We start from the raw sequence: 54,942 nt of genomic DNA, 5'->3' as shown, positions 1-54,942 counted from the left end.
GGGTGATAGCCGAAGAGCTGGAGTTCGGTGATGACTTGGTCGGTCGGAGAAGAGTTGTGCAGCGGTTCGACGTCGTCATGGTCGGTCATGGGAAGAGGTCCTTTGCTGGATCGGCCGCGACTATCGCCGCCTTCGTGGCGATCCTCTGACGGCGGCCGAAGCGTGCCAGAACCCGAAAGGGCCGAAGCGGCAGCGGAGGATGGCGGAGGCCGGCTATTTTGCTTCGCGATGCAAAGCGCGCGGCGAACCCAATGATGTGTCTTCACATCACTGGCGCGCGGCGGAAAATAGCCGGCCGTAGCCATTGCCGGCGCGCTCCGCCTGCCGTCCGATCGCTCTCTAGAAGGCCGAGGTCGCGTCCTCTTCCGGTATTGGCCTCGCCTATGACTGGCCGATCGACGTCGATCAAGGACCGGAAGCTATTCCGCGGGTACAGTCGAGGGATGCAGGAAGCGAACGACGTCCTCTGGCACGAGCTGGAGCTGCAACGCTGCTTGGAGAGCATGGACACCGAAGACATGCAGATCTTCGTTGAAGTCGCCCAGCCGGGGCGACAGCGTGACCGCTTCAATGCCGGCGTCCGCTGCGCGCTGGCTGAGGGTCGCCTGCACCGCATCGCCAGCGGCATCGACATCGCGGGCGATGTAGAGCCGGCGCAGCCCGGTCGGAAGAACCATGGCGGAGAGATGATTGGCCGAGAGCGCAGCCAGCATTGGCATGATCGGCAACACGTAACGTAGCGACAGCATGGTTTCGATTCCCTCGCCGGCAGCGAGCACGTCGTCCACCACGCCGAAGCGAACCGCGTTCCCCAGGAGATCGCCCATCGCGCGTCGCGGCGTATCGATCGGAGCTTTGCCCAGCCGAATGCGATCAAAGCCGTCAGGGTCGAGCCAGGTGCGATGCACGCCAGTGATCCTGCCTTCGAGATCCGTGACGCAGGCGATCATCGCCGGCCAGGTCTCGGCTGGCAGGTGTTCGTCGGGCCGATAATAGCAGCGCGGATGGAAACGCAGGCTGCCACCATGGTGCAGGTGGGCGATCCCGCGACGCTGCAAATATGTCTCGGCCAGCGTCCCCTCGATCGGTTGCGATCTCATAAAGAGTCGTCTTGCCGCGTCTTGCGATCCGGCCGGTCCTAAGGGACGAACGGGTTTCGGGACGAGTTCCGGTTCAGTACGAGCCAGCCTCAGAAAGCGCCTCGCCTCCTCTGCGACCTCCCGGAAATCGCGCAAGCCGCAGGTTTCACGGATGACGTCGAGGAGATCGCCATGTTCCCCGGTTGCGGCGTCAGTCCATTTTCCGGCGGAGCCTTTCCGTGAGTCCTGGAGCCGCACGAACAGTGAGCGCCCTGGGGCGTTGTGGACATCGCCGACCAGCCAGTACCGCCCCTCCCTCTTTCCATTGGAGAGATAGTGTCGGCACACCGCCTCGGCCTCGCGCGCGAGGCGGCGTGCTAACTCGCAAGGCTTGCTGAACATCAGGCGGCCTCCCGCTCACTGATGCGCGTGATCGGATAGGGGTCGAGCACTTTCGACAGGACCTCCACACCGCTCGCAACCGTACGCACGAACAACCGCCCGCACGTTGAGACTTTGCAGGAGCGTACGCTGCGCGATACTTTCGGCGAGTTGCTCGATGGAAATGCCCGCCGTCACATGCCGGACGTTGGACTGGCTCAGCACCAGCTTGTTGAACGGAATATCACGCGAGGGCGACAAGGTGATCTTTTCGACAGCCTTCGTCATGTCGATTCTCCACGACGGGCGGCCGAGAGCCTCTCTCTCGACCTCCAACCCGTCGCGGAAAACGACCCGCCCTCTCACTCTCGTGCCCGCGGTGACCCGGTGGAGTCTCACGCCGCTTCCTGGTCCGCTTTTTCCGCCTTCATGTCGGCAGCGGGTGCTGGCAAGAATCCAAGGAGATAGTCCGCGACCTTGCTGGCCTGTGAAGCGGCCCGGACAATTGCACGATTGTCCTCGCGCAGTACGTCAAGCCACGAACCGATATAATCGGCGTGCCGCACCGTTGGCACGATACCGAGCGACGCGCAACCGAACGCGGAGGCAATTTCCGCGACCAACTCCTCGAAGGCATACTTCTTGGTACCAAAGCTGCCCGACATGTCGCGGTTGAGACGTGACGGATGGCCGCTGGCATGCGCCAGCTCATGCAAGGCCGTTCGATGCCAGTTGATCGGCTCGAAATAAGCTTGCGGTGGCGGCACCTGCACATAATCTTCTGTCGGCGCATAAAAGGCGCGGTTGCCGCCGGTGCGGAAGTCGATGCGAGTCGCCTTGATGAGCTTTTCGACCTGCGGCTCGATCAGGTCTGGCGGCGGAGGCGGCGCTGTTGTTGCGATCTCCGGAGGCAAGCCCTCGCATTGATCGATGTTGAAAAGTGTGAAGCGCTTGAGGAACGGAATGGTCTGCGCTTCCTCACCGTTCTCGCTCGCGCGGCGCTGTTCGTCGACCGGCACAAAGCGGTCGGCATAGACGACGGTCGTGCCGCGCTCGCCCTTGCGAACGTGACCACCGAGCGATAGCGCCTGGCGGAATGTGAGCCAGCTCTGACCTGTGAATGCGCGTTCGGTGGCAGCCCCCCAGAGAATTAGTATGTTAACGCCGCTGTATTGGCGGCCGGTCGCAGCACTCTTCGGCATGGCCAAAGGCGCCCTCGCCGCCGCGGTGCCCCAAGGCTGCACCCACGGCACACGGCCGGCCTCCAGTTCGGCGATGATCTTGTTGGTGATGTCGTCATAAAGGCTCGTCCGGTCCTCACCGGTGCGCGCCCGAGGATGATGTCTGGACATCGCGGATCTCCGCGACGGGTGCCGCGAGCCTCTCTCGCAGCCTGTAACCCGTCACGGCAAAACCGCGCGACACTCTTACTCTCAGCCTCTCATTCAGAATGCGACATTTGCGACCCGGTCCGCCTTCCGTCCCAAGTTTTCAGGACTAGATACTGAGATGCCTGGGGCCCCAGGCCCGACCGGGCGTGCGCCAAGAGCGCATCGCCTCGACGGGAAATGGCACCCGGAGAGCGTGAGCATAGCGACCCGAAGGGGCACGCGGGTCCGAGTGCAGCGACGAGACCGGTTCAATAGTGGCACCCGGGAACGGGGCAGTGATAGCGATCGCCGCAGGCGGGCCCCTTTCCCGAGTGCCCCCGGCGAGGAGCTCCGCAGCTCTTGCGCGAGGGATCGAAGCCGGACGGCCGAGACGCAAAGCGGCTCGGTTCAACGAGAGCCCGATGCGGCGGAAGCCGCACGCGCACAAGCGGAAGAACTCCACCAGGGCTTAAGTCGGAGGACCTAGATTTCCTCGCGCGCATTGGTGTGCGCGTCATAGATCCTGATCTGAAGCATGGGAAAACGCTTCTTTAGTTCTTCCACCTGCCCTGGCGCCGCCTCTGGCTGCAAATTCGGCTTTGAGCCGGCCGTCCACTTCAAGCGCGCAACCAGAGGCCGGCAATTCACCGGTGGCTGCAACCATTTCATTCCCGTTGTGCAGTGAGGGGATTGGAAATGATGGGTAGAGTGAGCAGCCCAAACGGCGCCAGAGCCACCTGCCCAAGTGTCGTGATTGGCTAACGCCCGTTCTGGATTGGTGCCCCGCAGGGATCGCATCAAGGATGGGCATTTGCATCGTCCGAACAGGCAGACGGCCTTCCACTTGCGCGGATGCATGCACGATAGAGCCACGGCTCGACGTAGCTGCCCTTCCAAAGTCCTCGGCCCGCGCGCTCAGCCTCGCGCTGAGCTTCGTGATACCTGCCCTTCGAGTATTGGGGCCAATCCAGCGCAAGACCGTTGCGTACAAGCCAACCACCGAGATCCTTGCCTGCGACCGAGCAGGTCGCGACCGTGCGGCCATACGGGTCGAGGCTGACTGGAACACAATTGACGGCACTGCGGCCAATGAAGGCATCAAGGTCGTTCGCGGCCTGAGCACCACACCGATATTGCAGACTGTCGTCGCCACGGCACAGCTGGCTGCTCTCCGGTGCATCGATGCCCCAGAGCCGGATGCGCACTCCATGTATTTCCAATGTGTCGCCGTCGATAACACTGGCCTGGCCGACAAAATCGTCGGCCAATGCTACGCTCGACAAAACGGCGATAATCAATGCGACAGAGGTTCGACGCATTCCAATGACCTTCTAGCTACCGCAAATCTCGTGGATCGGATTTCGGCCAGTTCGCGAGTGGCTTCAGCGCCGGCAGGTTCTCGGGCGGCTCAGGATAGTGAAACTCCGTGCGGCGCCGCCAGTGTCCCTCGGAGCGAGCCCAGAGCAGAATTGCGTCCATCAGCCAAGTGAATTCGTAAACCTTTCAGACGCCGTCATTCTTTATAACTTCGCCGGTCGCGTTGGATGCCCGCTGTTCAGCCGGCGAAGCGCGTAAATTTCGTCCCAGCGCGCCCCTTTCGGAGGACGCAAGGCGCTGCAGCGCCCTTTACCAGACGAGGGGCTGAACGTCGTCATGCGCGATGCGGACAAGGAAGGACAAGATTGCGGCGTGGCTGGTTTTGCACAGGGCGGCGGAACACGTGGAAAAGCACCTGCCCCAACGATTTGGAATCCCTGCTCTGTGTTAGCAGCCCGGAACGAACCGAGGGCTGCAAGGATCCGTCCCTCGCGGAGGAGCGATCTTGATGCTGATGACCAAGGAGAGGCGGACGGCGATCCGCACGGTACGGGGGTGGGCGATAGCCGTGCTGCAGGAGGCAGGCGCGATCCGCGAGTGTGCGTACCATGGCTGGATGCAGGACCGCGCAGATCCGCACGCCCGTGAGCAGGCGTTCCAAATCGCCCGCCAGGATCCGCCACCGGGCCTTTCGCCCGAGGCGGCCGCCGGGGCTGTGACCGAGGTCCTGGACTCGATCGGCGATACCTGCCCCGAATGCCCGACCGAGGTCTAGGCACGCGCTGAACGATCGACGCCAGCAAAGGTGACTAACGCCCGAGACGCTTCTCGACGCGCTTGCGGCTGTTGCCGACCTTTTTGACAGCCTTTTTGACCGCTGATGCCGACCGCCCGGTCTTCTTGGACTCGTACCCCACCTCATACTTTTGCCCGCGGGCCACACGGGCTCGGTCCTGCTTGCGCCCGCGTGCTGTTTTCTTCTTCGCTGTCGCCATCGGCTCCTCCTGATGGATTGATGATGAAGCAACGCAGTAAAGGATTCACGGGTTCCGGAACGATTCGAACTATGTCAGTTTGAATCAGCTGTTGCGTGGAGTGCTTCAGTGGCGTTTCAGCGTAAAAAAGCGGCCGGCATCGGCGTCAAGGCGCCGTTGCCCGGCTTCATCGAACCGGCCTTGGCAACCTCGATCGAGAGGGTGCCGTCCGGCAGGCGATGGATTCACGAAATCAAGTTTGACGGCTACCGGGTCCAGGTCCACCTGGCCAGCGAGGTGGCCAAGATCTTTACCCGGCGCGGCCACGACTGGACTCACCGCTTCAAGAAGGTCGCCCACGACGCCTGGCGCATCAGGGCGAGCTCGGCCCTCATCGACGGCGAGATCGTCGTCCCCGCCGCCGACGGCACGACCGATTTCTCGGTGCTGCAGACCGAGAAGGGTAGGTCGGCCAAGATCGTGCTGGTGGCGTTCGATCTGCTCTATCTGAATGGCCGCGATCTTCGGAAGCTGCCGCTGATCCAGAGGAAAGCCGAGCTACGGAAGATCGTCGATGGCACGGACGTCCAGTTCAGCGAAAGCTTCGAGATCGAGGGACGCGAGATGTTCGCACACGCCTGCAAGCTCGGCCTGGAAGGTGTCGTCTCGAACCCATGCGCGTCCGCGGCATCTTGCGCGTCACGCGTGTAACCGTTCGCGCTGACGAGAATGCCTTGCTGTATGGGAATGCCGACGTCGTTCAAAATCCCGACGAAGTTGTCAACCGCCGATGTCTTGAGGGCTGTGGCTTCGTTCTTACATCCGAGCGCGATTTGAACTTTGTAGCCCGCGACCCTGGACGTGATCAGAACGTCAATTTCTCTCTTCCGCTTCGTTTTGCTTCGCAGAACGGGCAGCTTCCTTCGTTTCTCCACGCGAACGCCTGGCACCTGGTGCATCATCGCAACCAGGTCTTCGAGGATGTTTCCCTTCATCTTGTCGGACATCGCTTGGCCGCCCCACCCGATAATCTTTCTTTTCGCCTCCGCCAGTGTACGCCGAGTCGCTGGCTTCGCTCTGCTCAGCCGATGCCGCAGGCGCTGGACGGGATCGAGCGGGTAAATGACTGATCTAAGTCATTGATATTCATTATATTATTGAATCTATTGCACTATTTGTTGAATGACGTCGGGTTTTTGCCTATATTCAATGTCGGGTTTTTGCAAGGAGGACCAATATGCCTCGCAAGCACACATTGCGCGAAAAGATAGAACAGCGGATCGCCCGCAAGAAGGGCGAGGACGTGTTCCTAACGCGTGAATTCAAGACGCTCGGCGGCGAGGATCAGGTCCTGCGCGTCTTGCGCAAGCTCGTGGACGATGGCCGCTTGGTGCGGCTCGGCTATGGCGTCTACGGGCGTGCGACCGTTTCGAGCCTCAGCGGCAAGCCGATGCTCTATAGCCGTGACGGCTTCGCCGGCGTGGCACGTCAGGCGCTCGACAAGCTAGGCGTCAAATGGGAGCCGACCGAAGCCCAACGTGCGTATAATGAGGGCCGCTCGACGCAGGTCCCCGTGAACCCGGTGGTGCGGGTCAAAGGTCGCTTCTCACGTCATCTACGTTACCGCAACGCGGAGCTGGTTCTTGAGCGATAACCCAACCCTCGAACAGCTGCTCGAAGTCCAGGAGTATTTTGGGCTCCCGGGCCCCACGCTTGTCGAGAAGGATTGGTATGTCGTCAAGGCGTTGGCCGCCATCGCTGCAGTCGATACCGGCGATTTCCGCCTCGTGTTCGGCGGCGGCACGGCGCTAAGCCGCGCCTACAAGCTGACCAAGCGTATGTCGGAAGATGTCGACCTTAAGATCGTCCGCGATAAGGCTCCGACGCGCGGCGAGCTTCGCAAGTTGCGCAAAACAATTACCGATGCGCTGCTGGGCGCGGGCTTTGTCTTCGATCCTGAGAACAAAGACCACCGCGTCACGATGTACGAAGGGCGTTACACCAAATACCAGTTGCCTTACAAAGCCCTCGCCGAGGGCAAGGGCATCTTGCGGCCCAATGTCCAGATTGAAACCTCGGTATGGCCGCTGCGGCGCGAGACCGTGGACAAGTCCGTGATCTCCTTCATCGCAGAAGCCTACGGCCGCGATCCGGAATTACCGAAGATCGCCTGTTCATCCGTTCTGGAAACCGCCGCGGAGAAATTCGTGGCCTTGACATGGCGTGCAGGCTCGGAGCTGGAGGGCCTGCGTGAGGAGCGCGACCCAACGCTGGTCCGGCATATCTATGATATTCACATGATCCGCGACGAATACGATGTGAAGGAGGCCGCCACGCTGGCCCATGAAGTGATGCTCGCAGATGCCGCCACACGCGGCGACAGTTTCCCGGCATGGAAGAACGATCCGCTGGGCGAGACGCTGCGTGCGATCGAGGGCATTCCCAACGACAAGGTCTTCGTGGACGACTTTGCTAATTTCCAGCGTGACATGGTCTATGGCGACAAGCCGGATTTCAGCGTGGCGATGGGCACCTTGAACACGCTGGCGGATCATCTCAAGAAGGTTCCGGCCTGACATGACTGCCGTTCCCTTCACGCGGCCGACGGTCATTTCCGCCGTCGCATTCCTGACCAAGATGTACCAAGCGCCGTTCAACCACATGGTTCTGCGCCTCGGCCTTGAAAACGAGATCACCTCCGACACAGCGATCAGCGTCGCGAAGAAAGCGGGCCTTCTGGGCCGCATTGTCGTGCAACGCCCAGCCGATCCCGTCGAAACGCTGGAAGGCACGCTCGCGCTGGCGGAAGCGGTTATTCGCGAGGCCGTCCAGCTCATGCACCCTGAGCCGGTGAATGATTTGGAGACCGACTTGGCGCGCGGCCTGGCGCGGGACGGGTACGTCGTTGCATTCGATGAGCGAGAACGCCCGGCGCTACGTGCGGCGTTGCCGGAAGAACTCGGCCTATCGGTGGTGGACAATGAAGTGCATGAACTCCTCAAGCAGTTCGGCTTCACGGAACCGCTTGGCCATCTGAGTCAGGGCATCGAGGCGCATGCGCGGGGCGATTGGGCAGCGGCAAACGCTCAGTTTCGTACGTTCCTTGAAGGGCTGTTTGACGCGATTGCCTTTCACGAAGGTGCGGATCGATCGGCACAACCAACATCGGAGAACCGACGCGCGTGGCTGGCGAATATTGGCTATCTCTCCGAAACCCGCAACGAATGGACGCAAGACGGCAAGAACTACATCAACGGCCTGTTCAAGATGCTTCATACGGACGGCTCGCATCCCGGCCTGTCGGATGAAGATCACAGCACCTTCCGGCTTCACATCGTGCTGGTGACCGCGCGGACCTTTCTGCGCCGTTTGCGCTACAATCAGTAAGTTGGCCGGAACGCGTAAGGCGATGCCGGCAACCTAGGATTCTTTCATGGTGCCGAACCTGGATACGACCACTTGGACGCCTGTATGCTCGTTTGAGGGGTCGGATATCGCTTGCCGAGTTCGAGCAGGCGCTGGCAGACTACTTTAGCGAACCACGGCCAGCGTGCCGAGCTGGCGGATTACCGCGCCAAACCCGGCGCGGTAAAAAAGCTGCGCGATGAGGTGGTGCCTGTTTTGCATCACGTCAAGTTCGTCAAAGCAAAAGGCGACATCCGGTTCGAGCTAAGCAGTGACGTGCCGGATTGCTGGTTGCGCGACAAGCCGAACGCCGCGCCACAGGGTCTTGAGGTCACGGTGGCGCAATCCCGCGAGCAACAGCGGCTCGGCCAGGAGATGAACGAAAAAAGGGAGTGGTTCCGGGATATCTCGGCTTACCGGACGACGCCCCGGAAAAGGTTTTCAAGAAACGCTTGGCGCGGTCTCGCATCATGCACAGTTCGGAAGGCGCGTTGAAGGTCATCGGCAACGGCATCAAGTCTTGCCTTCGCAAGAAGGATCACCCGAAATACGCAGGGCATGATCTGCTGATCGAAGCGCCCTTGCACAGTTTGCCCAACGAACGCTGGAGCCGGATTGAGGAAGATCTGCGTTCGGTGGCCAGCACCTTGCCGTTCCGCGAAATCCACGTCATCAGCGATCACGACAGGTTCCCGTTTGGATTCCGCATCAAATGAGCGCCGGACTTTGTGGCAACGATCCGCACAGCCGGCCGATTAAACGCTGGTCCACAGCGCGTCCAAGCCTGCCTCGTCAGGGCCCGATGTCAGGCTCGATATGTTGCGTCGCATCCGGGAACGGTGTTTCAGGTGTAAAAGGCTAGCTGATCTAACGTGAGGAGGGCCTGGAGCGCGCGCGCCAGCGTGTACGTTTCGGCTGCTGCTGCACCCATGGCCCACGGCATGGCGGGAACTGGCATTGCCCGTGCGTGCTGCAGGATCGAAGTCGGCGAAGGTGTGAGATTTCAGATAATGGGCAAAGGCTGCGGGAAACAACAACGTGTCTGACTGCCCAGCCTTAGCCTCGGCGGAAGCAACCGCAAACTCCAGAAGCTTTTTGATTTTTGCGCCCTTGCCATAAACCTTGCGATAGGCGTCACCCAAAATCCCCTCGATCTCGGTCAAGGCAATTTTGAGCACGGGTATGGCGTCCCCTTCGGCAAAGGACTTCAGCGCCGAGCGCAGAAGCCGTTCCTTGCCCGCAAAGTGCGCCTTCGCCACCCACCGGGTAAACATGCGCTCGATGCGTTCGGCGTCAAACTTCGCAAGGATCGTTGCTTCCGCATCGTCGAGATCGAATCGCGCTTCGCTTGAATTCGCCAGCCCCTGAAACTCAGGCCCGAGAATCTCCACGAACGGAAACCAGCCTGCCGCGATGAGCTGGGAAAAGACGGCTTGATCGGCGATCGCATCGTAGAGATCCCGGTACTTCAGCCTACGGTACAGCGTGCCGAGGTCACGCTGGATATCGGAAACGGAGAAGTCGCCACCCGGATTGAAATCGAAGAAAAGGGCAAAGCGCCAGCCTTCCCGGAAGACGCAAACGACACGATCTCTCTTGCCGATGGCGACAAGGGGAAAGCCCATTCCGGTGACGTCGCCGATGTCATTTTCAAACACCACCGTTCCAGCAGCCATGTTTCGCTTAGCCATGATTTGAAGTGCGACGGCCGCCGCGTCTACCCAAAGGTCGCCCGTGTCGTCGGGACGCACGACCAGCAAGGCGACGTCCGCCCGCTTTAGGTTGACGGTCTGTCCGGATTGCCGCGCCATGTGCTCAATATGATTGCTCAGACCTTCCACCACACGGTGAAAAAAGTGGTCGTCCGAAGTCAGGCTTAGCCGTGTCCAGACCTTGACGGTGTCGCCGCCGCGGGCCGCGTCCGCAGAGACACCATGCAGTTGCAAACCCGATAGCTTGACGGGTGCGGCCAAGTTTCCGGCAAGAATACCGGGGTTGGGGGCACTGTCTTGTTTGGGCTGAGACTCGGTCATGACGACATTGTATCACGGCCCAGGAAGCAGGGTCGACGCGGCCCTCCCCCTGCCAGCTGTGCCGAAGAGCTCACCGACAAACGATCAGCGCATGAGCGGGCCGGCGTCGGCCGTCTGTGAGCTTACCCGCCTTATGGACCGCATATCGAACCTGCTGGGCGATGAGTTTAAAAGCTTGTGCGGGGCTGGCGGAATGCGGTTCGAAGGTGACCCGGTCTGGCGCGTCCGAACGCAAATGGTGGTGTAAAGGGCAGAAATCGACTCACGCCGGACGGGTCGACTCGCCTAAAGTGCCCTCCCGGCAGCCGGGTTTTTCAATCCCAATTTGAGCCAAACGTGGATTTTTCGAATCAACCTTTGCCGCGGGCAAATCTGACATTCGAGGTTGTCGACGATCTTGTCGGGGCCCATGCGCGTGGCCGGCTCAACGGGGCGCCGCAGGTTCGTTATGCCGCGACGGACATGTGCCCGCTGATCGAATTGATGATGGAAGCCAGCAACGGCCGGACCGGGCCGCTTCTGCAAACGCCCTGGCTCGATTCCATCACGCAACTCGATCTCCGAGCGGCCCTCGCCAGCAACCAGAACATCTGGCTCGACGAGACGCGCCGCTGCGGGTTCATGCGCACGACGTTCGATCCACGTGTCGAGGCCGATGACCTTCAGAGGAACCGGTTTCTGATCACGGCGCGGACAGCGGCCGAAGCGGCCGGGCTTCTCAAGCCGGTCGCGCAAAGCCTCGCCGCCGCATTGCGCGAAATGGAATCCAACATTCACGAGCATTCCGGTGCTGCCGCAACGGGCATCCTTGCCTTCCAGGCGCGGCCGTCCTTGTTCGAGTTCGTTGCGGCCGATTGCGGCGCGGGCGTGCTGGCGACACTGCGCGAGGACGAGGAGTTTGCCGAGCTTGACGATCATGGTCTAGCAATGCACGCGGCGCTTCAGGAAAATGTGTCGCGGTATGACCGCTTCACAATGGAATAAAGCTCGCTCAAAGAGAGCGTCATACTTTTCCGGCCTAAGTCCAACAATATGGAACAGCCCTGCGCCACCTGCGAAACGCCGTGAGCCACGGGCTTGTTGTCTTTCACGGCCATGGGCCGCATAGAAGCAATTCGCGCAAGCTGCAAGAAAATTTCATCGAGTTTGGCGACCGCGAGGATGCCGAGAGCCCGCTCAATTGGCAGATACTGATCGAAGGCGTGCATCGACTTCGCATTTTTGAAGATCGCAAATGTCGATCCGGGTCCTGAACTGGACCAGGTGCTGGAGTCAAAACACGGGGACATCAGTCTTGCGAGACGTTTTATGGCGGAAGCAGGAAGCAAATGGAGGCAATTGAGGCAGGGATCGCTTTCGCTCGAGGCCATCGAAGAGTTTTCTGAAAGGCTGATGGTGGTAGGAGAACCCTATTGTTGTGGGCCAGCTCTGCAGCTGAGGTCATCCGGGTCAACATCACTTAGTGTGATAGATCAACCAAAGCAGGAGTGTGAAATGCTTGGGTAGTAATCTCTATAGAATGGATTAGCCGACCCAGATTCATCACTTCAAGCCGACACCCGTCGCCAGGCGTTAGGCTTGCTGCAATATGGCGCGCTATATCAAGAGCAGCTTGCCAAGCCGCATTGTCGTCGAGCAACTCTTCCCCGAGGGTGTCCTGAAACGGGTGGCTGCCGCCGACATTGAAGAAATAGCGTGTCATAGGCTCCCTCACGTTTCTCTTGCTCGAATAGCTACTTACAGCTTGGGGCAGGCCCCTGGAGACAAGGCCGCTCCAGGAAGCCATGTTGGCCGAGAACAGCGCGCCACTGTGCAACGTTCGTTTCCGCCGACGATGGCGAAGTTGGGGGCTTTTGCTACGACAAACAGGGTACGTAACGAACGACCAAATCTCGCTTTCACCTGAGTGTGTCGTCTGGGCTTCAGATTGGAGCGGTTCCTACAAAAAATCCCGCCATTTGACTTTCAACGTGAGCTCCGCTGCTAGAGCCGAACCGACAAGGAGAAGCGACATTCCGAGATTCGCCGAGGTGTTGCTGGACGTGGAGATATGCGCTCTGCGATCGCATGTGTGTTTCCTCTGTGCTGACCGGAACCATATTTCAATGTTGATGAATGCAAAGTGCCGCGCCACGATGCTGAAATCCTGCGTTTGACCGTATGTTCTTCGACGGAATTCAACGGCATCTATTATAGGCGGGAGAGCAGCCTGAGGTGGTCGTCTCTCCACTTGATCGTCGATTCGGCGGCTTTGTCGCGGCAAAAACCGCGCGGTGCGGTTTTGTCATCAAACAGCGCACCAACGTTCGACTAGCTTTCGCGAGAAGCACGAACTCGCCTTCTGCCCTACTCGGACATGGTATCCTCCGCCTACCAGATCTGTACAGTGCGAATCGCTCGCTATAGTTCGCAGGCGTCAACCTCCTCGTCCGAGAACTTCTCGGACTCCAGCTCCAGCCTGTTCTTCGCCCCTTCCAGCTCCCCGATTATGAGGACGTAGTCTTCGAACGTGCTCGACGGGCCGATGTGCGTCTCGATCAACTGCCGCAGCTCGCCCGCGAACTGATACTTGCTGAGGGTCATTCGCTCGACCATGCTGCAATCCCCGTCGCGCTTAAGCCCATCAGAGACGCAACAATAAGCAATAGACTAAGGTAAAGCAGAAGCTGAAAGATCAAGTCACCGTCACGGTCTAACATCATATCTCCCAGCGGCGTTGCCCCATGTTTTGGCTGGGGCACGCTGACTTTGCCAGATCTTGCGCCTTTGCTCCCCAGACATGGTACTCAACTAGTCTCAGTCACATGAGAGCGTTGTCTCGGCTTCACATTTGCGTCGTCTCAGCTTCATATTGGAGCACTTCGGACAATCCATCAATGCAACACGTCCCGTTATCGCGCTCAAATCCTGTTGGATCTCCGGATTCTTCGGTGGATTTCAACGCCTCTACTATTGGCGACCTGCGGTCAGCACTGGTCCTGCTTCGTGATCGTGCCGGGGAGCTCCGCGGCAGCAAGATCAAAAATCTGATGCGGACTGACATCAGGAACTGCAAGCCACCAAGCCGGCTTGCGCTACCGACATGGTCCGTCACTCCCAGGCTTCATTGGTCAATTCCCGGGAAGTCACGGACTTCATTAACGCAAGCGTGCTTTGTACCGGAGAACGTCTTTTGGCCTTCTTTCTGGAATGTTGAGAATCGCTACGAAGGAGGAGCGCGAGTCCGAACTCGAAAAGCGCGCCTTCAAACCAGCGCATCGGCTGCATCGCTGATGCCAGCGTAGATTTCGTCGAGATCTGCCGCGGTGACGCAATAGGGCGGCATCACGTAGATGGTATTGCCGAGCGGGCGCAGCAGCAGATTGCGGTCGTTAAAGAAAGCCTGAAGCTTCGGACCGATGTCCGCCAAATAGCCGCCATCGTTCGTTTTCAAATCAAGCGCTGTGATGGTCCCGGAACGACGAACGTTTTCAAAGCGCGCGTCGGCGCGGAATGGCTCAATTGCCCGTTCTTGCATGGCGGCGAGCGAAGCGGCGCGTTCGCGGGAGTCCCGATGCCACCAAAGATCCAGGTTCGCTTTTGCAGCGGCACAGGCTACCGGATTCGCCGTATATGAACTCGAATGATAAAACGTACGCATACGATCTTTCGAATAATGCGCGTCGAAAATGTGCGCACGGCAGAGCGTAACCGCGAGTGGGAGCGCCCCTCCCGTGAGACCTTTCGAATAGCAAGCGATATCGGGCGTGACATTGGCCTGCTCGCAAGCAAATAGCGATCCGGTGCGGCCCCAGCCGGTCATGACCTCGTCGGCAATGAACAGCACGTCCGACGCCTCACAGATCCGCTTCATCACTGTTAGCACCCAGGCTGGGTACATCAGCATCCCGCCCGCCCCCAATATCAGAGGTTCCACAATAAAGGCGGCTGGCATTTCGTTTCGGCATGCCGACTCGAGCGCAGCGAGTGTCGCCTGCTCACGACCTCTCGCGGGGAACGGGATCGAGGTAACATCGAACAGCAGCGGACGGTACGCCGCGTTGAACACGCCTCTGGCACCAACGGACATCGCCCCAACCGTATCGCCGTGGTAGGAATGTTGCATTACGACAATGCGTCTTCGCTGCTGACCGATATTATGCCAATACCCGAGTGCCATCTTCAAGGCTACTTCGACACTGGTAGAGCCGCTGTCGGAGAAGAAGACATAGTCGAGACCACGGGGTGCGAGCTTCAAAAGTTGCGCAGCAAGCTCCTCAGCCGGATCGTGGGTATAGCCGGCAAAGATGATCTGATTGAGCTTACCGGCTTGTTCCTGAATGGCGCTTACAATATGTGGATGGCAATGACCGTGCGTTACGACCCACCAGGATGAAATGGCATCGATAATACGGCGCCCATCTGCTGTGTGAAGATAAGCACCATCAGCACGTACAACCTTTGTCATTTCGCCTTGAAGCGCGTGTTGCGTGAACGGATGCCAGATCGGCGACTTTGTCTTCGGCATCACGGCTTGAAATCATCAGCACGGAATGAGGCTTGGAATGCGGCCTGCAGCGTGTCTGCCGTGAGGGGAGAAAGCCATGGCAATCGCCCTAGCCAGCGCACCCGCCCCATCTCGCGAATCGCAACCTGAGTCTCAGCATTTCTTTCGCCAATGAAGGCGATCCCAAGAATGCGGATTTCGCGTTTTCGGAGAGCCTCTATCGACAGGAGCGAGTGATTGATGGTGCCCAGCGCAGTGCTTGCGCAAAGCACCACTGGAAGCCGCCATCGCTCGAAGACGTCAATGTAGAGTGTGTCGCCGCTAAGCGGCACCATCAGCCCGCCCGCGCCCTCGATCACCAATGGTCGCTCCCCGGTATCGGGCACATCGAGCAAATCCGCCTCGATGCGAACTCCGTCAAGTTCGGCAGAATGATGGGGAGAAGCGGGGGTCTGAAGGCGGTAGCGTTCCGGCAGGACGCGATCGGCCGAGAGGCCGCCAAGACAAGCGACGACCTCGGTATCGGTCTCTCCCTCGAGACCAGCCTGAATCGGCTTCCAATAGTCCGCTCCGAGGAGATTGGCGAGCCCCGCGGAAAACACCGTCTTTCCAATTCCGGTACCTGTGCCCGTCACGACGATTTTGGCACTCATTGAAGCTCGCCTTTCGTCTCCTCGATCAAGGCATCGAGCATTGCACGCACGTCGTCCTCCCCCACGTTAAGCGTCAGTGAAATTCGCAAGCGGGCCGTGCCCGCCGGCACGGTTGGCGGCCGGATTCCGCGGATATCGAACCCGCGCGCCTGCAATGCAGAGGCGAGCCGCATCGTGCGCGCATTGTCGCCTATGATGCATGGGACAATCTGCGAATCCGAAGGACTTTTCCAACCGCGCTGTCTCATCTCCCGATGCGCGAGCGCGACCAGCTTGGTGAGACGCTGCTGTCGCTCAGGTTCCTGCTGCAGGATCAGTATCGCCTCCCTCACGGCGACAGCCATCAGCGGCGACGGCGCGGTCGCGAAGATGAATGGACGGCAACGATTGACCATAAAGTCTCGCAGCACGCCGGATGCAGTGACGAGCGCGCCGGCCGCGCCCAGCGCCTTGCCGCAGGTATGAACGACCAGCAGATTTTCGCGTCCCTCATAGGGCGCGGTGAGTCCTCGTCCCTGCTCGCCGTAAACGCCTGTTGCGTGGGCCTCATCTACCATCAGGAACGCATCATGCCGGTCGGCGAGCGCGACCATATCCTTGAGAGGCGCAAAGTCGCCGTCCATGCTGTAGAGACTTTCGACCACGATCCAGATCCGGCCCATTCCGCCACCGGCCCGCCAGTCACGAATCGCGCTTTCGACCGACTCGGGATCGTTATGCGCGCTTGTCCGAAAGTCGGCCCGGCCAGCTCGCGCGCCTTCATGAATACTCGCGTGCACCAGGGAATCGAGAACGAGCAAATCGCCCCGCTGCGGCAGCGTTGTCAGGACAGCGAAATTTGCAACATAACCGCCGCCAAAGAAAAGCGCTGTCTCCGCCGCAAAGAAACTTGCAGCTTCTGCTTCGAGACGTTCGTGCTCCTCGCAATTGCCGCGCAAAAGCCGCGACCCGCCGGCACCGATCGGTGTACCGGCCTCGATCGCGTCCAAGACAGCCTTTTTCATGCGCGGTGCGCTCGCCAGCGCGAGATAGTCGTTCGACGCGAAATCGATCCCCGCACGCGGCTTGAGGCCGCGCAGCCGGTCGTCTTCTTTCAGGGCATGCAAGGCTACGACATAATCGGCAACTTTGGTCGCATGGATTGGATTCATTCTTCACTCGGACAGTAGCGATCGATCTTACAAAGGGTCTGATGGCAGCGAAGAACAAGGCTTCAGTTTCGGGCCCTTGGCTTCAGCCTGGCAAGATGCGATTTGCTCGGTCGACCAGCACAACGTGCGGCTTGAAATTGTTTGCTTCGGCTCCATCAAAGGAGGCATATGCAACGATAATAACTTTGTCTCCTGGCATCGCGAGTCGCGCTGCCGCACCATTCAGACCTATGATGCCTGATCCTGGAGGCGCTTCGATCACATAGGTGGCAAACCGCGCTCCGGTATCGATGTTGTAGATTTCAACGCGTTCGTTGATCAAGAATCCAGCAGCATTCAGCAGCGCACCGTCAATCGAAATCGAACCTTCATAGTGCAGGTCGGCTTCGGTGACCGAGGCGCGATGGATTTTGCCTTTCATCAAAGTAATCTGCATTTCTCGCCCAAGCTGGATTTCCGCGCGGCCGCGCGCTGCTCTGATTGATTCAGGCCAGGCTGGACGCGATGCCGAGCCGGTCCAGCAAGTTCGCGTCGCGATCGCGCTGCGGGTTCTTGGTGGTCAAGAGTGTGTCGCCGATGAAGATCGAATTCGCGCCGGCAAAAAAGCACAGCGCCTGCAGTTCATCGGTCATATACTGCCGTCCAGCGGACAACCGGACGACGCTCTTCGGCATCATGATCCGAGCGGTCGCCACCAGGCGGACCAGCGCAAAGGGTTCGGGACGCTCCGCGGTGTCGTTCACGGGCACGCCCTCGACCTCGTTCCACATGTTGATTGGAACGCTCTCTGGATGGCTGGGGAGATTGGCGAGCAGCACGAGCATGCCAAGGCGGTCCTCGACGCGCTCGCCCATGCCGACAATGCCGCCGCTGCACACCTTGATACCGGCCTCTCGAACATGTGCGAGTGTGTCGATGCGATCCTGCAAAGTACGGGTGCTGATGATCTTGCCGTAGAACTCCGGCGAGGTGTCGACGTTGTGATTGTAGAAGTCGAGTCCAGCCTCAAAGAGCTGTATGGCCTGGTTCGGGGTCAGCATGCCGAGCGTGACGCAGGTTTCCATTCCAAGACCTTTGACCGCGCTAACCATATCGCAGACCTGATCGAGATCGCGGTCTTTTGGACTGCGCCAGGCCGCGGCCATGCAGAAGCGGCTCGCGCCGGCATCTTTGGCGCGCTGTGCGCTGGCGACCACATCGGCGCAATCCATCAGGCGGGTCGCTTTCAGACCGGTCTGGTAATGCACGCTCTGGGAGCAGTAGCCGCAATCTTCCGGACAGCCGCCCGTCTTGATGCTGAGCAGGCTTGCGGTTTGGACGTGGTTTGGATCGAAGTTGTCGCGGTGAACGCTTTGCGCCTGAAACATCAGGTCGGCAAACGGCAGGCTGTAGAGCGCTTGGGCCTCGGCGCGCTCCCAGTTACTGCGGAGCTGTGCGCCGATTCTACTGTCGTTCCGTTCTACTCTCCCAGAGGCAATCATTAAGACTTGCGTTCCCATCAATGATTGATCATAGATAATACTGGCGATTATCTATGATCGTTGACCTTCGCCTGATGCTAATCCACACCGCCTGCGAACGCACGCGATTTTTCGGTAGATAATCTATGATGACCGACAGCGAGAGTACGACCGTTGCCTGGCGCATTGCCGAGTCAATCGGAGAGCGCATCATCAGCGGCGCCATCCAGCCAGATGCCCCGCTGCGGCAGGATCATGTCGCGCGGGAGTTCAACTCGAGCCACGTCCCGGTACGCGAGGCTTTTCGGCAATTGGAGGCGCAACATCTTGTCGTCGCTGTGCCCCGTCGCGGCGTTCGGGTTGCCCCGCTTGATACCAATTCAGTGAAAGAGATCGCCGAGATGCGTGCCGCGCTCGAAGTGGTCGCATTGCGCAATGCGGCGCCAAAGTTCACATCCACCCATTTGGCACGAATTGAGCTTGCCCTGATTGAAGGAGACAATGCCCAGACGATTCAGGATTTTGAGATGGCCAACCGCGCCTTTCACCAGGCGCTGGTGGCGCCGTGCGCGATGCCGCGCCTGCTCGCCAGTCTCGACGGACTACAGCTTGCAAATTCGCGATTGGTGTTCGCGATGGCGCGCAATGCTGGGGGGCGACCGCGATCCAATCAGGATCACCGCCTGATTCTGCAGGCACTGCGAGCGCGCAACGTCGATCAAGCCTGCAACCTGCTCTCACGCCACATTCAAACGATTGAGCGCCTTGCCCTTCCCGCGTCCTGACCAGAATGAGATTGGCGGGCTCCGCTTCAGACCGCAGGCCATCGCAAGAGTGTCAAACCCTGTCTGTTTGCCGCGCGAGGCGGCATGTGGCGCTAGCGTTGCAGCGGGCTCGATTCCAAGATAGCTATGCGATCTGCTCGCGATTTTAACCTATGGCCATCCATGATCCGTCACATCGTCTTGTTTACCGCCAAAGATAAGGCCCATATCGACCAAATGATCGAAGGCCTATCGCTTCTCACCACGATCTCGCATGCCCGGCGGCTCGAGATTGCTCGCAATCGCAAGGCCGACCAGTTCGGCAACGATATCGACGTCGTCGTCTATGGTGAGTTCGACAACGAGACGGAACTCGCAGCCTACAAAGCGCATGACCTCTACCAGGAATCGATCAGGCGAGCACGACCGCTGCGCGAGCTGCGCCTCGCGGCCGACTATGACTTATCAACAGATGCGCGTTTCGTCTCAGCGGCAGGCGTAGTCCAACTTAGTCCGCGCATCGCATCCACCGACGGGGCTTAGCCTGACACTCAATCTCGAGAGCTTGCGGCGCTCCGACCAGCGTCGCTCTCGTTGTGGTCGGGATCATATTCGAAGCGTGTCTCACAGCACGCCAGTCGCCGGTGACTCATAGCCGATGCACGTCCGTGAACTACAGTGGATTGAGCCTATCACAGCGGTGCAATGTCTCGCGCATCGACCGCACCTCTCGTTTCTCGATAGCGCAGCAACGCATGAGTTGCTCGGGCGTTACTCATATGTGACCTGCGATCCATTCAGCACCTACATAGTCGCGGGGGGACGGGCGAGTTGCAACGGCGAAGATATCGATGGCGATCCATGGGAAGTTCTTCGCACTCTTCTCGCCAACTATCCGCAAGAGCATCGTCCCGATCTCCCGCCATTTCAGGCAGGCGCGGCTGGCTTCTTCGCTTACGATTTGAACAGGACGCTGGAGCGATTGCCGGCGCCGGCAATCCCCGGTCAGCGTTTGCCCCAATCCATTCTGAATCTTTATGACGTGGTCGTCAGCTACGACCACCGGGACAACAGATGCTGGATCGTCTCGACCGGATGGCCGGAGCAGGATCCCGCACGTCGCGGCGAGCGCGCACGTCGTCGAGCCGATGAGTTCGCAGCCCTGCTTGCCAACCCAAAGTCGCCGCGGATTGTGCTCCCTGCCACAGCGGGTGCATGGAATTCCAACTTCAGCCGTGAAGCATACATTGCGGCGGTACAGCGCGTCATCGACTTGATTCTGGCCGGAGACCTCTTCCAAGCCAACATTGCGCAGCGCTTCACGGCCAGGCTGTCGACTATGTTCGATCCGCTCACCTTCTACCGCCAACTGCGGTCATTGAACCCGGCACCTTTTGGGGCCCTCCTGCGGTATGGCAAGCTGACCATCGCATCGAGCTCGCCTGAACGATTCCTGAAGCTCGACGGAACAAAGGTCGAAACACGACCGATCAAAGGCACGATCGCGCGTTCCGCTGATTCCAACGAAGACAAGCGCCGCGCCAACATGCTCGTTGCGTCCGAAAAGGATCGTGCCGAGAACATTATGATCGTCGACCTCATGCGTAATGATCTATCACGTGTTTGCACTCCACATTCAATCGACGTTCCAGCCCTGTGCGATCTCGAGTCCTATGCCTCAGTGCATCACCTCGTCTCCATCGTTACGGGTACACTTGCGGGAGACGAAGATGCGGTTACGCTACTGCGAGCTTGCTTTCCTGGTGGCTCCATTACGGGGGCGCCCAAGGTGCGATCGATGCAGATAATTACGGAAATCGAGCGTGTGGCGCGAGAGGTCTATTGCGGGGCGATCGGTTTCATCGGCTTCAACGGACAGATGGACACGAACATCGCGATCCGCACTGTAACGATCGACGATGATATGGCTGTGTTTCATGCAGGTAGCGGTATAACGGCGATGTCGGACCCGGCGGCAGAATACGAGGAGACGCTTGCCAAGGCGCAGCGAATCTTTGACGCATTTCGTGCTGAAACATCCGGTGCGCTTTGATTGTCATCATCGACAACTACGACTCCTTCGTCTTCAACATTGCCCGCTATTTCCATAAGCTTGGTGAAGCAACGGAAGTATTCCGGAACGACGCGATGAGCGTGAGCGACCTTGTTGACCTCAAGCCGCGCGCAGTGGTCATCTCCCCCGGTCCGTGCACTCCAATTGAGGCCGGAGTATCTACGGCCGTCGTCCGCGAACTTTCGGGTCGCGTTCCAATTCTCGGCATCTGCCTCGGACACCAGTGTATTGGGAGCGTATTCGGCGGACGGGTGGCGCGTGCACGTCGCCCTATGCACGGTCGGTCCTCGTATGTAACGCATGACGGCCGAGGGCTATTCAGGGAGCTACCGTCGCCACTTTGCGTTGGTCGCTACCATTCTCTTGTTGTTGAGCTCGATGAGTCATGCGCACCGAATCTTACGGTGAGAGCGCGTTCCGACGAGGGCGAGATCATGGCCCTCGCACATCGCTATCAACCAACTTTTGGTGTGCAGTTCCACCCGGAATCGATACTTACCCAAGACGGGCACGTGGTGCTTAAAAACTTCTTGCGACTCGCAGAGACTTATCGCTCGCAGCAGGATAAGACAGCAACGTGAGGTACGTGGGTTGGAGTGGGGCTGCTATCTCGCGAAGCCAACTATTACCCGGCGGCCAGTGCGAGGGCGCTCCGCAGCCCGGAAGGTGGGTGCCGCGCTGCGGAGAACAGCGCGCTATACGTTCGTTTCCGCCGGCCGGCGGGGGGCGCTCAGCGACTCATGGGGCTGGGCTTCGTGCCTCTGCGCTATTTACAACGTTGCGTAGAACAATTTCAGACAGCTGCACAACCAACTGTTTAAGACGCGTAATCTCTTGCTTGCAGCGTTCAAGCTCGCACTGTTCGTCGGTCATGAGCGACATTTCGCGGCGATCTCTATTTGCGGTAACATGATTCATCTAGATGCACCGGAGTTGACGCTGGTCGTCGAGCATGCCCCAAGAGATCGTATGCATTTTCGCAATGAGTGGCGAGCTCACGCCTAAATCCTGCGTTTGACTGCTATCTTCAGGGATTTCATCGCCTCCATCAGAAGCGGCGGGAGACCGATCGATCTGCAACCAACTTGTTCGGTAGTCGCGGTCTGACCGTGCCCCGCGGATTTAATCCAGTTTGAAGTTCGTGCTGGCCCACGACACGGACTGGAGCATGAAGCGCAGCCGCTTTTCGGAACAGCGGATCATAGGGATCTGAAGGAGCATGAGACGGGCGTATCGGGGCAGAGCTCATAGGCAGCTTGGCGCCGCTACGGGGCAGATACGGTCGAGCAATACGTTGTCGATGAGGTGCGTCGAGCCGATGTAGGCTGCCGCGCACAAGGTGGCAGGCCGATGTAGCGGGCTCTCAACTGGCTCGAGCGTATCGGCGTCGAAAAGCTCGAGATATTGCAGGCGGTCGACGGTCTCCAGATATTGTTCGGCGATAACCAGCAGCTCTTTCCCGTCGCGCTCTCCTGCCTGAAACTCAGCGCGCGCCGCGAAGAGGCCACCTCTGATGGCGCCGGCGCGCCGACGTTCTTCCTGGATGAGATACCGGTTGCGACTGCTCATCGCGAGTCCCGTCGGTTTTGCGGATTGTGGGGACCGTGACGATCTCAATTGTGTTTCATTAGTTATTCGTCACCCGCCCTGATGCCGTAGTTGCTTTCCCGTCATGTTCCGAAACATTTCGACGTTGCGCAGCGTGTAGATCAGAATGGCATAGGATTCGTTTTTGGCCTTCTTCTGTTTGCTGCGTGTCGGCAGATTCATGCTCGTCTCCAGCGTCGAAGGCGGCGTTCAACATAGACGACAGGGTCGGCGGTGGACAACCGACGACCCGATCTGCCTTGTTCTGACCCATAATTCCTCCGGGATCCTCTTTCACAACGGGATCCTCTTTCACACAACCCTGAAGAGATCGTGCGCGACCCGCTCCGAGGCCGTACCTCGGATGCGTGTCTTGGCCTCCGCACTGCCGGCGCGCAGCTTGCCACCGACGGCGAGATCGGCAAGTCCGCGAACCGAGAAGGATGTCGCGCCACAGCGGCGGCCGAGCGACTTGATCGACGTCGTCGGCCACCGGATCCACCAATACTCGAGGCAGGCGGGCCTCCCGTCGATATCAGCTGCCACGTACACTTTGCCCGAGAGGTTCACCTCCCAATAGACGTCGACGCTCTGCGACGGTTCGACCCAGACCGTGACCACATCGCTTGCCCGCGATCCAGTCAGCGGCAACATCAAGAGCACGACCAGGCCAAGGATGCTTCGCTTCATAGATTCCACTCCTGTCTCAAGGCGATGCGAGGGGCTGATGGCCCCTCGAACGCGCGGTCGTTAGAGGTCCCGCGGAGGGCGCGGTCTGAAAATCAGCGACCGTCCTTCGGATTTGACATCGAAGAACCGGTCGGATCCCGCGCCGGTGAACACCCGGGATCGCCGGTCGAACGTTGTGACGTCGATGTGGACCGACCGCAGGTTGGGCGGCAGTTCGAAAGTTTCGTCGCGATTCCAGCTCAACTCGCCGGTCCGGGTCGGCCCGTCTTCCTCTCGGGTCTCTGTAGACAGGCAGGCTGATCGAGCAATCGACCCAGGCGTCGTGGGTGCCTAGCCAATTGTCGCGGTTATCGACCCGAGCGAACATTGTGAGCCCATTCTCGGTAATCGACGCGTCTTCAATACCTTCGCAGCGGCCGTGATCGCCACCGCCAGGCAGCAGATGGATGTCCTCGCGCCGCGTAAGGTCGAGACGCCAACCGAGGGCGGCATCGGGTGCTGCAACGGCCCGCGGGACCCGCGAATTCCGTCTGCGGAACTGGCCCAGATCGATGGTACGCGTGTCGGTCATCTCGTTCTTGAGGACGAGTTCGACCTCCGCATAAAAGTCGAATGCCTTCTCTGCGACGTCGCGACGGTCATGATTTCCTCGATGCCCAGAAATTCGAAGCCCAGCTGGCCCTCGGCGCCTACATTGAGCTTGTTCATCAGGCTCGCGGCTTCGTTCCAGATATCGACGAGAGTCTGCAGAGCGGCCGCGGCGCAATACAGATTGCAGTTTTCTTCGGCGGTCAGGGTCTCCTTCTCATGGGCCGTGAGCGCTTCCCGAATGTAGACGAGGTACAAATCGCCAATCAGAGAAGCATTCGTCGTGAAGCGGAACTGGAGCTCTTCGGCCGCGTCGTTCTTGTCGAATGTGGAAGGATCGAACTCCGAAATGTTCGCGCGTGCTCGCTCCTCCTGCTCCCGAAGCTGCCGCATCAAGGGCATGATGCGACGCGGGTACGAATGAAGGGGCACTTCGTCGTGAAGGGTATAGGCCGTCACGAATGCATCCCATTCGAGCTTTGGTGAGAGCCGGATTCCCTCGCGGCGAAGACGCTCGATCTTGTCCTGAAAGTTCGTGATATCTCGACCCGAAGCTCGTGGAGCCGACTGTAGGGGATCCCGCTTGCCTGCCCGAAATAGCCTTCCGTGTCGGCGTACATCGTTCTACCTCCGTGTTCTGCCCGCGGCAGTTTGGCTGGGCTCGCGGAGCCCAATCGGGGTTTTCGCGCGAAAATCCCAAAGTGAGTGTTCCGGTGGGATCGACGGCCGGGAACCGACATGTGGGGCTTCAGAGCCGGCTCACCATGGCGTTCGAGAAATGGAGCTACGTTGTCGCGTCCTTGGTTGTCCTACTTGTTTGATATATTATTATTAACATGACGCCCGTGACGATAAGAATAGTTATCGAGCTTGAAACTGGAGGCATGGCAGTGATATATCATTCTTATCGAAACAATCCTTTGATTAGGATTATATATCATGTCGTATCCGAGCGAAGAGCTTGTCCGGACTGTCCAGGCGAAACGCACGCAAGAGCGCATAAGCCAGCGTGCGTTGGCGGTCCGATCGGGTCTGACCCAGGCGCACATCTCCCAGATAGAGACCGGCCGGGTCGAACCGGGCCTGTCCAGCTTCATCCAGATGGTCCGGGCACTCGACCTCGAGGTCGTACTCGTGCCCAAGAAGCTGCTTCCCGCGGTGGAGGGCATCCTGCGCTCAAACCTCAACGAATTCTCCCTTGAGGAAGGACCCTCAAACCTCTTCGTGAAGGCCGAACGCATCGTTTCCGGACAAAGGAAGCGCCACGGTAGCTCCGCTGCGCTCGACCACATCGCCGAATACTTGCGCTTTCTGAAGCAGGTCCATCTTTCGAAAACTGACCTGAACCTTGTCCAAGACGTCGTCGATACACTGCGAGGCTATCGCGCCGAACCTATCCCCAACCCAGTGCTGGAAAATTCGGCAGGCGTGTTGCAAGGTCTACGCAACCGGATCGCGCATCCCGTAGAAGCCCCCCGCCCGGCCTACGCTCTCGACGAAGAGGATGACGATGCCTGACGTATCGGTCCTGGACGTACGCCTGCACGACAACCCGATCGCGACCCTCACGCTCATACAGGGCGACCGGTCGCTGCTCGCCTTCAACCAGAGCTACATCGACGACGCCGCACGCCCAACATTGAGCCTGTCCTTCAAGGACACGTTCGGAAATCTGCTCACCTCATTCAAACCGTATCAGCAGGTCGTTCCGCCCTTCTTCTCCAATCTTCTGCCGGAGGGACCGCTGCGTCGCTACCTCGCGGAACGCGCGGGCGTGAAGGAAAAGCGCGAATTCTTTCTTCTCTGGATGCTGGGCCGGGACCTCCCGGGCGCCCTGTCAGTCCATCCGGCGGAAGGAGAAGCGTTGCCTTCCCAAGTCGAGGAGGATCTCACACCGGACGAGCGGCAGAACTTGCTGCGCTTCTCGCTCGCGGGCGTGCAGCTGAAGTTCTCCGCGCTCAAGAACGATCCCAAAAACGCCGAGCTGACCATTCCCGTCCAGGGCGTCGGCGGTTCGTGGATAGTCAAGCTTCCGTCCCATCAGTACCCGGGCGTGCCGGAAAACGAATTCTCCATGATGACCCTGGCGAAGGAGATGGGCATGGAAGTGCCCGAGCTCCAACTGATCGACGTCGAGTCGATCAAGGGGCTTCCGGAAGGAATCGGCGAGCTGAAGGGACGTGCGCTCGCCGTCAAGCGGTTCGACCGCTCCGCCGACGGACCGGTCCACATGGAGGACTTCGCGCAGGTATTCGGCGTGTTTCCGGACGAGAAGTACGACAAGGCCAACTACCGGAGCATCGCGCGCGTTCTCGGCATCGAGACCGGCGAAGCCGGCGTTGCCGAGTTTGTCCGACGCCTCGTGTTCAGCACGCTGATCGGAAACGCCGACATGCATCTGAAGAATTGGTCGTTGATCTACCCCGACCGCCGCACGCCCGTCCTGTCCCCCGCCTACGATTTGCTATCTACGATACCCTACATCGCGGACGACAAGATGGCGCTGAACTACTCGCGCACGAAGAAGATGACCGAATTCTCCAAGGACGAGCTCACGCATCTGGCGGCGAAGGCGAAGATCTCGGAAAAGCTGGCCGTCGACACGGCCGCGGAAATCGTCCAGCGCTTCAAGAAGATATGGTCGGAACGCAAGGGCGATCTCCCGCTGGAAAAGAAAGTCGTCGAAGTCGTCGACGCACATGCCGCTTCGATCCCGATCTACAGCGAGCTCTGAGCCGTGGCTTACTTAGCCGGATCGAAGGGCGGCAGCGCTGACATACAACCCCACGCTGGTCATCACTGTCTCTCCCGTTCAATCGGATGGGTCCACGCCACGCCTTCAGGATCGTTTTCGGCAAGCCATGCGCTTGCGGCCTCCTAGGTGGCAAAGACCTTTATCCAATCCACATCGCCGCGCGCCTATGACCATGCTCGTAAATCCAGACAGACTCTTGTCATTGTTGAGCGCCGCCTCGTTGACCTTCTCACGGTCAAACCGATCCTCAGGCGGAAGGTCCATGACAGCGTGGTACGATTCAGCCGGGCTCGTGCGCCGATCACCCGGAGGCTTTCCCGCCCATTCTCTCCATTGGTCGAACGCATCAGTCATCCCAAAACTTTCCTCAATCCCTTGAAGAGCGGATGCCGCACTTTCCTTCGGCGCTCTTGGTCCTGTACTCGATCTGCGCCAGCAATTGCGGTTCACCCCAAATGCCTCGATGCGCGATGCGCTTCGTGTAGGGTTGTGTCTTGCGCATCAGCGGGTTGAGTTTCTTCTGAAGCTCCTTCGCGTCGGCTGGCGAAAAGCCGTGATCAACTTTGCCCGCGTAGATCAGCTCATCGCCCTTGCGGCGACCAAGGTAGAGGCCATCCCATTCTTGTGGTTAATCAGATAGCCCTCCCGCTTGAGCAGAGCATGCAGCCGCCGATAACCGAAGCGGCGATGCTCCTGGGCGATCGCCCGCATGCGCTGGCGAAGGCTGCTATCGTCAGCCCGGGTGGTTTGGTATCTCACGGTGATGCGGCAACAGCCGATGGCTTTACACGCCTGCCGTTGGCCCATCCCGAATGCCTCTCGCAGATGGACGACAGGTCCGCTCCCCCGCGGGCGTTGCGCGCCGTTTACGGAGTCGAGATCAATCCACTAGCTGTCGCTACAATCCACCGGTTGCCCCAACGCACGATCGAATCGATTCGCCCGATGCCGGGAACTGTATCGCCGCGCATTGCCATCCGAACCCCATCGGGCCCTCCGAGAACCGCCGTTCCGCCGCGAACGTCAAGAACGGTCCAACCCTCAATGGTTGCTGGTCTTGTCTCCGGGGCAGGCATGAGAGGCCCGCTGGGCGCTATCGAGCCGGTCGCCGTCATATCTGCTTCGATGGCCTGAGAAACGGTGCTCGATACGTCCACGGATTGATGAGGCCTGTCGGACCATGTGGCTGTAGGTTCGGCGGAAATGATCGCTCCATCCGCGGAGAATTGACTTACGCCTGGCGGTGTTCGCAAAGCCAAAGTCGATACCGTCTTTCGCGGGCCTCCGGTCCTGCGGCCTGACTTCGTTTCGGCGATTCGACGCGAAGGCGTTTCTGTCTGAGTGGTTGAATTGAGCGACGCGAAAGTTATAGGACCGTACCGACCAAAACCGGCAGCCCATCCCAACGCAAAACCAGCGATCACCGCGCCTGCGACCAGCCAATTGGTGCGCTTTCGATCGCCGTCTGCTTTCAATAATGCAAGAACCTCTTCTCGGCTGGCACTCGAGAAATCCCGCGCGCTCAGCGTCACACGCGCCATTGGGTCTTCGCTGGCTTCAGCGACCCTCGCCTCGATCTCTTCCAAGGTATTCGCCTGGCGCAATCGCATGATCGCATCCCTTGTCGCTCCCCAATGATCATGCTGCAAACTGAATCAATCATTAACGGCGAATGAGCCGCCAGATCAATATTGATTAGAACCATTGCGCAGCGGGCGACTAGAGGTGGGGTCATGAATCGCACGGCGGCGATAAGTTCAGCTTTCTTAACAGGGGATCCAGCCCGTCCGAACGGCACCGCTTAGCCTCAGCCTGCTTTAGAGGCTGATCAGCCGCGCCCTTTCTTGGTCCTTTCGCGGCGTCGGCTCTTTTGTTTGCGGCCCTGGCGTTCAGGTCATGGGGATCGTGCCAATGACGAGGCGTAAAGTCGCGACGCGGTGGAAGAGCGACTTGCTTTGGTGCGGATGGCGGTAAATCAGCTTGCTCTTCTTCGCCAGGCTGGACGTACGCAACATCCGCGCGCTCACCGGCAGCTGGCATATCCACTTTGATTGTGAATGGCAGGCGATCAGCCTTGTTACCGGCTACTATTGGCATGACCACATCGGCCGCGGGCGGCGGCCCGGATTTCTTCGCGGCTGCAGCAATAGCGCCCAGTCCAACTAGGCAAGCCACTCCAAGCACGACGATTCTAATCACGTGGCGGCTCCCCGTGCAGAGCGGCCCAACGGTCATGATCAGTTGGTCCAAAATGAGGCTGCTCGCTTGGTGTGGTTAACCCACGCAGCGTTAAGCTGAAACATGGGCTCGTGGGTTGGAGCAGTAGCTGAGTAAGCTTCGAGCGAGAAAATGCAACGGGCCGAGTTCTTCGATGTTTCGTCCGAGCGTTGGCAAGCCAAGGTCAGCGGAGCTGTCACTCTTGATCATAAATCTGCTAAGGCCTCCAATCGTTAGAATGCAGCAGCGGCAGGCTAACTTTCAGTTGACTTGCTTCACCGCTGGCACACGATGGTCGCTCACCAAAAGGAGGAGATCATGCTCAGTCGCTTGCTCGCTTCGGCTTTCGTCCTGGCAGGTGTGAACACAGCCATTGCCGATGATATGAAAATGCCGATTAACTCTGGTGAGCTTAAATGGGAGGCAGCACCACCCACCTTGCCGAAGGGGGCCGACATCGCGGTACTCTCGGGCGACCCGTCCAAAGAAGGGCTGTTCGTTCTCCGCCTAAGAATGCCAAGCGGTTATAAAATTCCCGCCCATAATCATCCAACAGATGAAGGCGCTACCGTCATATCGGGCAACTTTCACATCGGAATGGGCGACAAACTCGATGAGAAGAAAGCGATCGAGCTAACAGCGGGCGGATACGCCGAAGCGCCTGCCAAAATGAACCACTATGGTTGGACAAGTAGTCCTTCCGTTGTTCAAATTCATGGCCAAGGGCCACTCGGGATAACTTACGTCAATCCCGCAGACGATCCGAGTAAGAAGTAGCGAAGTAAACGAATCGTCTCTGTGTCGCGAGGCAAAAGAAAAGCCCGGACGGTGGTCCGGGCACATTTGTTAGTCGTTGTCGTGATGAATGACGGTTTTCTCTCGGCTGCCGTCCTCATTCTCTTTCTTGATGACCGTCGTTCTGTCACTTTCCCTATGCTCAGGCTCCCTGATGACCGTTGTGCGGTCCCGATCAACGGGTCGGTGCTCGTGAGACTCTCCGACTGTGACGCCTCCGCCGACCGGACCGGCCTGAACGCCGACACCGACTTCATCCGCGATTGCGGGTGTCGCGATTGCACTCACGATCGCCGCAGCAAACAAGTACTTGCGCATCCTATTCTCCTTCACTTCGTGAGTTGGAGAATGTCTGCGTGCGACAGTTCGTTCCAGAACAAGCGGTGTCAAGCTGCTCATTGTTTACGCAAGTTCCCGTTGCGGGTGAGGCCTTGGATTGGGCGGAACGATTGAGGTTTATCAAACCGCAGGTCTCTTCCGAGCATTGGTTGCGCCGTCTCTCGGAGTGGCTGAGTGGCATCGGATCTGAAGTTCTGGATGGGCGGGGCAGCATCGCGATGATGGCCGCCGATGCCGACTTTCGCAACGCATGGACGGATGCCAACGAAGCAGGCTCACGGGGCACGCGTTTCGTCGCTAAGCGGATCGCCCAAAGGGCCTCCGGGTCGCGCCGAAGCTGCTGGCCGAGGTCGAGTACCGCGCGAAGTGGGCGGAGAAGAAGGTCCGGCCACCCGATCTTCAAGGCCTGCGGGAAGATTTGTGATGGGTGCCTGGGATCGCCGCAGGAAGCAAGCCGACTCAGCGCTCGTTGCGCATGTAGGGGCTACGCTCGCTGATCTCCCGGAGAGCGGGATCGTCATATAGATCGACGCCTGCGGGTGCCCCTTGCTTGCCAAACGCATCGAAGCCGGCGCGCTGCTCCCGAATGGCGAGCATGGAGAAGAACACAATCACCACCCCAGCGACGGCGATCAACATCGACCAGCTGCGCTTCATGTGCGCCTCCGTCGGGCGAGAGCTCGCCTACGATACCGTACCGGTGGTCCGTTTGCGATGTTCGTTTACGCTAAGGCCTATCGTCGGATCCGGTTGCTCCAAGAACCGCGTGCTGCGCCGCAAACGCAGGCCCCTCGGCTGCGCCGTGGGCAGCGGTCGAACTCCTGCGTTCCTGTTTTAATTTTACTTTTTGAAACGAAGCGACAAGCACGGCCGTTTACGGTGCGTAAAATGAAGAAGGAGGAGGAAGACAATGAATACCACGCCTGTGAGACTTCTTATTGCAACAAGCGCCGCTGCCGGTCTCCTGGCCCTCTCCGCCGCGAGCGCCTCGGCCGCCATCGCATGCCAGGGGGATTTTTGCTGGCGCATTCATTCCCGCTATCCCTACCCGCCATCCCCGACCATCGTCATCCATCCTGATTATTGGAGGCCGCCGACTGCAACCATCGTTATTCACGAGCGCTGGCGTCCGGTCGAGCGCTTCACCCGAGAGTACATCGTTCGGGACTACGGCGGCTTCGACGATCCAGAATGGTAGTCAGGTCGCACATGGAAATGCGATCGCCCCAGCGGCACACAACGCTGGGCCGGTTTAATGATGGGCGGCGGAACAGCTTGCGCATTCGCGTGGGACCCGAGTTCCCGACTTGTGCCGCTCCCTCGGTCGGGAGCAAACCTTCCCGAACGGTTGGCAACCTCGGCTGCTGCACTGGGTTTTCAATTCGGACCGGGATGTCGTTCAGGCGCACAATGAATCCATGGCGCCGCCGGAATTGAGCCGCATGGCGGCCCATGTAGGCGCGAAGGGTCGTGGCGGGTGGGGCGCAACACCGGGAGTTTCTGATGTCCCGTCATTTGCGATCTTGCTTCGCCGGTTTGGCTCTTGTTGGAGGTCTTTCGGCGACACCTGCGGTCTCCGACCCGTTTGCCGACTTGTTCAATGCCGCTCCTCGCGAGCCCGCAGCGACCTCTTTGGCGCAACCGCAATGCTTGCCGCGACCCGGCAACACGACCGCGGACCGGGCGCATTGGGTCTATCGGTTCGACGGTCACCGTAAATGCTGGTTCCTGACCGAGGGTGTCGCGAAGGTGAAGAAGACAGTTCGTCATCGCGGGGCCGAAGATCGCACCGCCAGTTTGGACGAGAACGGGACTGCGCAGTCCAGGCACAGCGCGGTGGTTGATGCGCGCGCGGAGTTGCTGCGCTCCGCACCGGCCGAGCCGTTTCAGCCGCCTGCAGCCGAAATCAAGGTGGCTGATGCCGCTGCCGTGCTCGATATTGGCAACGCCAAGACGTCAGCGCAGAGCCGGCGGCTTCCGCCTGAGCACTCCGTGCCGGGCCAAGTCGACGTTGAGCAGCTCCTCGCGCCCGCGCTCGCCGGCTCCCCTCCAGCTTTGCTAGTGGGCGCGCGCGTTGCAGACGCGCACGACGAGGCACGCAGCTGGACGGCAACTTGGTCAGGTATGCTGCTGATAATGCTTGGTGGCTTCTCAATCCTAAGCTCGAGCCGCACGCTTCGGCGCGCGGTGAGATTACGCCAGTGAGGTAGCGCAATAGCTAGGCACGTACGCGTGTCGCCGCGCGATCGATGAATTCCAAGTATAGCCGAATTGCCACACGTACAAAGGTTCCGCCCGCCCACACTTAGTTTGCCCACCGCCTTAGACGGACATTCAATTACGATGACGGTCCCCGTTGGGATCGGATTGCGGAATGCGGTACAAAGCATTCGTGGTGGACAGCAGCCGACAAGTGATCTGCGTGGCGAAGCTCGACTGCATTGACGAGCAGGCGGCGCGGCGTCGAGCCGAGCAAATGCATGCCGAGCACGACGTTGAGCTTTGGCAAGGCGATCGATTTGTTGCTGTGTTCCGAGGTGCAACGACGAACGACAATGAGCGCGCGATCCTGAATAGACGGCCGGTCTCTCCGCCGAGTTGACATTCGAATATTGTGAGTCATGCCGGCCTGGCAGGCTGCCGACATGTCGCAGGGCCAAAGTCGCCGAGCATGCCCATAACACACCCCGTGTCTTCGGAACCGAGGTGCAGCTCAGGAACGGGTTTCGCGCTGAAAAACATTGAAGCGGTTGAACTTCGCGCGGCTGGGTTGGTCGAGAAGTGGCTCCAGACTCAGATATTGAACGATACCAGCATACTTGGTCTGGGCGAGCTTGAAGTCTCGCGCGAGAGCGCCGTCAGCCGCATGGCGGCAAGAGCGACTTCCTGATGTACTCGGAGGAAGCGGACACCGTCTACGAAGAAGAGGTAATGCTGGGAGCGTTGGACGAGAACCACATATCCGCACCATCGAATATTGGGGTGTTGAGCGGCAGCGTCGTCCCGGGTCAGAACACAGAGCCGTAATTGTCGCAGAGGGAATCACGAGCCGTTTTTCAACGTGCTACGGGTCCTCAATCGTTCAGTGCCGATGATCGCAGTGCAGGTCGGAGCTTTTAAGCTGGACGAAAGCAACGTGGTTCTTCATGGCGTCACTGTGTTGGACGTTACCGGAGAGACCCCTGAAGCACATACTTCGGAGGAGGCTGAACGAACGGATCGGAAGTATTGGGAGAAGAAGCGCGACTTTGCTTCATTGGCCGTCATGGACAAGATTGCAACCGCCCTGAAGGCGGCTGGGCTCGAGGAACGCCTGTCATCCAACAAGCATCACGTAGCACTTGGATCAACGGGTAATAACTTCTGTTGGTTTCACCCTCGCAGAACGGTTGGTTTCTGCCATATCCAAGATGAGCTCTGGCCTGAGGATGAGCATCTTTCAAATCTTCAAAAGGCCCGCATTGATGCTTCGGCTAGGAGCACGGATCGCATATCCTTCAGCATAAGCAACAAGACGGTGGATGAAAGGATCGGACCAATCGTCGAATCGCTAAGGCGTGCGAAAAGGCTAAGTCGCTGACAATGGCGCCGCTAACCGCTTCATCGCTGGTATTGCGGGCAGTGCATGACTATCAGGATAGTTAGCCACTCTGCTGACCCATTCCTTTTAGGAGGGTCTCCGGCACTTCGTGGGGCACCGCGGTCGACCTGATGTTCGCTTTGCCGAGCTCGTCCAAAACGGCAGGAGCTATACCCAGCGCCGACGACATAGCGTGGCGCAACTCTCGTGCCTGGTCGGGCGCGTGCTGCGCTAGAGTAGCAATCTGAGCGGAGGCCTGTGTTAGCTCTCTAATCACTCGAGTATATTCCTGCGGAGGATCCGGCAGCGACTTCACCAAACTAAAGAACGGGTCGGACCGAATATAACGTGCCGCAACATCAAGGAAGGGCTTCATGCAGCGCTCTCGGTCGGTGTAGTAACGTGCCTCCCAATGAAGACTTTCGTTATCAACGGTTATACTTTGAGCCGTCCAACTAACGTCGCTCGACGCAAACCGCTCGCTCGCGCTTGCCTCGATTGACAAATCGACGTGGCCAACGACTCCCGGCAAGTCAAAGACCAGGTTCGAACTGAAATCGTCTTCTCCGACGCCATAGTTGATGAGGACGTCCTGCAGGGCTGACGTAGATGGCTGGGCTGCATGATCGGTCGCCACTGTCGCCTGGACCGTGATGGATCCCTGCACGTTTGGCTGGTCCAGCTGCGCCGGTGGATTCAGGTCGACCCCATTAACTCGCCATCGGTATATGGGAAGGCCAAATCCACGCACAGTCGCAACGCAAGTCACTTTCTTCGGAGCGCTGTCGACAAACCACTTGTAGAGATCCTTTGGGCAGGTGAAGAAGGGTGACGTCAACGCCACCCCTTCATCCACGTGGAACGGCTTTCCCTCGGGGTCAAGCGAGAGCTTTACCTCCCGCCGCAATCCCTCCAAGAGTGGAAAAGGATTTTCGGTGGCGAGCTGGGGCGTGCTCCCCGGCCGGAAATACTTATTGATCAATTGCGAGAAGGCTGCGGTTGCGTCGCTCTTGCCTGTAAGGTTTTGATAAGTTTGCGCAAGGCTGTCCCCTCCCGCAGCAATGATGTCCGGAATGGAGTGGTTCAGTTGGTTCTTGAGATAGTAGAGAAACAGCAGGGACAATCCGAAGCTGAGCGGATTCTTGTCGGTGTTCTCGGAGGCATTGATCCACCGCGTGTCGCGGCTGGACTGCAACCAGCTGTTCACCCATGGCGTTCCGAAAAACAGTGAATACCCTGTTCCGAAGCGCTCGCGGGCGCAAAGCAACGACAGGCCCTCGCCATCGCTCTTACTCGCGTTCCAGGCGGCGTTTCCGTGCTGGTTGCGATAGCTGGCAAGGACCTCGACCAATTCAGCCACAAAAGACATGCAGCTGCTCTGACCTGCAGCAATCGCGTTCGCGTTTGCCGTCTGGTTGCCGATCTTGATGATCGTGTTGCCTCCCTTGTACCCGTTGTTGCTTGCCCCACCCGCTGCAAAGTCCGCAATGATTTGAACTGTGACGCGATTGTCGGGTCCAAATCCATCCGTGATTTTATACCAGCTAGCCAAGAGACCGAATTCAGCTTCACAGACTCCCAGGACTCGCTGAGCCCGCGAGATCGCGTTCGGATTGCCATCGGGGCCGAGCAGGGTTTCGTCGTACTGGATGTTGAAATGCGCAGTCTGTCCAAGCGTCTGCATCTCGGATGCTCCTGCAAAAATAAGCCCCATGGGACGAAAAGCACCACCAAGTATGCAGCAATCGGCCTGTTCGACGGGTAGCGATGCTACATCACTGGCTTCTTATCGCTACGTTACGCTAGACGGCGCTTTGCTTGTGAGAGCCAGTTCACAGTTTTGGTTGTTCGCGCATTATTAAATGCGCACGGGTAAATGAGCTCCGGATAAAGGAACTCGAAAAGTCGGGTTCCTGTTGAACAGGTCGAGCGCATCGGCAGACCATGCGCGACTGGTTTAGGGTCGTTGCCCCAGGCTGAACATCTTCTTCGAGAGGGAAGGCCGAGAGCGGCGCACAGGAGACGCAATTCGTTGCACTCTCCGACTCGGAAGCAGATCCAGGCAGGTATTTTCCTCTGAAAGCCTTGTTTGACACCGTCCCCTAGCGCGCAGCAACCAAAGACCTCAAGGACGAAGACGCGAAGCGCATTAATGAGATGCAATCCGTGTTTAAGGAAATGCGAGTGCCGGTGCAGTATTCGACGATCGAGGACCGCGCCACGGTTGCGACCATATTTGAGCGCGTGAATCGACAAGGTGTGGCGGTAGACACCCTGCAGCTTCTATCAGCCATGGACCGAGGTCGGCTTATCTCCTCAAGTCAGACATAGCGGCCCTGCAAACGAAGGTCGGCGACGGGCCAGAAAGGAAAGTCTTTTCGCACCTCTCCGCCCTTCCTAATCTAGCAAGATCAAACTCGCGCCAAGTGCAACGCGGCCTCAACGCCGCCTTCCAGGATCTGGTCCGCCTGGACAGCGTCGGGGACGGCCCGCGCGAACTGGAGGGTGCCCACCATGAGGCCGAAGATGGCGGTCGCGCGGCGGCGGCTCGCTGCAGAATCGGCATCCGGAAGCAGTGCGGCCAGAGACGAAACGTAGCTTCGCAGCGCTTTCTCGTAGTCCTGCCGAGTGGACAGGGGCTGGCGGGCGATTTCCGGGAGCAACGCCGCCGAAGGGCACCCTTCCGCCGGGTCTTCGAGGTGAGCGCGGTTGAGGTATCTCCGGATCGCCCCCTCGAGGGCCAGGCCCCTCCGCTGATCCTCATCGAGGCGATGTTGTTGGTCGCTGAGCGCGCTCGCCAGCGCCTCGCGAACGAGCGCGTCTTTGGACTCGAAGTGCGGAGAGAATGCGCCTTTGGTCAGGCCGGCCTCGCCCATGATCCCGGCGATCCCGGCGGCGGAGATGCCGTCTCGGCGCACGCACTTCGACGCCACATCGATGATGTGCCGTCGCGTCGCTGCTTTATGACCTTTCTCAAAACGCATCTTCTCTCCACTCCACCAATATCCCGCAGCCGTTAGGCTGCAGCCGCTTCCAACAGGGCTTGGAGGTCGCGATCAAGCTGCTGGGCTACTGCATCGACATTATCGCTGCCAAACTGACCGAAAACGGATGCTGGTCGATCATATTCAAACGCGACACCGCCATCGTCATCCTCGCGCAATAGGACGCGAATGGGCGCATATAGCCCCGCAGACAGTTGATGGCGGGTCATCTTGGCTGCGGTGAGCGGATTTCCGATATCGAACTGGATGGATCGGCGCGTCAGCCCAGCAATAGCCAGGAGTGCCCCATGGTCACGCTGACTGAAAATGGTGAGCGGCGGACCGGCCTCCAACTCTCGCAGCGCGCGCGTGCCTTCACCGTATCGCAGGAGAGTGAAGATCCCGTCATCGATGCGGGGTGCCAAGGTCGCGAGCTTGGCACGAACGTCCTCGAAAGGCTTTGTTGAGCGGATGGTGACGTGCTCGACCGGAATGGCCGCGTTGAGTGCAGTGCATTGGCCATCTATTGATCCTCTAATCGGTTGTCGTTGTTTGCAGGCGGTCCCTTCGCCACGCGAAGCGGCCACTTCGTTAGATCGCACTCGACTTGCCGCCCAAGATGCCTTCGATGCCGCGGGCAAGGTTTAGAAGCTCCCGGTCGCGCCCTAAGGGAGCATCCAGCTCGAGCCCAATCGGCAGCCCCGCGCGAGACAAGCCAACAGGAAGGCTGATACCCGGCAGCCCCACGCTGCTCGCCGACACGGTGTGGTTCGCCAAAGCGAGGTAGCTGACTTCCTGCCCCGCGATATGGACGGTCGCCCGCTCCTCGATCAGAGGCGCCGTGCAGGGCGTGGTCGGTTGCAGAATGACCAGCGCCCCATGAGAGACGAACGCCGTGTTGAGCCGTCGCTGGATTTCCGGGCGGCTCACGTTGAGCGCTGTCTGGTAGGCCTCTGCCGAGGTAGCGCCCGCACCGCCTGGCAGTACGATGTGCCCCCACGCCTGCCGAAGTTGGGGCTTAAGGCCCTCGTAAATGGCCTCGAACGTGGTCGGAATGTCATGGCGGCGAAGAAATTCCGAAACTGCGCCCATCGTCTCATGAGCGAAGATGCCCCACGTCGCAGTTTGGACGAGGGCATTGAAGTCTTCGCCAAGGTCTACTTCAACGACCTCGGCGCCGGCCTCCTGCAGCCGCCGAACCACCACGCGGAAGCGGGTCTCGACTTCGGAGTCCACCAGATCCAGGAACTGTCGCGGCGCGAAGGCCAGCCGGGCTCCCTTCAGGCCGTTGCCGTCGGAGAACTCCGCAGCCTCTTCACCAGTCACGACCTGATCCACCAGAATGCAGTCCTCAACGCTTCGGGCGAATACGCCCGTCGTGTCGAGCGTATGGGAGATCGGCGCAACGCCGTAGCGCGGCCAACGCCCGGTCGTTGGCTTGAAGCCCACGACGCCACAGAACGATGCGGGTACCCGGATGGACCCAACGGTGTCACCGCCCAAGGACGCGGGAACGAGCCCAGCGGCCACGGATGCGGCGGAGCCGCTCGACGAGCCGCCCGACACGCGATCTCGTGCGTGCGGATTCTTCACCTGGCCGTAACGTGCGTTGTGACCGGTCAAGCCGTACGACATCTCGACGAGGTTGTTCTTGCCGAAGACCAAAGCCCCCGCACCCTTAATGGCCCGGACAGCGTCGGCATCTTCGCGCGGCACGAAATGAGAGAGGCCTTCGACGCCCAGGCTGGTAGGCAGTCCTTTCGTCAAATAGCTGTCCTTCACCCCGAGGGGCACGCCAAGGAGCGGGGCCGCCGAGCCGGCCGCACGCGCCTTGTCCGCGTCCCTCGCGGCCTCGAGCACAGCGACCTCGTCGATGGTGATGAAGGCGTTCAGCTCGGCAAGCGCTCGGGCGCGCTGCAGAAGCGCAGTAGTGTAGACTTCCGACGTGATGTCGCCGTTGCCAACCGCTGCTGCAGCGGCTGCGAGCCCAAGCGAGGTGAGATCTGTGGTGTCTCGCGATGCAAACTGGCGTGCAGTGGCGATCATGTCTTCCATGAGATCCTCGCAAAGAGCTGTTAGGCGGCATGCCGCTGCCGCCAAACAGCGGCTCAGCTCAATGCCATTACGGTCATAATATGAAATTACGGTCGTACTGCAATGGTGATTTTCGCGTCCATGCTCTGTTGCGGGACACGTGTTCGTGAGGTGCCGATGACACAGTTGATCGATGGGAGCAATCAAGCGTTCGACGAATGACCATCAGTGACGCACGGCCTGAACGCACCCTCTATTCGCGCTTTCAACCCCCGGCGCGATTGCTGGCCTACGTCATACCGAAGCAGGGGCGGCGTTTGTCGGGCCGAGTAGATGACTTCTGCATTGGGTCAAAGGCGGCGGTCGGACCCGGACTTGGGACGACTTCCGCTCTACCTCTCGCTCCAGACATGTCACTGCGGTGTGCCAACCGACGTGATGGGCGATCAACGGACATTTCGACCGCGATCCTCATCGTCGACTCCCTTGGCACCTGCACCCAAATGCGTAGACTGGCCCCGAACAAGCCAGGAGAGAGCTTTGGCGATCGAGCGGCCAAACCGACGGCTGACGACAATCCTGGCGGCCGATGCAGCCGGCTACAGTCGGCTTGTGGGAATTGACGAGGAAGGCACGCTCGATCGCCTCCGGACCATCCGCAAGGATCTCATCGATCCTATGATCGCCGCCCATCGCGGGCGTATCGTCAAAACGACTGGGGATGGCTTGCTGGCCGAGTTCGCCTCGGTCGTGGATGCAGTTCGTTCGGCCATCGATATGCAACAGGTCATGGCTGAGAGCAACTCTGGCCTCGTACAGGACAGGCGCATCGAGTTCCGCGTCGGCATCAATCTTGGTGACGTGGTCGTGGAGGACGATGGCGACCTCATGGGCGATGGTGTCAATGTGGCTGCGCGGCTCGAAGGGATTGCCGAGCCTGGTGGTATTTGCTTGTCCAGTGCGGCCTATGACCAGGTACGTGGCAAACTCGATATCGCTGCGCAAGATCGCGGGCAGCAGCAACTGAAGAACATCGCCGAGCTCGTGCAGATCTATTCGATTTCAGCCGCGCACCCCGCAGCAGCGGCGCCGCACACGACCGTCGCACCGCGGCTCTCCATCGTTGTCCTGCCCTTCGTCAATCTCAATGGCAACAGCGAGCAGGACTACTTCGTCGACGGTGTCACTGAAAGCCTCACAACCGACCTGTCGCGTATTCCTGGCGCCTTCGTCATAGCTCGCAACACTGCCTTCACTTTCAAAGGCAAGCCAGTGGACGTCCGGGTGATCGGGCGAGAACTTGGTGTGCGCTACGTGATGGAAGGCAGCGTGCAGGGTGGCGGGGACCGCATTCGCGTCAACGCGCAGCTCATCGACACGGAAACCGGCGCACACCTCTGGGCCGAGCGCTTCGACAAGCCGCGCGCCGATATCTTCGACATGCAGGACGAAATCACCACGCGCCTCGCCCGGACCGTGGGTGTCGAGCTCGTTGCAGCAGAGGGCCGCCGCGCCGAACGCGAACGACCGAACAATATGGATGCCGGGGACTTGGCCATGCGCGGCTGGGCAATCCTCAACCAACCCTTGTCGCTGCGCCGCGACAGCGCCGCGTGTGACCTGTTCGACGCGGCGCTCCGGTTGGACGATCGCAACGTCGAGGCGTTGGTCGGTCTTGCTTTCTATCATGGCAACCACCTTCGCACCTTCGCCTCGACCAATCGGGACGAACAGCTACGTATCGCCCACATGGCCATCACTGAGGCACTGAGGCTTGCTCCCTCCAACGCTTTAGCCCATTTCGTTCACGCCAATCTCCTCCATGTCTCAGGCGCGACGGAACGCGCGCTGCGCGAACTTCAGTTCGCTATTGCGCTCGATCGTAATCTAGCTTGGGCCCATGCTGATGCAGGCTTTTTGAAGGTTCTACTGGGGCGAGCTGAAGAGGCAGAAGCTGACCTCACAAAGGCGATCCGGCTTAGCCCACGGGACCCTGCGCTCGATCGCTGGTATGCCCTACTCGGTATCGCCGACCTGTTCCTCGGCAGGCTCAACTCAGCGTTGGATCGGCTCCGCAAATCGGTCGACATGAATCCGAACGTCGCGATGGCTCATTTTTTTCTAGCCGCGGCGTTCGCGCTGAGCGGCCGCGCTGCCGATGCGCGGGAGGAGCGGAATGCCGGCCTCGAGCTGGACCCGCACTTTACTGTTGCAAGATTTCGAAACGAGCGACGCAGTGAAAACCCGACCTTCCTGGCCCAGCGCGAGCGCATCTACGAGGGCCTAAGCTTGGCAGGCGTGCCAGCGGGCAATTAGAGTTTGTAGGGGCAGGCGGCTAAGTAGTTCCCGGAAATCAGCACTTTCCTAGCAGGCGGTCGCCCAGCGGCACAAGTTGCCTGCTAACGTCAAGAGCGTCGAACTGCTGGCCGCCGTGGCCGGTCTCGCCTCACCTCCCGACGCGGCTGACGCCATCGCGATCTAGGCCTTCAGGCCATCAGCGGACTTGCATGCGGGAACAAAGAGGACGGCCACTGAGGTGTGTCTACTTTCCACCCCTTAAGACACGAAACCGCGGGATCGCCAATTTGTCAGGCGGGCCGCGAACCGCGGTCAGGGCTGTATCGCTCCGCTGAGCGCGCTTGCAGTTGGGGCAGACGAAAAGGTGGGCGATTATCGGTTCTAGAGTATCTCGCACCAGATCCGAGCGAAACCATCTCATGGGGGTGCGGCAATTCGCACAGTCCGGGTGTTCGAACTGCCCAAGTGCTTCCTTTTGCCGGTCCATGCCCGCTCCCCATTGTTCGGGAAACAGTAGCAAGGCAGACCAAATCGCGACGTATCAAACGATACACAACGGCAAATTTGCGCGCCAACCTTGCTTAGGACCTGCCGCTGCGCTGTGCCAACTGACGCGACACGCCAGAAGCGGCGGTCCGGCGCTCGCATACGGCAGGTTCTACGAGGACCTAGCCCACCGGCGCGCCACTCTCCCCTGCTACGATCGGATCCCAACTCCGCAACATATCGGGACGCGCACACGGCCATCTGGCGAGCTCGCAGTGGCTAGTCGGCGTCGCACGTTAGCTTCGTGATTGCGGAAAGACACCACCCGTAAATTTCCCAAGAGTTGGCACCAGTCTCACTGGTACGCAGAGCGGCAGGTTGTGAGCGCCGCACAATGAAAACACCGAAGCCGAAGCAATGGGCCCAGCGCGAGCTCCAGCAATTGTTTAGTGGCGCGGGCAGGAGCTGGTGTATCGAAGATTGCCGCCGAACTGGGCCGCCACGCCGGATCAGTGAGGCGAATGGCGCGAACGATGGGGGATATTGTTGAAGAAGTAGCCGCGGCGCCTCGCCGGCGGCGGATCAGCTCGAAAGACCAAAAAGCGCGCGACGCGACACATCTCGCCTTTGGGCAGCGCGAAAGCTTTTGCCACCTCGCGTATCCGCAATCTTACGGCCATTGTGCATCCGCCATCTTTGGCATCTACTTCAGATTGAATTTGATGACGAACTGATTTTCAGTCGAGGTCCCCATGAGCGTCAAAGCAACGATGGCGACGATCCTCCAGAACCAACTGACGTTACACGGCGTGCATTCACTGACGCCATCGGACTGCGAGCAGATCGTTGATCGGCTGATCGAGCAGCTCAGAGAGCTGGAGCTTAGTTTAGCTGCGCGAGAACTCGCTGAGAAGCAGGAGCCATAGCGCCCCGCAAATCTTTACGGCCAGCGAGACATTCTGCAGGCGAATGCCTGTCTGCGCGGCGCGTGAGTCCTCCGGCAAATGTCTGCTGCGGGTCAAAGGTGGCGGTAGGCCACTCAGCGGGACGACTTTCGCTCTACCTCTCGCTTCAGAAATGTCGCTGCTTCGCCGACCAGCGCAATGGACCACGAGCGGAAGGCCGTAACTGCGCTAGTCCAGGGTGTTTGAACGAACGGCCCATCGATATCGGCGGCGCCGCAACACTAATGGCAAGCGTCGTCTCCCGAGGGCGATGCTTGCCAAAGACAAGGCTCTGCCTGCGGCCGCGACTCATCCGTTCCGCCCGGAGGAACGATTGCATCAGTTCCGCTTTAGTCGTTCCGCACGTTCAAGAATTTGATGGGCGGCTTGCGATATCCGGCCGCCGATCGAAGGGCCCGGTCAATGCGCATCCTTCTCGTCGGCGGCACGGGGCTTGTCGGATCGGCGATCGACGCCAGGCTGTCCACCGAGGGGCATGAATGCGTATTGGTGTCGCGCCATCCGGACGCGGCGCCTGATACTCAACACGTCATCCTCGATGTTGCAAGGACCACCGACGCTGCGAAATGGAAGGGCATTGTTGCCGGCGTCGATGCCGTCATCAATGCGGCGGGTGCCCTGCAGGGGCAGGACATGCAAGGGGTTCACGTCGCCGGCAGCGCAGCTCTTTATACCGCGTGCGAAAGCGCAGGCGTCCGCCGGGTCATACTGTTCTCGGCGATCGGCATCGACCGCGATGCGCCCACCGATTTTTCTCGTAGCAAGCGGGATGGCGAAGCCGCCTTGATGGCGCGCGACCTCGATTGGGTCGTCTTGCGGCCTTCCGTGGTGGTGGGCCGGCCCGCCTATGGGGGCAGCGCGCTGTTGCGAGGGCTGGCATCACTACCGGTTCTACCCGTCATGCCGGACACGGCAGCTATTCAGCCCGTATATCTCGACGATGTGGTAGAAACGGTTCTGTTCTTCCTGCAACCCGGGGCTCCTTCGCGCATCGCACTTGATCTAGCCGGTCCACGGCAGATCGCCTTCAGCGAAGCCGTGGCGCTGTTTCGCGCATGGCTACGCTGGAGGCCCGCCTACCGCCTGCACCTGCGTGGTTGGGTGGCTTCGGGCGCTTACCGGGCGGGGGACCTGGCCCAGATGCTGGGTTGGGGAACGCCCATCAGTTCGACGGCAAAGGCGGAAATGCGGCGCGGTGCGACCGGCGATCCCGAGCCCTGGCGTCAGCTTACCGGCTTGAGGCCGCGCGATCTTGCAGGCGCGCTCGCACGCGAGCCCGCGTCCGTGCAGGAACGCTGGTTTGCCCGGCTATATGCGCTCAAGCCGCTGATATTCGGCGTCTTCGGCCTGTTCTGGATCGTCACAGGCATCATCTCGCTTGGCCCTGGCTGGGAAATTGGAATGTCCTTGCTACGGGAAGGCAGGGTGCCGGAAAAAGTCGCTTCTCTCACCGTCATCGCCGGCGCGCTCGCCGACATCTGCATCGGCCTCGCGATTCTTTTTCGGCCTCTGAGCCGCTACGGGCTCTGGGCAGCACTGATCATCTCGCTAACCTATTTCGTGATCGGCACGGCGCTGGTGCCGCGGCTGTGGGCCGATCCGCTTGGACCAATGCTGAAGATCTGGCCGGTGCTGATGCTCAATCTGGTTGCCATGGCGATCCGGGAGGATCGCTGATGTTCTATTTCCTTCTTAAGATGGTGCACATCATTGGTGCTGCCGTCCTGCTCGGTACTGGGGCTGGCATCGCCTTTTTCATGCTGGTGGCGCATCTGCGCGGCGACCCGCGCGAGATCGCGGGGGTCGCGCGGACGGTGGTACTGGCCGACTTCCTATTTACGGCGAGTGCCGTGGTCCTGCAGCCGATCACCGGCACATGGCTCGCTTGGTCGAGCGGATATTCCCTCCGCGATGGGTGGATTGCGGCGTCCATCGCACTGTACCTGGTGACCGGCGCCTGCTGGCTACCGGTGGTGTGGATGCAGATGCAAATGCGCGATCTTGCCGTCGGTGCGGTAGAGACCAACGCCAAGCTGCCCGCCCGGTATTACCGACTTTTTCGGTGGTGGTTCGCCTTCGGATTTCCGGCGTTCGCAGCCGTGCTGGTTATCTTCTGGCTGATGATCGCTCGCCCGCCTATTCCATACTGGGATTCGTAGACGGTCCTCATAAGAGGCTGACGTGCTCCACCAATCAGGAACGCATCCTGGGCCTGTGGCTGCCCGGATCGAGGAGTGATGTCCGAGAACAGGCCAGTACGGGCGGCCGGTGCCGTCCGCCTTCGGACACTCTTGAGCCACACCCCGACACCGTTCTGCTCGCAGAGGCCGTCGAAGCAAAAACGCCGCCTGCTTAAATGATCGCAGGCGGCGGCTTCCAGCCCCGGGAGTGTCAGGGATAATTGGGCTCGCTCCATATCTGGGAGCGAAGACGCGAGAGATGTCACTTCCTGTCGCGAGGCGACCATCGTGGAACTCGCGATGGTGCAATCTCTTCCGTGCTCTTTGGCGGTGTAGAGGGCTATGTCGGCGTCGCGCGTCAGCCTTAGTTCATCTGCCGTCGCATCGCTTTTCGCCGCGATGCCAACACTGATCGTCACATATTGTCGTTGTGCTCCAGGATGGTAGATGTGCAATCGGGTGACCAGCAACCGGATTGCGTCAGCAACTTTGACTGGTCTCTCCTCGCTTACACCCGGCAGGACCACCGCGAACTCCTCGCCGCCGTATCGCGCTGAGAGCCCTCCGGTGTTTGCCGTCCACTTCCAATCACTTCGGAGATGCGTCGAAGGCAAGCATCGCCGGCCTGGTGACCGAAAGCGTCGTTGAATCCTTTGAAGTGATCGATGTCCATCAAGAGCACAGAAAGCACTTGATCTTGGGCATAGGCTTCGCGAAGGATGCATCGAAGCTGCGTCTGTTCGCCAGCCCGGTAAGCCCGTCAGGCGTCGCAAGCTGCCCCAGCTTCAGGTTGGCTGAAGATAGCTCATCCTCAACGGGCTTTTGCTTGGAAACGTCGAGAAGAACGCCGACAAGTTCCAGGTCATCGCCCGGCGAGTGTTCGGCGATCTTGAAATTGGCCTCGAGCCAGATCATCACGCCGTCGCCGCGCCGCATGCGAAAGCGAACCGAAACGAGAAGCGGTCGCGCCCTTCAACTCTGAAGTGGACCCCGGAAATAGGACCAAACGTTAAGGTGTGAAGCGTCCTGCTCTGTTTGAACCGACGGAGCACGGATATGACGAAATCACGCAAGAAGTTCGATGCCGCATTCAAGGCCAAGATTGCCCTGGAGGCCCTGCGCGAGGTCGCGACGGTGCCTGAACTGGCGAAGCGGCACGGCGTTCACCCGAACCAGATCTACGGCTGGAAGAAGCAAGTCCTCGACAATTTGGCGAGCCTGTTCGTGCGTGGCGCGACGGCTTTGGGAGATGGCGAGGAGGAGCATGAGCGTGAGACGGCGAAGCTATATACGAAGATTGGCCAGTTGACGGTTGAAAGGGATTTCTTGGCCAAGAGGCCCGGGCGATGACCGTCCCCGAGCGCAGGGCGATGGTCGAGCGCCCTGGCGAGAATTTGTCGGTTCGGCGGCAATGTGAGCTGCTGAATCTGGCGCGTTCGGGCGTCTATCGCTCCGAGCCGGTGACCAGCTCCGACGATCTGGCCATGATGCGACGGATCGACGAATTGCATCTGAAGTGGCCGTTCTACGGCTCGCGACGAATGGTGTTCGAACTCAACCAGGCAGGCTACGGCATCAACCGCAAGCGCATGCAAAGGCTGATGCGCGTGATGGGAATCGAGGCGCTGGTCCCGCGTCCCGGCACCAGCAAGGCAGCGCCCGGCCACAAGATCTATCCATATCTTTTGCGCGGCGTCGGCATCACCGAGCCCAATCACGTCTGGGCCAGCGACATCACCTACATTCCGATGGCGCAGGGATTCCTGTATCTGGTGGCGATCATCGACTGGGCTACCCGGGCGGTACTGGCGTGGCGTCTGTCGAACACGATGGATACGGGCTTTTGCATCGCCGCGCTCGACGAAGCGCTGGCGCGGCACGGCCGGCCTAAAATATTCAACACGGATCAGGGCGCGCAGTTCACCAGCTCAGCCTTCACCGGCAGGCTTGAGGCTGTAGGCATTGCGATTTCGATGGACGGACGCGGTCGTTTCATGGACAATATTTTCATCGAACGGCTGTGGCGCTCGATCAAGTACGAGGAAGTGCATCTGAAAGCCTATGCCGACGGACGCGAAGCGCGAGATGGCATCGGATCATGGATGAGCTTTTACAATCATCGCCGCCCGCACCAGGCGATGAATAACCAGTTTCCGATGGCGGCATGGCGTGCCGGCATCGACAGGATCGAGGCGGCGAGGACTGTGGATATGCCGCTTCGCTTGGACAACGCAAACGCGTTGCCCACATACCCACAGCAGACGCAACAGCAGCAGAAGAAAGCTGCTTGATTTGAACGACAAGGCAGGCCGGATCACACCTTAACTTTGGCGATCCATGGTCCCCGCTCCGGGGTCCACTTCTAATAGCCGGTTTGGGACAGCCGCAAACCCGCGCACTTATCAAGCCCAGATCGGCGGACTATCGCTACCTCAATTTGTGCCGCTGAGTGTGCAGGGAAGCTTCGGCGGGCTCAAGCTCGTCTAGGCTCTCGTGATCGGTCTGATCCGGCGCAGTTGGGAATTGGCATATTCCTCGCGCTCGCGCGTGAAGTGCTTTTGGTGCGCTTTGAAGCTCTCGACCCGCTTCTTGATCTCTTCACGTTCGCTGCCGTCATACTCTGACGCGCTCAGGTCACCCCGCTCGACGGCTTCCTTCGGCAGAGACCGGGGCAGCTGGATGTCTAGCTTCAGCGATTTGGTAAATGCCATCGTTTCCGCGGCCAGTGCGTCAAGTTCGTTCTTCCAATCGTGCATTAACGCCCCCATGCGGCACTGCTGTGCTGGCCAGCTAATTCATCATAATCCGAGCTGCGGCTATAAGCACCGAAACCGTCGCATGTAGGCCAGTCCCAAATCGGGTTATTGCTGAAAAAGGCCGCGGACAATATTGGCGGCGGCCCGGGTTCAAAATGCCTATCGTGAAAAAATGCGGTCCAGCCCCGGTGCCAGCGACCCTACACACAAAACGTCTCTCTTCATAGTTCCGCCGTTCAGAAACCTTAACGCGCGCCGATCCGGGTTTGCTCGAAAGGGGGAGGCGTCCGGAAGAGATCACTGCCGCCTTGTTTCCAATTATGTGCAATCGGCCCGGACCTGTTTCGGCGTGGCTTGCATCAAAGCGCGTAACGGTGTTGCCTCGACGAGGTCAGCTATATCACGAGGACTGCAAGAGCCATGGTCTGGATTAATGGCGATGTGAGCCCGGCCATACATCGTGAACTGGACATTCGGGTTAGCGAGGGTTCTAAATGCCAGATTGTGTGATCGTTCGGGCCCATGGGACGCAATTGGATCTCTTGCGCGAAGAGGCATCGCGCATTGCACGGGCTGCCAAAATCGACTGGTCGATTGAGCGCGCCGATGAGGGGGCACATTTTTGCTTCGAGAATGCCGAGGCGAGAAAGGCGTTCGTCACCATCTGCAAGCACTTTGATATGCCGCACCGAGACGCTTAGAAACCAACTCCGCGTGCGATGAGTCAAGCCACTCCAGAACTCTGCGCCCCACGCGTAGAGCTCGGGCCGCATACCGAATCTATCTTGATCGGGACTTCCAGAAAAGCGGCATGAGCCCAGGATCGACCATCGTATGGGCCGGGATGGCAAATCTGCTCATTGACTTTGACATGAGCCAGCCAGGTTCGCCCTTACTTGCTGCTGCAACGTCTCACGAAGCGGATGTGACCGTGTCGTCGCAAAAAGTTGTTGGACCCGAGCACCTGATAGATCGGCGCTCGTCGAACGCCGAGGCGGAATTGCAATGCGATGAGCCGATGGGCGCTTGATGATGACGGTGCCTGGACGTGCGTGGTACCCTCGCAAAGGCAACCATCAGCGATCCAACGAGCTTCCCTTCGTCGACTGAAGTCGTCCCCTGCCTCGGGTTGTCACCGCGCCAATATCCATGGAGGCCTTTAAACGAGCCCCGTCCAGCCGTCGCCTGAGCGCTGCAAATCGGCTGGACAGTTTGGTCAATTCCTCAACGCCAAGCTCACCGAACACAAATTGATCGAGTTCCTTCTGTTGTGCAGCGACGTTCGCGAGGCGCTTACAAGCCTTGTCGGTCAGTGACATGTGGACGACCCGACCATCCCTGATACAGGGCTTGCGCCGCAGAAATCCGGCCTTCTCCAGCGCCTTGGAATTTATTGTAATGAAGGACGGGTCAACTTTCAGCAATTTTGCCACCGTGCTGACTGCAACATCCCCCTCGCTCGCCAGGTCTGTCACTGCCATCAAGATTGTCAATTGTGGTCCAGTGATGCCGAGTGCTTTGGCCCGGACTTGAAGAAAATCCTCCAGACAGATGTTGAGGGATCGGACCTCCAACGTTAATCGCCGCACCAGCAGCTGAGTGTCAGCAGAGTCGTTCCCGACTTGCGTTGCTGGCTTGGTCAAATGCGGCGCCACCGGATGTTAGGTCCTATCCTCAGAGCTCGTTCGCACTGACAAGATTTCAACAGAGGATCTCTGCTCGTTGCAGCGATCCTGTGCAAGCATCACGCGCTCACCTGCGCCTACGATTTAAGAACGATTACTAGTGATTCGGATTACTGGCTTTTCGACGAGAAACTCGGGCCGCCCTTGGCGGCCGCGCCTAGCTGAGTTGCGAATGCTAGTAATCTCACCGAAATGCACGTTCAAAGGAAGATCTCGATCCGTAGTCTCGCGCAGCGGCGCGGCGTTTCGCCCGCTCCGATAGCGCCGATTCGAAGGTGTGTTGCCGGATCCCGGGCAACGGCATCGAAATGGCTTCCACACTGAGCAGCTTTGGGGCGCAACCTCGCACAGGCGCGGCGGTGAAATTCATCGAAATTGATGGCCTGAACGCGGGATTCAAGCGCATTGCGTTGTCGCGTCTCTGTCGCAGTTGCCGTCCACGAGCGCGTGTTACTCGACGGGTTATGCGACTTCACACTTTGCAGTCTGGTCGCCCCTTATAGGTTCAGTCGAGATCCAAAAATTCGACCGTGGAGCTCTTGGAGTAGTGTTAGTTGTCCTGGTCTAATTTACCCATTGAGCATATTTGAGCGCTGCTGAAATCGAACCCGGCCTCTCGGCCGGGTTTCTCAGGCTCCATATGTACTCAAATTGAGCCTATTTAACATTTGCGGGAGGCTTCAATGCCGATCTCTGGACTTTACGGCCCCGACGACTTTGCCAACCGGCCGCAGCGCCAGACCACCGTGCGCCGCGTCCCGTCCCAGCGGGCTCGAGGCCCGCATTGCCAATGCCTTCGCTGCAATGGACGCCGGAGGTCGAGCGCGCCACCGCGCCGCTTTACGAGCGCGTGAAACATGTGATCCCGCCGATCGAATGGCCGCTGCTGGCGCCGACGATCAAGGCGATCAACGAGGTGAAGCGGGCGCGGGGCGCGGTGATCCTCGCCCACAATTACCAGGCGCCGGAGATCTTCCACTGCGTCGCCGACATCGGCGGCGATTCGCTCCAGCTCGCGGTCGAAGCCACCAAGGTGAAGGCCGACATCATCGTCCAGTGCGGCGTGCACTTCATGGCGGAGACGTCGAAACTGCTCAATCCGGACAAGACGGTGCTTATTCCTGATACGCGCGCCGGCTGCTCGCTCGCTGCCAGCATCACCGGCGCCGACGTCCGCCTGCTCCGCGAAAAATTCCCCGGCGTGCCTGTCGTTGCCTATGTCAACACCTCCGCGGAGGTGAAGGCCGAGGTCGATATCTGCTGCACCTCGTCGAACGCGGTGCAGGTGGTCGAAAGCCTCGGCGCACCAAGCGTGATCTTCCTGCCCGACCGCTATCTCGCCACTTACGTGGCCTCGAAGACCGACGTGAAGATCATTGCCTGGAAGGGCGCCTGCGAGGTGCACGAGCGTTTCACTGGCGCCGAGCTGCGCAGCTACCGCGAGGCCGATCCCTCCGTGCAGATCATCGCTCATCCCGAATGCCCGCCGGACGTGCTGGCCGAGGCCGATTTCACGGGCTCGACCGCGCACATGATCAACTGGGTGCGCGAGCGGCGGCCGCGGCGGCTGGTGATGATCACGGAATGCTCGATGGCCGACAATGTGCGGGCCGAGCTGCCTGACGTCGAAATGCTGCGCCCCTGCAACATCTGCCCGCACATGAAACGCATCACGCTCGCCAACATTCTGGAGAGCCTGCTGATGCTTCGTGAAGAGGTCACGATCGATCCCGCGCTGGCGCAACGCGCACGGCGCTCGGTCGAGCGGATGATTAATTTGAAGAACTAGCGACACACACAGCGGCCGTGCCGGGACGACGGCGGAGTAAATGGAGACAGCCATGCACAACACCATCCACACCCTCACCCGCTCCGACGACGTCGTCATCGTCGGCGGCGGACTTGCCGGATTGTTCTGCGCGCTCAAGCTCGCGCCGCGGCCGGTGACATTGATCTCGGCCGCGCCGCTCGGACAGGGCGCGTCGTCCGCATGGGCGCAAGGCGGCATCGCCGCGGCAATGGCTGAAGGGGATACGCCGGAAGCGCACGCCGCGGACACGGTTGCAGTTGGCGGCGGCATCGTCGACGAAGCTGTCGCACTCGGGATCGCGCGCGAGGCCGCACCGCGGATTCACGACCTTCTCGCCTATGGCGTGCCGTTCGACCGCGATCTCGAAGGCAGGCTCGCAGTCGGGCGCGAGGCCGCACACTCGGCGCGGCGTATCGTACATGTGCGTGGCGATGGCGCGGGCGCCGCCATCATCGCGGCGCTGAGCGAAGCCGTGCGGCGCACGCCGTCGATCCGGCTGATCGAAGGTTTCGTCGCCGAAGCGCTGTTGACCGAGGACGGCGCGGTCGCCGGCCTACGATTGCGCGAAGCTGGCGACGCGGCAGCACAGCCGATCCTGCTCGCCGCGCGGATGGTGGTGCTCGCGACGGGCGGCATCGGCCATCTCTATGCCGTCACCACCAATCCGCGCGAGGCCAGCGGATCCGGCCTTGCGATCGCCGCACGCGCCGGCGCGGTGATTGCAGATCCCGAGTTCGTGCAATTTCACCCGACCGCCATCATGGTCGGCCGCGATCCCGCGCCGCTCGCCACGGAAGCCTTGCGCGGCGAAGGCGCGACACTGATCAACGGCCGTGGCGAGCGTTTCATGGCGGCGCGCCATCCGCTCGCCGAGCTCGCACCGCGCGACATCGTGGCCCGCGGCGTGTTCGCGGAGATCGCGGCCGGGCGCGGCGCCTTCCTCGATGCGCGGCAGGCGCTGGGTGCACGTTTTGCCGACATATTCCCGTCCGTCCATGCAAGCTGCATCGCCGCTGGGATCGATCCCACCACGCAGCCCATCCCGATCGCACCAGCCGCGCACTATCATATGGGCGGCATCGCGGTGGACGATCGCGGCCGCAGCTCGATCGACGGGCTCTGGGCCGGCGGCGAAGTGTCGTCCACCGGCGCGCATGGCGCGAACCGGCTTGCGTCGAATTCGCTGTTGGAGGCCGTGGTCTACGCCGCGCGCATCGCCGACGACATCGCCGGCCGCACCACTCCCTCGCCCGCACGTCTTGCGGACGTGCCGACGCCGCGGGACGGCGCGCCGGATGCTGCGGCCGTGAAGCGGCTGCGGATGCTGATGAGCACGCATGTCGGCGTGATCCGCAATGGTGACGGGCTTGCGGACGCGGTTCGCAGCTTCGCCGCGCTCGAACGCGAGGCCACGAGCATCGCGGTCCGCAACATGGCAACGGCAGCCCTGCTCGTTGTGGCGTCAGCCTGGAACCGGCGCGAGAGCCGCGGCGCGCACTTCCGCTCCGACCATGCCGCGGACGTGCCCCCCCTCGCGCAACGCACGATGACGACGCTCGCAGCAGTGCGCGAGATCGCGGACAGCCTGTGCGAACGCCCGACACCGCGCACGGCGCAACCGATGACCGCCTGACGGAGTCTGCCATGATCACCCCGAATTCTCTGCTTTATCCCGACGCCTTCCTCTCCCCGCTCGCGATCGACGAGGCCGTGCTGCGCGCGCTCGATGAGGATCTCGGCCGCGCCGGCGACATCACCTCGCTTGCGACGATCCCCGAAGCAACGAAGGCGCAAGCAATCCTGGTCGCGCGGCAGTCCGGCGTGATCGCCGGCTTGCCACTGGCGCTCGCCACCTTGCAAAAGCTTTCGCCCGACATCGAGATACGCGCGCATGTTCGCGACGCCGCGCGCGTCGCCCGCGGGCAGCAGGTGCTGACGATCTCGGGGCCGGCACGCGCCATCCTCACGGCGGAGCGGACCGCGCTGAATTTCGTCGGCCGCCTGTCGGGCGTTGCAACACTTACCGCAGACTACGTTGCGCGCACCGAAGGCACCAGGATGCGGGTCTGCTGCACGCGAAAAACCACCCCTGGACTGCGCGCCTTGGAGAAATACGCGGTACGCTGCGGCGGCGGCTTCAATCACCGCTTCGGCCTCGACGACGCGATCCTGATCAAGGACAACCACATCGCGGTCGCCGGCGGCATCCGCCCCGTGCTGGAGCGCGCCCGCGCCCATGCCGGCCATCTCGTCAAGATCGAGATCGAGGTCGACACGCTCACGCAATTGCGCGAGGTGCTCGACACCGGCCTTGCCGACGCCGTGCTGCTCGACAACATGGACATTGCGACGCTGCGCGAAGCCGTCAGGCTCAACGAGGGACGCCTCAAACTGGAGGCATCCGGCGGTGTCACCCTGGATTCGATCGCAGCCATCGCGGCCACCGGCCTCGACTACGCCTCAGCCGGCGCACTGACGCATTCAGCGCCGAATTTCGACTGTGCGCTGGATATCGAGGCCTGAGGAGGACTTCTCCCTCTCCCCGTTCCTACGGGGCCGCAACGAGATTTGCTCGCGCCGAGAGGACTGGGGTGAGGGGCATCTCTCCACGTATTCGGCTGTCGAAAGACCTGTACCCCCTCGCCCGCATCGCAAGAGCGATCTTACGTCTCCCCGCAAGCGGGGAGACGTAAGAAAGGTTACCGCCGTTCGCTCACGCCATCTCGGCCGAGCTCTTCGCTTCCTCGGCGAGTTCGGGGGGGAGAGTGCGGCGGTCTGCGCGGGATGCCCCAGTTTGGTTCCTCGCTGGCTTCGCCCCAGGCGCAAGGCCGGTAGAAGGTGTGAACGGCGCTCGTGTCATCTTCTTCATCTCGGCCAGCCAGGACGGACGCACCCACTAGGCGTGGTAGTGCGTCGACTTGCCGACCTCGGGCAGCCAGATCTGGTCACCAGCATCGCCTTCCAGAGTTTCTGGCGTGCTTCCGCCTGCTTCAGCGGTTCGAGCGGCTGAATCGTCAGCGAGCGCGCAGCGTCGCGGGCCTGGGACCGATTGGGGATTGCGAGCGGCGGCGCGCGAACGGCTGAGGCGCCAGCGGAGAGGCGGTGTGCTAGTAGGCGGTCTCTCCAGGCATCAATGCGAATATGCAGAGACCAGTGCCGAAGGACGCGAACCGCGCGCCCTTCGGACGGGTACGCAAACACACAAGTCGCTACGCGCACGCTACGCTTACGCCAGAAAAATCGAACCGCAGTACATCCGTGCGATTCGAGTCTTCTCGTGAGTATCTAATTTAGGTTGCTGGGGCGTTAATCGGCGTTGCGCGTGCAGCGCACGCAAGCGAACACAGGTGGTTCCACGCAGTGACCGCGTGCACTGGTAAACGCCGCTCATGGTAACGATAAACATCCGGTCAAGGTTGAGTGGTGAGAACCCTTGCACGCCCGTATCATTGGGGGACTCATGGTGGTTCCCGCTGCGTCACCATGTGGTGCGGCCACTCCCTCGACCTCGCATAGGTGTTTGCCAGGAATTTATTGAGGGTACCCAGAAGCCCGATCGTGACCGGCAGGCCCGTCATGATCTCGAAGAAGCACCACGAAGTCGGCGTTAGAGTGCTTCTCGAGCAGCGTGTGGATCCGCGTCAACTCCTTCAATGCCTGCGGCATCGCCGATTCCATCGACGCCTTTATGGGATCCCGTTTTCCGTGCTGCCTCACTGATGTTCTGCGGCGCGCGAATGCTCGCCCATTACGCTCTTTGCACGGAATTCACGTTGCTTGCGGCTCGCGCTCTACAGGATGCCCCACGCGCGATAGCGTCCCCGGCCCGTGGTCTCGCGAAGGTCGAGTTCGGCGACAAGGTTTTGGGCCGCACGGGGCGTGATTCCAAGCTCCGCCGCGATCATGCCGGCCGAGACGATCGGCCGGGTCAGCACGTAGTCGAGGAGCGCCGGCAGTTTCGAAGTGGCGCGCCGGCCGGCGAGTTTTCGGGCCAGCAGGTTTCTGGTCATCAGCCAGCGGTCGTGGTCCTTTAGGCCGGCCTCGGC

59 protein-coding genes and 9 pseudogenes (2 of these 68 only partly in view) are annotated in these 54,942 nt (G+C 60.0%); 32 read left to right on the top strand and 36 right to left on the bottom strand.

Annotated elements, in window-relative coordinates:
- The 5 genes and pseudogenes from IVB54_RS40440 to IVB54_RS40420 form a co-directional block, all read right to left on the bottom strand.
- A protein-coding gene (locus IVB54_RS40440) for a DUF2493 domain-containing protein (RefSeq protein ID WP_247299924.1) crosses the window boundary here: on the bottom strand, positions 1-89 show its 5' end (the start). It extends 835 nt beyond the left edge of the window; 89 of the gene's 924 nt are visible here — the first part of the coding sequence; its start codon is at positions 87-89; the stop codon falls past the left edge of the window.
- A 330-nt stretch (positions 90-419) separates the two neighbouring features.
- A complete protein-coding gene (locus tag IVB54_RS40435) occupies positions 420-1,481 on the bottom strand; it encodes a toprim domain-containing protein (protein ID WP_247299923.1) in 1,062 nt (353 codons plus the stop codon).
- Positions 1,482-1,571: 90 nt separating this feature from the next.
- A pseudogene (locus IVB54_RS40430) lies at positions 1,572-1,748 on the bottom strand (DNA-binding protein); the annotation flags it as partial.
- Positions 1,749-1,855: 107 nt separating this feature from the next.
- Entirely contained in the window at positions 1,856-2,812 is a 957-nt protein-coding gene (locus IVB54_RS40425; protein ID WP_247440625.1) for a zincin-like metallopeptidase domain-containing protein, read from the bottom strand.
- Positions 2,813-3,627: 815 nt separating this feature from the next.
- Positions 3,628-4,149, bottom strand: coding sequence for a thermonuclease family protein (locus IVB54_RS40420; RefSeq protein ID WP_247300134.1), 522 nt, complete (start codon positions 4,147-4,149; stop codon positions 3,628-3,630).
- Positions 4,150-4,655: 506 nt separating this feature from the next.
- On the opposite strand from IVB54_RS40420, the gene IVB54_RS40415 reads away from it, so the two are divergent.
- A complete protein-coding gene (locus IVB54_RS40415) occupies positions 4,656-4,922 on the top strand; it encodes a hypothetical protein (protein ID WP_247300132.1) in 267 nt (88 codons plus the stop codon).
- A gap of 34 nt (positions 4,923-4,956) precedes the next feature.
- Here IVB54_RS40415 and IVB54_RS40410 read toward each other — a convergent pair whose 3' ends face one another.
- Positions 4,957-5,142, bottom strand: a complete 186-nt coding sequence (locus tag IVB54_RS40410; RefSeq protein ID WP_247338168.1) for a DUF3606 domain-containing protein — start codon at positions 5,140-5,142, stop codon at positions 4,957-4,959.
- A 108-nt stretch (positions 5,143-5,250) separates the two neighbouring features.
- On the opposite strand from IVB54_RS40410, the pseudogene IVB54_RS40405 reads away from it, so the two are divergent.
- The 7 genes and pseudogenes from IVB54_RS40405 to IVB54_RS40375 all read left to right on the top strand — a co-directional run.
- Positions 5,251-5,790: pseudogene (locus IVB54_RS40405) on the top strand (DNA ligase); the annotation flags it as partial.
- A gap of 5 nt (positions 5,791-5,795) precedes the next feature.
- Complete coding sequence (locus IVB54_RS40400) at positions 5,796-6,251, top strand: hypothetical protein (protein ID WP_247777650.1); 456 nt, start codon at positions 5,796-5,798, stop codon at positions 6,249-6,251.
- Positions 6,252-6,358: 107 nt separating this feature from the next.
- Positions 6,359-6,775 carry a DUF6088 family protein gene (locus tag IVB54_RS40395; protein WP_247300127.1) on the top strand — a complete coding sequence of 139 codons (417 nt, stop codon included), beginning with the start codon at positions 6,359-6,361 and terminating at the stop codon, positions 6,773-6,775.
- Entirely contained in the window at positions 6,765-7,697 is a 933-nt protein-coding gene (locus IVB54_RS40390) for a nucleotidyl transferase AbiEii/AbiGii toxin family protein (protein ID WP_247368693.1), read from the top strand. Before IVB54_RS40395 ends, IVB54_RS40390 begins: the two co-directional genes overlap by 11 nt.
- Before the next feature lies 1 nt (position 7,698).
- Positions 7,699-8,508: a hypothetical protein gene (locus IVB54_RS40385; RefSeq protein ID WP_247368691.1), complete on the top strand. Its 810-nt coding sequence runs from the start codon at positions 7,699-7,701 to the stop codon at positions 8,506-8,508.
- A 111-nt stretch (positions 8,509-8,619) separates the two neighbouring features.
- Positions 8,620-9,021, top strand: coding sequence for a hypothetical protein (locus IVB54_RS40380; protein ID WP_247338169.1), 402 nt, complete (start codon positions 8,620-8,622; stop codon positions 9,019-9,021).
- Positions 9,018-9,242 carry a hypothetical protein gene (locus tag IVB54_RS40375; RefSeq protein WP_247300118.1) on the top strand — a complete coding sequence of 75 codons (225 nt, stop codon included), beginning with the start codon at positions 9,018-9,020 and terminating at the stop codon, positions 9,240-9,242. The genes IVB54_RS40380 and IVB54_RS40375 overlap by 4 nt, the downstream gene beginning before the upstream one ends.
- A gap of 39 nt (positions 9,243-9,281) precedes the next feature.
- Here the strand turns inward: IVB54_RS40375 and IVB54_RS40370 are convergent, their stop codons facing one another.
- From IVB54_RS40370 to bioB, 10 genes are all read right to left on the bottom strand, one after another.
- Positions 9,282-10,559: a hypothetical protein gene (locus IVB54_RS40370; protein WP_247777642.1), complete on the bottom strand. Its 1,278-nt coding sequence runs from the start codon at positions 10,557-10,559 to the stop codon at positions 9,282-9,284.
- Positions 10,560-10,844: 285 nt separating this feature from the next.
- Positions 10,845-11,477 (bottom strand): hypothetical protein, encoded by a 633-nt coding sequence (locus tag IVB54_RS40365; RefSeq protein ID WP_247376587.1) that lies wholly within the window; start codon positions 11,475-11,477, stop codon positions 10,845-10,847.
- Between the two features lie 23 nt (positions 11,478-11,500).
- Positions 11,501-11,929 carry a hypothetical protein gene (locus IVB54_RS40360; protein WP_247440633.1) on the bottom strand — a complete coding sequence of 143 codons (429 nt, stop codon included), beginning with the start codon at positions 11,927-11,929 and terminating at the stop codon, positions 11,501-11,503.
- Positions 11,930-12,018: 89 nt separating this feature from the next.
- Complete coding sequence (locus IVB54_RS40355) at positions 12,019-12,261, bottom strand: tRNA 5-methylaminomethyl-2-thiouridine synthase (protein ID WP_247300110.1); 243 nt, start codon at positions 12,259-12,261, stop codon at positions 12,019-12,021.
- A gap of 698 nt (positions 12,262-12,959) precedes the next feature.
- Entirely contained in the window at positions 12,960-13,154 is a 195-nt protein-coding gene (locus IVB54_RS40350) for a hypothetical protein (protein ID WP_247300108.1), read from the bottom strand.
- Positions 13,155-13,803: 649 nt separating this feature from the next.
- A complete protein-coding gene (locus IVB54_RS40345) occupies positions 13,804-15,066 on the bottom strand; it encodes an adenosylmethionine--8-amino-7-oxononanoate transaminase (RefSeq protein WP_247777641.1) in 1,263 nt (420 codons plus the stop codon).
- Entirely contained in the window at positions 15,066-15,698 is a 633-nt protein-coding gene (gene bioD, locus IVB54_RS40340; protein WP_247300104.1) for a dethiobiotin synthase, read from the bottom strand. Before bioD ends, IVB54_RS40345 begins: the two co-directional genes overlap by 1 nt.
- Entirely contained in the window at positions 15,695-16,849 is a 1,155-nt protein-coding gene (locus tag IVB54_RS40335; RefSeq protein ID WP_247300103.1) for an 8-amino-7-oxononanoate synthase, read from the bottom strand. The genes bioD and IVB54_RS40335 overlap by 4 nt, the downstream gene beginning before the upstream one ends.
- An 82-nt stretch (positions 16,850-16,931) precedes the next feature.
- A complete protein-coding gene (panD, locus tag IVB54_RS40330) occupies positions 16,932-17,285 on the bottom strand; it encodes an aspartate 1-decarboxylase (RefSeq protein WP_247300100.1) in 354 nt (117 codons plus the stop codon).
- A gap of 49 nt (positions 17,286-17,334) precedes the next feature.
- Entirely contained in the window at positions 17,335-18,330 is a 996-nt protein-coding gene (gene bioB, locus IVB54_RS40325) for a biotin synthase BioB (RefSeq protein ID WP_247368701.1), read from the bottom strand.
- Positions 18,331-18,455: 125 nt separating this feature from the next.
- Between bioB and IVB54_RS40320 the strand changes: the two genes are divergently transcribed.
- From IVB54_RS40320 to IVB54_RS40305, 4 genes are all read left to right on the top strand, one after another.
- Entirely contained in the window at positions 18,456-19,094 is a 639-nt protein-coding gene (locus tag IVB54_RS40320; protein WP_247300099.1) for a GntR family transcriptional regulator, read from the top strand.
- A 162-nt stretch (positions 19,095-19,256) separates the two neighbouring features.
- Positions 19,257-19,616 carry a Dabb family protein gene (locus IVB54_RS40315; RefSeq protein WP_247300097.1) on the top strand — a complete coding sequence of 120 codons (360 nt, stop codon included), beginning with the start codon at positions 19,257-19,259 and terminating at the stop codon, positions 19,614-19,616.
- 115 nt (positions 19,617-19,731) lie between these two features.
- Positions 19,732-21,126, top strand: a complete 1,395-nt coding sequence (pabB, locus tag IVB54_RS40310; RefSeq protein ID WP_247376581.1) for an aminodeoxychorismate synthase component I — start codon at positions 19,732-19,734, stop codon at positions 21,124-21,126.
- Positions 21,123-21,728 (top strand): aminodeoxychorismate/anthranilate synthase component II, encoded by a 606-nt coding sequence (locus IVB54_RS40305; protein ID WP_247282191.1) that lies wholly within the window; start codon positions 21,123-21,125, stop codon positions 21,726-21,728. Before pabB ends, IVB54_RS40305 begins: the two co-directional genes overlap by 4 nt.
- A 664-nt stretch (positions 21,729-22,392) precedes the next feature.
- On the opposite strand, the pseudogene IVB54_RS40300 reads toward IVB54_RS40305, so the two are convergent.
- From IVB54_RS40300 to IVB54_RS40290, 4 genes and pseudogenes are all read right to left on the bottom strand, one after another.
- Positions 22,393-22,765: pseudogene (locus IVB54_RS40300) on the bottom strand (pantoate--beta-alanine ligase); the annotation flags it as partial.
- 20 nt (positions 22,766-22,785) lie between these two features.
- Entirely contained in the window at positions 22,786-22,917 is a 132-nt protein-coding gene (locus IVB54_RS41555; protein ID WP_256465066.1) for a hypothetical protein, read from the bottom strand.
- A 129-nt stretch (positions 22,918-23,046) separates the two neighbouring features.
- Complete coding sequence (locus IVB54_RS40295; protein WP_247300091.1) at positions 23,047-23,424, bottom strand: hypothetical protein; 378 nt, start codon at positions 23,422-23,424, stop codon at positions 23,047-23,049.
- A 567-nt stretch (positions 23,425-23,991) separates the two neighbouring features.
- Positions 23,992-24,471 (bottom strand): hypothetical protein, encoded by a 480-nt coding sequence (locus IVB54_RS40290; protein ID WP_247452974.1) that lies wholly within the window; start codon positions 24,469-24,471, stop codon positions 23,992-23,994.
- Between the two features lie 480 nt (positions 24,472-24,951).
- On the opposite strand from IVB54_RS40290, the gene IVB54_RS40285 reads away from it, so the two are divergent.
- Positions 24,952-25,530 (top strand): helix-turn-helix transcriptional regulator, encoded by a 579-nt coding sequence (locus IVB54_RS40285; RefSeq protein WP_247777640.1) that lies wholly within the window; start codon positions 24,952-24,954, stop codon positions 25,528-25,530.
- A complete protein-coding gene (locus IVB54_RS40280) occupies positions 25,523-26,746 on the top strand; it encodes a type II toxin-antitoxin system HipA family toxin (RefSeq protein ID WP_247476699.1) in 1,224 nt (407 codons plus the stop codon). Before IVB54_RS40285 ends, IVB54_RS40280 begins: the two co-directional genes overlap by 8 nt.
- Before the next feature lie 371 nt (positions 26,747-27,117).
- On the opposite strand, the pseudogene IVB54_RS40275 reads toward IVB54_RS40280, so the two are convergent.
- From IVB54_RS40275 to IVB54_RS40265, 3 genes and pseudogenes are all read right to left on the bottom strand, one after another.
- Positions 27,118-27,389 (bottom strand): annotated as a pseudogene (locus tag IVB54_RS40275) (DNA ligase); the annotation flags it as partial.
- A pseudogene (locus IVB54_RS40270) lies at positions 27,389-27,623 on the bottom strand (IS3 family transposase); the annotation flags it as partial. The pseudogenes IVB54_RS40275 and IVB54_RS40270, both read right to left, overlap by 1 nt.
- 10 nt (positions 27,624-27,633) lie before the next feature.
- Positions 27,634-28,377 (bottom strand): hypothetical protein, encoded by a 744-nt coding sequence (locus tag IVB54_RS40265; RefSeq protein ID WP_247452978.1) that lies wholly within the window; start codon positions 28,375-28,377, stop codon positions 27,634-27,636.
- Between the two features lie 370 nt (positions 28,378-28,747).
- On the opposite strand from IVB54_RS40265, the gene IVB54_RS40260 reads away from it, so the two are divergent.
- Together IVB54_RS40260 and IVB54_RS40255 are read left to right on the top strand one after the other, a co-directional pair.
- Positions 28,748-28,933 carry a hypothetical protein gene (locus tag IVB54_RS40260; RefSeq protein WP_247300085.1) on the top strand — a complete coding sequence of 62 codons (186 nt, stop codon included), beginning with the start codon at positions 28,748-28,750 and terminating at the stop codon, positions 28,931-28,933.
- A 369-nt stretch (positions 28,934-29,302) separates the two neighbouring features.
- Positions 29,303-29,761: a cupin domain-containing protein gene (locus tag IVB54_RS40255; protein WP_051113032.1), complete on the top strand. Its 459-nt coding sequence runs from the start codon at positions 29,303-29,305 to the stop codon at positions 29,759-29,761.
- A 69-nt stretch (positions 29,762-29,830) separates the two neighbouring features.
- On the opposite strand, the gene IVB54_RS40250 is transcribed toward IVB54_RS40255, so the two are convergent.
- Positions 29,831-30,097 (bottom strand): hypothetical protein, encoded by a 267-nt coding sequence (locus tag IVB54_RS40250; RefSeq protein WP_247351119.1) that lies wholly within the window; start codon positions 30,095-30,097, stop codon positions 29,831-29,833.
- A 334-nt stretch (positions 30,098-30,431) separates the two neighbouring features.
- On the opposite strand from IVB54_RS40250, the pseudogene IVB54_RS40245 reads away from it, so the two are divergent.
- Positions 30,432-30,542, top strand: a pseudogene (locus IVB54_RS40245) (DNA ligase); the annotation flags it as partial.
- Positions 30,543-30,577: 35 nt separating this feature from the next.
- On the opposite strand, the gene IVB54_RS40240 reads toward IVB54_RS40245, so the two are convergent.
- Positions 30,578-30,775 (bottom strand): hypothetical protein, encoded by a 198-nt coding sequence (locus IVB54_RS40240; RefSeq protein ID WP_247300081.1) that lies wholly within the window; start codon positions 30,773-30,775, stop codon positions 30,578-30,580.
- 253 nt (positions 30,776-31,028) lie between these two features.
- Here IVB54_RS40240 and IVB54_RS40235 point away from each other — a divergent pair, with 253 nt between their 5' ends.
- The 4 genes from IVB54_RS40235 (at position 31,029) to IVB54_RS40220 (ending at position 33,698) form a co-directional block, all read left to right on the top strand.
- Entirely contained in the window at positions 31,029-31,316 is a 288-nt protein-coding gene (locus IVB54_RS40235) for a hypothetical protein (protein WP_247370437.1), read from the top strand.
- Positions 31,317-31,621: 305 nt separating this feature from the next.
- On the top strand, positions 31,622-32,323 hold the full coding sequence (locus tag IVB54_RS40230; protein ID WP_247476681.1) for a hypothetical protein: 702 nt from the start codon (positions 31,622-31,624) through the stop codon (positions 32,321-32,323).
- A gap of 169 nt (positions 32,324-32,492) precedes the next feature.
- Positions 32,493-32,720 (top strand): hypothetical protein, encoded by a 228-nt coding sequence (locus IVB54_RS40225; protein ID WP_247282199.1) that lies wholly within the window; start codon positions 32,493-32,495, stop codon positions 32,718-32,720.
- Positions 32,721-33,209: 489 nt separating this feature from the next.
- Positions 33,210-33,698 carry a hypothetical protein gene (locus IVB54_RS40220; RefSeq protein WP_247476693.1) on the top strand — a complete coding sequence of 163 codons (489 nt, stop codon included), beginning with the start codon at positions 33,210-33,212 and terminating at the stop codon, positions 33,696-33,698.
- A 61-nt stretch (positions 33,699-33,759) separates the two neighbouring features.
- On the opposite strand, the gene IVB54_RS40215 is transcribed toward IVB54_RS40220, so the two are convergent.
- From IVB54_RS40215 to IVB54_RS40200, 4 genes are all read right to left on the bottom strand, one after another.
- Positions 33,760-35,382, bottom strand: a complete 1,623-nt coding sequence (locus IVB54_RS40215; protein WP_247777639.1) for a hypothetical protein — start codon at positions 35,380-35,382, stop codon at positions 33,760-33,762.
- 727 nt (positions 35,383-36,109) lie between these two features.
- Positions 36,110-36,682, bottom strand: coding sequence for a TetR/AcrR family transcriptional regulator (locus IVB54_RS40210; RefSeq protein WP_247777638.1), 573 nt, complete (start codon positions 36,680-36,682; stop codon positions 36,110-36,112).
- 32 nt (positions 36,683-36,714) lie between these two features.
- On the bottom strand, positions 36,715-37,269 hold the full coding sequence (locus IVB54_RS40205; RefSeq protein WP_247376863.1) for a DUF302 domain-containing protein: 555 nt from the start codon (positions 37,267-37,269) through the stop codon (positions 36,715-36,717).
- 4 nt (positions 37,270-37,273) lie between these two features.
- Positions 37,274-38,737 carry an amidase family protein gene (locus IVB54_RS40200; protein ID WP_247777637.1) on the bottom strand — a complete coding sequence of 488 codons (1,464 nt, stop codon included), beginning with the start codon at positions 38,735-38,737 and terminating at the stop codon, positions 37,274-37,276.
- Positions 38,738-39,256: 519 nt separating this feature from the next.
- Here IVB54_RS40200 and IVB54_RS40195 point away from each other — a divergent pair.
- From IVB54_RS40195 to IVB54_RS40175, 5 genes are all read left to right on the top strand, one after another.
- The gene (locus IVB54_RS40195) at positions 39,257-41,032 is read left to right on the top strand and encodes an adenylate/guanylate cyclase domain-containing protein (RefSeq protein ID WP_247777636.1); all 1,776 of its coding nucleotides are present in this window, start codon (positions 39,257-39,259) and stop codon (positions 41,030-41,032) included.
- Between the two features lie 989 nt (positions 41,033-42,021).
- Positions 42,022-42,234 carry a hypothetical protein gene (locus IVB54_RS40190; RefSeq protein WP_247372263.1) on the top strand — a complete coding sequence of 71 codons (213 nt, stop codon included), beginning with the start codon at positions 42,022-42,024 and terminating at the stop codon, positions 42,232-42,234.
- An 18-nt stretch (positions 42,235-42,252) separates the two neighbouring features.
- Positions 42,253-42,426 carry a hypothetical protein gene (locus tag IVB54_RS40185; protein WP_247372265.1) on the top strand — a complete coding sequence of 58 codons (174 nt, stop codon included), beginning with the start codon at positions 42,253-42,255 and terminating at the stop codon, positions 42,424-42,426.
- Positions 42,427-42,867: 441 nt separating this feature from the next.
- Positions 42,868-44,142 (top strand): SDR family oxidoreductase, encoded by a 1,275-nt coding sequence (locus IVB54_RS40180; RefSeq protein ID WP_247777635.1) that lies wholly within the window; start codon positions 42,868-42,870, stop codon positions 44,140-44,142.
- Entirely contained in the window at positions 44,142-44,624 is a 483-nt protein-coding gene (locus IVB54_RS40175) for a DUF2269 domain-containing protein (RefSeq protein ID WP_247372269.1), read from the top strand. The genes IVB54_RS40180 and IVB54_RS40175 overlap by 1 nt, the downstream gene beginning before the upstream one ends.
- Here the strand turns inward: IVB54_RS40175 and IVB54_RS40170 are convergent.
- From IVB54_RS40170 to IVB54_RS40165, 3 genes are read right to left on the bottom strand one after another with little or no spacing between them, the layout of a single operon-like run.
- Positions 44,513-45,172 carry a diguanylate cyclase gene (locus tag IVB54_RS40170; protein WP_253075706.1) on the bottom strand — a complete coding sequence of 220 codons (660 nt, stop codon included), beginning with the start codon at positions 45,170-45,172 and terminating at the stop codon, positions 44,513-44,515. The genes IVB54_RS40175 and IVB54_RS40170 overlap by 112 nt on opposite strands.
- Complete coding sequence (locus IVB54_RS41400) at positions 45,154-45,327, bottom strand: diguanylate cyclase (protein ID WP_253075707.1); 174 nt, start codon at positions 45,325-45,327, stop codon at positions 45,154-45,156. The genes IVB54_RS40170 and IVB54_RS41400 overlap by 19 nt, the downstream gene beginning before the upstream one ends.
- The gene (locus IVB54_RS40165) at positions 45,318-45,581 is read right to left on the bottom strand and encodes a hypothetical protein (protein ID WP_247406117.1); all 264 of its coding nucleotides are present in this window, start codon (positions 45,579-45,581) and stop codon (positions 45,318-45,320) included. Before IVB54_RS40165 ends, IVB54_RS41400 begins: the two co-directional genes overlap by 10 nt.
- A gap of 120 nt (positions 45,582-45,701) precedes the next feature.
- Here IVB54_RS40165 and IVB54_RS40160 point away from each other — a divergent pair.
- Positions 45,702-46,792: pseudogene (locus IVB54_RS40160) on the top strand (IS3 family transposase); the annotation flags it as partial.
- 336 nt (positions 46,793-47,128) lie between these two features.
- Here the strand turns inward: IVB54_RS40160 and IVB54_RS40155 are convergent.
- A complete protein-coding gene (locus tag IVB54_RS40155; protein WP_247475794.1) occupies positions 47,129-47,401 on the bottom strand; it encodes a hypothetical protein in 273 nt (90 codons plus the stop codon).
- Positions 47,402-47,895: 494 nt separating this feature from the next.
- Between IVB54_RS40155 and IVB54_RS40150 the strand changes: the two genes are divergently transcribed.
- Together IVB54_RS40150 and IVB54_RS40145 are read left to right on the top strand one after the other, a co-directional pair.
- Complete coding sequence (locus IVB54_RS40150; protein ID WP_247475795.1) at positions 47,896-48,102, top strand: hypothetical protein; 207 nt, start codon at positions 47,896-47,898, stop codon at positions 48,100-48,102.
- 110 nt (positions 48,103-48,212) lie between these two features.
- The gene (locus IVB54_RS40145; RefSeq protein ID WP_247777634.1) at positions 48,213-48,431 is read left to right on the top strand and encodes a hypothetical protein; all 219 of its coding nucleotides are present in this window, start codon (positions 48,213-48,215) and stop codon (positions 48,429-48,431) included.
- Positions 48,432-48,477: 46 nt separating this feature from the next.
- On the opposite strand, the gene IVB54_RS40140 is transcribed toward IVB54_RS40145, so the two are convergent.
- Positions 48,478-49,044, bottom strand: coding sequence for a MarR family transcriptional regulator (locus tag IVB54_RS40140; RefSeq protein WP_247777633.1), 567 nt, complete (start codon positions 49,042-49,044; stop codon positions 48,478-48,480).
- 725 nt (positions 49,045-49,769) lie between these two features.
- On the opposite strand from IVB54_RS40140, the pseudogene nadA reads away from it, so the two are divergent.
- The 3 genes and pseudogenes from nadA to nadC all read left to right on the top strand — a co-directional run bounded on the left by nadA (position 49,770) and on the right by nadC (position 53,419).
- Positions 49,770-50,875: pseudogene (nadA, locus tag IVB54_RS40135) on the top strand (quinolinate synthase NadA).
- 52 nt (positions 50,876-50,927) lie between these two features.
- On the top strand, positions 50,928-52,529 hold the full coding sequence (locus tag IVB54_RS40130) for an L-aspartate oxidase (protein WP_247777632.1): 1,602 nt from the start codon (positions 50,928-50,930) through the stop codon (positions 52,527-52,529).
- 11 nt (positions 52,530-52,540) lie between these two features.
- Positions 52,541-53,419, top strand: coding sequence for a carboxylating nicotinate-nucleotide diphosphorylase (gene nadC / locus IVB54_RS40125; protein ID WP_247405618.1), 879 nt, complete (start codon positions 52,541-52,543; stop codon positions 53,417-53,419).
- A gap of 190 nt (positions 53,420-53,609) precedes the next feature.
- On the opposite strand, the pseudogene IVB54_RS40120 reads toward nadC, so the two are convergent.
- Together IVB54_RS40120 and IVB54_RS40115 are read right to left on the bottom strand one after the other, a co-directional pair.
- A pseudogene (locus IVB54_RS40120) lies at positions 53,610-53,840 on the bottom strand (cell wall hydrolase); the annotation flags it as partial.
- Positions 53,841-54,687: 847 nt separating this feature from the next.
- Positions 54,688-54,942: the 3' end of an RHE_PE00001 family protein gene (locus IVB54_RS40115; protein WP_247477383.1), read on the bottom strand. 906 nt of this gene lie beyond the right edge of the window; only the last 255 of its 1,161 coding nucleotides appear in the window; its start codon lies beyond the right edge, outside the window; the stop codon is at positions 54,688-54,690.

Source organism: Bradyrhizobium sp. CW1, from assembly GCF_023100665.1.
GTDB classification, from domain to species: domain Bacteria; phylum Pseudomonadota; class Alphaproteobacteria; order Rhizobiales; family Xanthobacteraceae; genus Bradyrhizobium; species Bradyrhizobium canariense_D.
Note: the sequence above shows the minus strand (reverse complement) of the source record. Positions and strands in the feature narration are given on the sequence as shown.

Excerpts from the sequence above, each read along its gene's own strand:
- IVB54_RS40145 (WP_247777634.1), top strand. The coding sequence starts at position 48,213 with ATGAGCCCAGGATCGACCATCGTATGGGCCGGGATGGCAAATCTGCTC.
- IVB54_RS40210 (WP_247777638.1), bottom strand. The coding sequence starts at position 36,682 with ATGCGTTTTGAGAAAGGTCATAAAGCAGCGACGCGACGGCACATCATC.
- IVB54_RS40130 (WP_247777632.1), top strand. The coding sequence starts at position 50,928 with ATGCACAACACCATCCACACCCTCACCCGCTCCGACGACGTCGTCATC.
- IVB54_RS40155 (WP_247475794.1), bottom strand. The coding sequence starts at position 47,401 with ATGCACGATTGGAAGAACGAACTTGACGCACTGGCCGCGGAAACGATG.
- IVB54_RS40410 (WP_247338168.1), bottom strand. The coding sequence starts at position 5,142 with ATGGCGACAGCGAAGAAGAAAACAGCACGCGGGCGCAAGCAGGACCGA.
- panD (WP_247300100.1), bottom strand. The coding sequence starts at position 17,285 with ATGCAGATTACTTTGATGAAAGGCAAAATCCATCGCGCCTCGGTCACC.
- IVB54_RS40150 (WP_247475795.1), top strand. The coding sequence starts at position 47,896 with ATGCCAGATTGTGTGATCGTTCGGGCCCATGGGACGCAATTGGATCTC.
- IVB54_RS40370 (WP_247777642.1), bottom strand. The coding sequence starts at position 10,559 with ATGACCGAGTCTCAGCCCAAACAAGACAGTGCCCCCAACCCCGGTATT.
- IVB54_RS40230 (WP_247476681.1), top strand. The coding sequence starts at position 31,622 with ATGTCCCGTCATTTGCGATCTTGCTTCGCCGGTTTGGCTCTTGTTGGA.
- IVB54_RS40400 (WP_247777650.1), top strand. The coding sequence starts at position 5,796 with ATGCGCGTCCGCGGCATCTTGCGCGTCACGCGTGTAACCGTTCGCGCT.
- IVB54_RS40365 (WP_247376587.1), bottom strand. The coding sequence starts at position 11,477 with ATGATCGTCAAGCTCGGCAAACTCCTCGTCCTCGCGCAGTGTCGCCAG.
- IVB54_RS40240 (WP_247300081.1), bottom strand. The coding sequence starts at position 30,775 with ATGAAGCGCAGCTGGTCGATGTTGATCGCCGTCGCTGGGGTGGTGATT.
- IVB54_RS40215 (WP_247777639.1), bottom strand. The coding sequence starts at position 35,382 with ATGCAGACGCTTGGACAGACTGCGCATTTCAACATCCAGTACGACGAA.
- IVB54_RS40295 (WP_247300091.1), bottom strand. The coding sequence starts at position 23,424 with ATGAAGCGAAGCATCCTTGGCCTGGTCGTGCTCTTGATGTTGCCGCTG.
- IVB54_RS40280 (WP_247476699.1), top strand. The coding sequence starts at position 25,523 with ATGCCTGACGTATCGGTCCTGGACGTACGCCTGCACGACAACCCGATC.
- IVB54_RS40395 (WP_247300127.1), top strand. The coding sequence starts at position 6,359 with ATGCCTCGCAAGCACACATTGCGCGAAAAGATAGAACAGCGGATCGCC.
- IVB54_RS40235 (WP_247370437.1), top strand. The coding sequence starts at position 31,029 with ATGAATACCACGCCTGTGAGACTTCTTATTGCAACAAGCGCCGCTGCC.
- IVB54_RS40285 (WP_247777640.1), top strand. The coding sequence starts at position 24,952 with ATGTCGTATCCGAGCGAAGAGCTTGTCCGGACTGTCCAGGCGAAACGC.
- IVB54_RS40355 (WP_247300110.1), bottom strand. The coding sequence starts at position 12,261 with ATGACACGCTATTTCTTCAATGTCGGCGGCAGCCACCCGTTTCAGGAC.
- bioB (WP_247368701.1), bottom strand. The coding sequence starts at position 18,330 with ATGATTGCCTCTGGGAGAGTAGAACGGAACGACAGTAGAATCGGCGCA.
- IVB54_RS40425 (WP_247440625.1), bottom strand. The coding sequence starts at position 2,812 with ATGTCCAGACATCATCCTCGGGCGCGCACCGGTGAGGACCGGACGAGC.
- nadC (WP_247405618.1), top strand. The coding sequence starts at position 52,541 with ATGATCACCCCGAATTCTCTGCTTTATCCCGACGCCTTCCTCTCCCCG.
- IVB54_RS40350 (WP_247300108.1), bottom strand. The coding sequence starts at position 13,154 with ATGGTCGAGCGAATGACCCTCAGCAAGTATCAGTTCGCGGGCGAGCTG.
- IVB54_RS40335 (WP_247300103.1), bottom strand. The coding sequence starts at position 16,849 with ATGAATCCAATCCATGCGACCAAAGTTGCCGATTATGTCGTAGCCTTG.
- IVB54_RS40250 (WP_247351119.1), bottom strand. The coding sequence starts at position 30,097 with ATGCGCAAGTACTTGTTTGCTGCGGCGATCGTGAGTGCAATCGCGACA.
- IVB54_RS40420 (WP_247300134.1), bottom strand. The coding sequence starts at position 4,149 with ATGCGTCGAACCTCTGTCGCATTGATTATCGCCGTTTTGTCGAGCGTA.
- IVB54_RS40360 (WP_247440633.1), bottom strand. The coding sequence starts at position 11,929 with ATGGCCTCGAGCGAAAGCGATCCCTGCCTCAATTGCCTCCATTTGCTT.
- IVB54_RS40185 (WP_247372265.1), top strand. The coding sequence starts at position 42,253 with ATGAGCGTCAAAGCAACGATGGCGACGATCCTCCAGAACCAACTGACG.
- IVB54_RS40385 (WP_247368691.1), top strand. The coding sequence starts at position 7,699 with ATGACTGCCGTTCCCTTCACGCGGCCGACGGTCATTTCCGCCGTCGCA.
- IVB54_RS40345 (WP_247777641.1), bottom strand. The coding sequence starts at position 15,066 with ATGCCGAAGACAAAGTCGCCGATCTGGCATCCGTTCACGCAACACGCG.
- IVB54_RS40180 (WP_247777635.1), top strand. The coding sequence starts at position 42,868 with ATGCGCATCCTTCTCGTCGGCGGCACGGGGCTTGTCGGATCGGCGATC.
- IVB54_RS40415 (WP_247300132.1), top strand. The coding sequence starts at position 4,656 with ATGCTGATGACCAAGGAGAGGCGGACGGCGATCCGCACGGTACGGGGG.
- IVB54_RS40315 (WP_247300097.1), top strand. The coding sequence starts at position 19,257 with ATGATCCGTCACATCGTCTTGTTTACCGCCAAAGATAAGGCCCATATC.
- IVB54_RS40225 (WP_247282199.1), top strand. The coding sequence starts at position 32,493 with ATGCGGTACAAAGCATTCGTGGTGGACAGCAGCCGACAAGTGATCTGC.
- IVB54_RS40165 (WP_247406117.1), bottom strand. The coding sequence starts at position 45,581 with ATGCGGCGCGGCGACGGCGTGATGATCTGGCTCGAGGCCAATTTCAAG.
- IVB54_RS40435 (WP_247299923.1), bottom strand. The coding sequence starts at position 1,481 with ATGTTCAGCAAGCCTTGCGAGTTAGCACGCCGCCTCGCGCGCGAGGCC.
- IVB54_RS41555 (WP_256465066.1), bottom strand. The coding sequence starts at position 22,917 with ATGAATCTGCCGACACGCAGCAAACAGAAGAAGGCCAAAAACGAATCC.
- IVB54_RS40265 (WP_247452978.1), bottom strand. The coding sequence starts at position 28,377 with ATGCGATTGCGCCAGGCGAATACCTTGGAAGAGATCGAGGCGAGGGTC.
- IVB54_RS40200 (WP_247777637.1), bottom strand. The coding sequence starts at position 38,737 with ATGGAAGACATGATCGCCACTGCACGCCAGTTTGCATCGCGAGACACC.
- IVB54_RS40175 (WP_247372269.1), top strand. The coding sequence starts at position 44,142 with ATGTTCTATTTCCTTCTTAAGATGGTGCACATCATTGGTGCTGCCGTC.
- bioD (WP_247300104.1), bottom strand. The coding sequence starts at position 15,698 with ATGAGTGCCAAAATCGTCGTGACGGGCACAGGTACCGGAATTGGAAAG.
- IVB54_RS40220 (WP_247476693.1), top strand. The coding sequence starts at position 33,210 with ATGATCGCAGTGCAGGTCGGAGCTTTTAAGCTGGACGAAAGCAACGTG.
- IVB54_RS40320 (WP_247300099.1), top strand. The coding sequence starts at position 18,456 with ATGATGACCGACAGCGAGAGTACGACCGTTGCCTGGCGCATTGCCGAG.
- pabB (WP_247376581.1), top strand. The coding sequence starts at position 19,732 with ATGCACGTCCGTGAACTACAGTGGATTGAGCCTATCACAGCGGTGCAA.
- IVB54_RS40255 (WP_051113032.1), top strand. The coding sequence starts at position 29,303 with ATGCTCAGTCGCTTGCTCGCTTCGGCTTTCGTCCTGGCAGGTGTGAAC.
- IVB54_RS40190 (WP_247372263.1), top strand. The coding sequence starts at position 42,022 with ATGGCGCGAACGATGGGGGATATTGTTGAAGAAGTAGCCGCGGCGCCT.